The organism is Eubacterium sp. AF16-48 (genome assembly GCF_003479405.1).
GTDB classification, from domain to species: Bacteria; Bacillota; Clostridia; order Lachnospirales; family Lachnospiraceae; genus Eubacterium_G; species Eubacterium_G segne.
Genome location: NZ_QUHB01000001.1, coordinates 230,687 through 288,357, shown reverse-complemented (window position 1 = coordinate 288,357; position 57,671 = coordinate 230,687). Strand labels below are relative to the sequence as shown.

The following is a 57,671-nucleotide window of genomic DNA, read 5'->3' as shown; positions in this document are numbered from 1 at the left end:
AATGTTTTTTACAATAAAAGCGAAATATTAACCCGGGAGATTTTAATAAAATGTACAAATACGAAACACACTTACATACAAAACACGGAAGCGCATGTGCTACTATTTCAGGAAAGGGACAGGCTTTAGAATACAAGCATGCAGGCTATACCGGAATTATTATTACCGAACATTTTTTTAGGGGAAATACCTGTATACCAAAGGATTTGCCATGGGAAGAAAGAATTAATCTGTTTTGCAGAGGATATGAGGAGGCAAAATACTATGGAGATAAAATAGGTCTTCAGGTATTCTTCGGATGGGAAGAAACATATGATGGACAGGATTTCTTAGTTTATGGACTTGATAAGGAATGGCTGCTTAATCACCCTGAAGTTGAACATTGGACAATAAAGGAGCAGTTTTTGGAGGTTTCAAAATATGGTGGAATGGTTATACATGCTCATCCTTTCAGAGACAGACCATATATACCAAAAATCAGACTTTTTCCTAAGCAGGTACACGGGGTGGAGGTGTACAATGCAGGAAATTATAACGAAGAAAATGAAAGAGCATATATGTATGCAAAACAATATAATCTTCCAATTACTGCCGGGGGTGACAGCCACCATCATGATATTACCTGCTCCGGCATTGGCGTGGAGGAAAGGTTTGAAAGTATTGTGGACTACATTAAATGTATTAAAGAAAATAAGCCAAAACAGTTGCTTTACATTAATTAAAAAATGGGGCTATCGCACAGCCCCATTTTTTTATTAATGTAAAGCAACATTATAATTATTTTTTAACAAAACATCTGTTTTATTTTTTTATGGAAATAACTTTAATATCAGACCATTTCCCATATATTATTTTTTTATTAGCAAAGGTATAAGCTCTTGCTTTTACATAATAAACTATTTTTAACACTTACAGGTATTAATTATAGTTGACACTCCCCACAGCTAAAGCAGGGGGATTCTTGCTTCAACCACTACTGCACTTGCTGATGCCTTTCGGTATCACAATGTCTTACACAGTGTCCACAAGCTAGATTATACTGTTCCCGTATGCCCTACGGTGCAGTTTATGTATATTTATGCTGACTGCATTTGCAGTCCTTTATTCAAAATATTTATACTTGCATTAGTATCCCTGTTATGTACAGCATGACAATACGGGCACTCCCATTCACGGACTGCAAGATTTTTTATTAATGGGTTTTTATACCCACAGCAAGAACAGGTCTGGCTGCTCGGGTAAAGTGTTGGCACTTTGATTACATCATTCCCATACCAGACAGACTTGTATGCAAGCATATCAAAAAACTTACTCCATGATGCTGAACCGATGTGCTGTGCCAGTTTATGATTACGCATCATATTTTTTACTTTCAAATCTTCGATGCAGATTGTTTGGTTTTCACGAATCAGCATGGTAGACTGTTTCTGCAGGAAGTCATTTCTCTGGTTTGTAATCCTTTCGTGGACTAAGGCAACCTTAATACGCTGTCTGTTGCGGTTATTGGAGTTTTTCTGTTTTCTTGACAGCTTACGCTGTTCACGGATCAGTTTACGCATTGATTTTTCAAGATATTTCGGATTTGACACACTACTTCCGTTACTGTCTGAGTAAAACTCTTTAATACCTACATCAATGCCTATGCAACCACCATTGTTCGGTCTTGGCTGTGGTTCAAATTCCACGTTAAGAACCGCAAAATACCTGCCTGCAGGAGTATGCTCAATCGTTACATTTTTGATTTTTCCAACTTCCATGGACTGACGTATTCTGACATAGCCAAGTTTAGGGAGTTTGATGTATTTACCTGCAATACGGATTTTACCACCCTGGTTTACGGTCCTGTATGACTGGTGGTGATTGTGTTTACTTTTGAATGTTGGGTGTGCTGCACGTTTCTGAAAAAAGTTTACAAACCCTCTGTCGAGGTCACGCAAAGACTGTTGTAACGCAATAGAATCCACCACTTTCAGGAAAGCAAAATCTTCACACTTTTTAAGTTCCGTCAGCATTGCGGAAGTCTGGGAATAGCCTATTTTACTTCCGTTCCTAAAGGCTTCATTACGCATGGCAAGTCCCTTGTTGTAGATTAGTCTGCAACAGCCAAGAGTCTGATTGATTAAATTCTGCTGTTCCCTGTTAGGGTAGATTCTAAATTTGATACCTTTTTGCATTATCCCATTTTACCTTTTTGTCTTTGCGATGTTTTCTGATTTTCAATATACTGCCTGATTATTTCCAGTGGAGCACCACCCACTGTAGATACAAAATAGCTGTTTGTCCAAAGAGTTGGCATTTTTGTTCTGAGATACGGAAATTCTTCTCTTAAAATTCTGGAAGTATATCCTTTTAAGGACTTTACTGCTTTGTGGATACCAAATTGCGGGTCTACTTCCATCAGTATGTGTACATGATCTGGCATTATTTCCATTTCCAGAATGTCTACAGAAAGATTTATGGCATGCTCAAGGAGTAATTCCTTTAATCTGACATCCACACCATTAATTAATACTTTTCGCCTATACTTTGGACACCATACCACATGGTATTTGCAGGAATAGACGACATTGTTATTGGATTTATATGTTGTATTCATGCCTGTATTATACTACCATTTTAAAGTTAATACAATCATATATTTGTCCATCTTCATTTACTTGCGTAAATTCGATGGACATGTCTTATATCCCCATAGCTAAAGCAAGGGGTTTTACGACACATTTGGATAAATTTTTATCGTCTGGAAAGTTCCTTTGTAATTTCTTTCCAGGTTACGCCTTTTTCTGCCATTAATACCATTACATGGTACAAAAAGTCAGAAATTTCATATTTAACTTCCTGTGGATCAGGATTTTTGGCGGCTATTACTATTTCAGTGGCCTCTTCTCCTACTTTTTTAAGAATTTTATCTATTCCTTTATCAAAAAGATAGTTGGTATAGGAGCCTTCCTTTGGATTTTTCTTTCTGTCAAGAATTACTTTATACACATCCTCAAAAACTTTTATGGGATTTGTGTTGTCATATTCTTTTTTTACAAGATTGTTAAAGAAGCAGGTATCTGCCCCTGTGTGGCACGGAACACCTATTTGTCTTACTTTAGCAAGCATTGTATCTAAATCACAATCCATGGATAATTCTTTTACAAACTGATAATGTCCGGAGGTTTCACCTTTAACCCACAGTTCATTACGGCTTCTGCTAAAATATGTCATACGACCGGTTTTTATGGTTAAATTAAAGGCTTCTTCGTTCATGTATGCTAACATAAGAACCTGACTGGTTTTGTAATCCTGAACAATAACAGGAATCATTCCGTCACTGTTGGTTTTAAAATCAGAAAACTTCATGTCAGTTTCAAAAGTGTTTACAGCTAATCCACTCTCCTTTAGCTTGTGCTTTAATTCCATAAAGTCAAAGTTTTCATTAAAGATATCTGAAGAAACACCATAGAGTGAATTATCAGGTGTAAGATTATATACATCATTACAATTAGTAAGTAATACTTTGTCATCTGTAGCTATTACTTTGTCTGAAATCACTAAAGAATAAAGTCCTTTGTTGCATGATAATTTTTCAATATCAGTATCTAGCAAAATTGATATATTTTCACTGCCAAAGCGCTCAGAGGCCTCTTTAATAAGCTCCTGATTATTTTTTAATGATAATATTGCTTTTTTAGCTCCTGTATATATATATTTCTTTACATCTTCTAATCTTTTTACATTTCCGCCTACAAGCATTGGAATGTCAACATTGTCTGCAATGTTAATTATGGTACTGATATTGGCTTCATGTTCCCTGTCGGTAGAGGAAATATCATAAATAAGAATTTCGTCAGCTCCGTTACTGTCAAAGCATAAGGCAATTCTTACGGCATCTCCGTCGCCTAACAGCGTTGCACCGCCTTCATCTACGGCTTTTCCTTTATATAAATATATTGTTGGTATTAATTTTATTTGGTTCATTATAGTGTTCCTTTCGTGGATAAAACATCATTTATTCTGCTATCGGTTAATGTTGCCTGATCAAGGGCTTTAGCGAAAGCCTTAAAAATACCTTCAATCATATGGTGGTTATTACCACTTTCAAGCATTTTTATATGAAGATTCATTCCTACGGCATAGGTAATTGCGTGGAAAAATTCCTTAACCATTTCAGTGTCAAAATATCCTACCCTGTCAGTTGTAAAATCTACATTAAAAACAAGATAAGGTCTTCCTGACAAATCAAGGGCACACAATACAAGGGACTCATCCATTGGAAGAATGGTATGTCCGTATCTTCTTATGGATTTTTTGTCTCCTAATGCCTTTCTAATGGCTATACCAAGGGCAATGCCGGTATCTTCTATTGTATGGTGACAATCCACATATAAATCTCCTGTAACTTTAACAGTTAAATCAAATAATCCGTGTTTTGCAAAGCTAATAAGCATATGGTCAAAGAAACCAATGCCTGTGTTGACTTCAGATTTTCCAGTACCATCAAGATTTATGGATACTTCTATCTGGGTTTCGCTGGTATTTCTTACACAATCGCCTGTTCTTGTCATAATATCCTCCCTTTTACTGACAGTTGTTGTCATCTTCCTCAAATCTTACTCTTATGGAGTTAGCATGAGCTGTAAGTCCTTCAGCCTTGGCAAATTTTTGAATATCATCACTAAGAGGCATAAGGGCTTCTCTTGAAAAACTGATTATGCTTGATTTTTTTATGAAATCATCAACACTAAGTGGTGAGAAGAATTTTGCCGTACCATTAGTTGGAAGTACGTGGTTTGGACCTGCAAAATAGTCTCCAAGAGGTTCGGAACTGTATTCTCCAAGGAAAATAGCTCCTGCATTTCTAACTCTTGTCATTGTGTCAAATGGATTTGTTGTTAAAATCTCTAAATGCTCAGATGCAATTTCATTAGCGATATCTATCACATCTTCCATATTATCTGCAACAAGTATATATCCGTAATTTTCTAATGATTTAGTTAAAATTTCATTTCTTTTTAATTTTGAAACAAAGAAGTCAACCCACTTTGAAACTTCATTAGCAAGTTCAGTGCTGGTAGTTACTAAAATAGCTGAAGCAAGTTCGTCATGTTCTGCCTGAGATAAAAGATCAGCAGCCACATATCGTGGATTGGCACTTTCATCAGCTATAACCATTATTTCACTTGGACCTGCAACAGAATCAATGCTTACATAACCAAAAACAGCTTTTTTGGCAAGGGCTACGTAAATATTTCCCGGTCCTACAATCTTGTCTACTTTCTTGATGGATTCGGTTCCGTAAGCAAGAGCTGCAATTGCCTGAGCACCGCCTACTTTATATATTACATCTACTCCTGCTTCGTTAGCTGCAACTAATGTATTAGGATTAACTTTTCCATCCTTTCCCGGAGGTGTAACCATAACTATTTCATCTACCCCTGCAACCTTTGCCGGAATAACGTTCATAAGTACAGATGACGGATAAGCAGCCTTACCTCCCGGTACATAAACACCAACACGGGCTAAGGCAGTAACCTTCTGACCTAAAATTGAACCATCTGTTTTGGAATCAAACCAGCTGTACTGCTTTTGTTTTTCATGATAGTCTTTAATATTTTTTAGGGATTTTTTAATAATATCCACTAATTCAGGGTTTTCTAAAGAATTATAAGCTTCTTCAATTTCTTCCTTAGTAACTTTAATGTTTTCTGCTGAAATGTCAGCTTTGTCAAATTTTAATGTGTAATCAAATAATGCCTTGTTACCGTTTTCCTTAACATTTTGAAGGATTTCATTTACACTGTCGGCATATTTATCATAATTATTTGGGCTCCTTTTTAAAAGGTCGTTTAAAATATTCTTTTTTGATGTGTCATCTAATTTAACTATTCTCATGGTTGCCTCCTAAAGATTTATATTTTGCTTTAAATCTGAAATAATTTTTCTGATTCGTTCGTCTTCCATTTTCATGCTTACCTGATTTACTACCATTCTGGCTGATAATGGACAAACTTCTTCTAATACTTCAAGACCGTTTTCTTTTAAGGTAGTTCCTGTTTCCACAATATCAACAATAACCTCTGATAAACCTACAATAGGAGCTAACTCAACAGAACCGTTTAATTTAATTATTTCAACAGTCTGATATTTTTTGTTATAGAAATAATCCTTTGCAATTTTGGGATACTTTGAAGCCACACGTATCATTTCGTGGTCTTTTAAAAGCTCCCTGGCAGATTTAGGACCACATACACACATGCGGCACTTTCCAAATCCTAAATCAAGTACTTCATATAATTTTCTGTCTTCTTCTAAAATTGTGTCTTTTCCTACAATTCCAATATCGGCAGCACCGTATTCCACATAAGTTGGAACATCACTTGCCTTGGCAAGGAAAAAGCGAAGCTTTAAATCTTCATTTACAAAAATAAGCTTTCGTGTTTTTTCATCTTTCATCTCCTCACATTCAATCCCAATATCTTCAAACATTTTCATGGCTGTTTTTGCCAGACGTCCTTTAGCTAATGCAAATGTTAAATATCTCATGTTGTCACCTACAATTCCACGGCACCATCATTAGAAACATATGTAATCTTTGATGCACCGTCCTCTTTCTTGAAATTAACGTATTCCTCAATGGCAATATCCGGCTTTTTTGGAATAAGCTCTGTTTTTATGCCGTTATTTCTTAAAACCTCTGCTAAAGATAGTGCAGATTTTCTAAATGCCGGTTCATATATAATAACCTGATATTCATAATCGGTTTTTCCGGTATATGATTTGGCATTTAATGCTACCATTATCTGGTCCATATAAATGGCAAAACCAATGGAAGCTGCATTTTTTCCAAACTGTGACAGTAATTTGTCATATCGGCCTCCCGCAACGATTTTGTCGCCGGTTCCATAGGTATATCCTTTAAAAATAATTCCGGTATAGTATCCGTAATTGCTGGATGTACCTAAATCAAAGCTTATATATTTTGATACCCCATAATCTTCTAAAATAGAATAAAGGGATTTAAGACGCTTAATGGCATCTAAAGCAGTTTTATTTGAAGTGAGCTGCTGTGCCTTATCTAATACTTCCACAGAACCAAACAGCTCCGGTAATTTAAGCATTGCTTCCTTTGCTTCACCTGTTACACCCTCACGGTTTAAAATTTCTTCAACACCAAAATCATTTTTGTTTTGAATGTAGTTATTAATTTCATTTTCCGTTTCTGCATCCAAACCACAGTCCTGAAGTATTCCGTTATAGAAATCCACATGACCGATTTCAACTAAAAACTCCTCTAATCCAGCGGCTTTTAAGGATTCCACAACTAAGGCAATCATTTCTGCATCCGCCTCTACGGAATCATCATTTATCAGCTCACAGCCAAGCTGTGTAATTTCTTTTAACTTTCCCTGAAGTTCGGAATTGTTAATGTATGTGTTGGCATTGTAGCACAATTTAATTGGAACATTAACATCCATATAATACTTTGCTGCAAGTCTTGCAATGGAAGGAGTAACGTCAGGTCTTAATACAAGAGTGTTTCCTTCCCTGTCAAAAAACTTGTACATATTTTTAGAGGCAACAGATCCTCTCTCCTTACTAAATATATCAAAAAATTCAAAGGTTGGTGTTTGAATATTATGAAATCCATATAAATTAAATAAATTGTTTATTTTGTTTTCAACTGTCATTTTTATGGCACATTCCTTACTGTAAATGTCCCTGACTCCCACCGGTGTATGTAATAATACCTTTTCCATAGTACCTCCTAAAATATTTAGTCAATCGCTTTAACGAATTAAAGTAGTAATTCACTACCTTATTATCAGAATGAAATCATATTACACTAATTTACATTTCTTGTCAATATTTGGATTATCTGTTTTGTAAATCTCTTTTTATTCCTTCAAGATAATGAACAACAGCTCCTGATGTGGAATTAATTTTGTAATTTTTATCTATTTCATCATATGTAAAACTTTTCCTGCCACCGTTTAAGCTTCTTTCATAGAAAAATTTGATATCTTTAAAGGGTATATAGTAAGTTTCATTTAAACTACTAAAAAATAACAGAATAAAGGAAATTCCACCCTGTTTTTCAAAATCTTCCATGAATTTAACCTGATGTTCATGAATGTTCATTATAGGAAAGGTTTTAACGGCACATTCCTTTGCATCAAAACAAACAGGTATTCCCTGTACGGCTCCTATGTAATCAACGGTACTTTGCTTCTCAAAATATGCCAATGTAATATGCCTTGTGCTTTGGTCAATTTCAACAGGAGTAATGGGTGTGGGAATTTTCTGAATTAATGCAAGCTTCTGCTGTCTGTAGTGTTCATTTGTCATATTTATCATATCTTCAAGGGTTGAGCCACGAAGCCCTCTTGACGACCATGTTCCCATTTAAACCTCCGTTGGTGTTTGAATATTTTCATCAATTATTTTTTTGAAAATTTCAGGAACAGCTGCCTTTATCGTTTGCTGGGATAAATCACATAAAGCTCCTTTGATTTCGGGAAAACTCATTATCCATGAATGTAGAAGCTGATCCTTTAATCCGTATTTTTCTTTGTATATATCATTAATTTTTTTATTTCCATATTTGTAATCACCAATGATTCCGTGACCAATTGAAGATAAATGGGCACGTATCTGGTGGGCGCGTCCTGTTACAAGTTTTACTTTTAATAATGTAAGGTTTTCTCCAAAACCAATAGGCTCATACTTTGTTTCAATATACTTTCCATCAGGTGTTTCTTTGTTTGAAATAGTAACCTTGTTAGTTTTTTTGTCTTTTTTTAAATAACCCTTTATAGTTGTGGTTTTATCAAGGTAACCTGAAACCAGTGTTAAATAAAACTTGTCCATGGAACGTTTTTTTATAATTTCAGACATTGTCTGTAGCCCGATTAAAGATTTTCCGGATATAATTAATCCGCTGGTATTGCGGTCAAGACGGTTACAGACTCCCGGTTTAAAGGTCTTTAGTTGGGTAGCCGACAGACTTTTAGTTTCAACAAGGTACGAAATAATATATTCATTAATTGAAATGTCGTCTTTTTGGGCTTTTTGGCTTAAAATTCCTGATGGCTTATTTACAATGATAATATTTTCATCTTCATATACAACATCTAATGAAAAATGGGGAAGAGTTAAAACACTGCTGTTTCCTTTCCCTGTAAACTTATCAATGGTGTCATCTGTCATATAGATTTTCACACTGTCGTTAATATTTAATTTCTCTTTACCATTAGCTTTTTTGTTATTTAAAACTATATTTTTTTTACGAAGCATTTTATAAATGAAACTTCCCGGTGCTTCTTTGAAAAATTTAAAAAGAAACTTATCAAATCGCTGTCCGACTTCATTTTTGCCAATAATAATTTCCTGCATACATTCTTACCTATTGTTTTAGTTTGATTTTAAGTTGCTAATTTCTTCTTCAGTTAGTTTCCTGTATCCTCCGGACTTTAAGTTTTTATCCAATATAAGAGAACCCATGGAAATTCTTTTTAGGAATGTAACTGTAAGACCAATTGCCTGAAACATTCGCTTAACCTGATGATATTTTCCTTCAGTTATGGTTATATATGCCCTGTTTCTACCAGAAAGAATCTCTAACTTAGCAGGTTTAGTAATATTTTTTTCACCAATATCCAGTCCTTTAGCAAACAAATCTATATCGCTGTCTATTAATTCACCGTTTAATTCCACGTAATATGTTTTATTTACATGTTTTTTGGGAGATAACAGATTGTGGGATAATTCACCGTCATTAGTAATTAGTAACAACCCTTCGGTATCCTTATCTAAACGACCAACCGGGAAAAGTCCTTCTTTAGGAGTTACATCCATAATATCCATAACGGTTTTGTAATTATTATCCTTTACTGCCGTAAGGACTCCCGGAGGTTTGTTTAACATATAATAGTAAAATTTGTTATATTCTAAGTTTACTCCGTCAAGGGAAACTATATCATTATTTTCGTCAATATGTCTTTCAGGTTTATTTTCCAAAACATTATTCACAAATACTTTTTTTGATTTTATCAATGCCTTAACCTGACTTCTTGAACCGATTCCCTGATTTGTAAGGTATTTGTCTAATCTCATTAAAAACCTCGCAAAATTAATTTAAATCCCTGTAAAGAGTTTCAATAACTTTTTTCTGTTCTTTGGTAAGTTTGACCTTTGGTGAATTATCATCGCAGGTATTCCTATTTTCAACAATAAGAACAGTACAGTTTTTTTCAGGGGTGTGGGTGTGAAATGTACCTTTTTTTACATTGTAAAGCTTTAAGGGCTCAAGTTTTATGGCTTCTATTTTACCGATTTCAGAACCTTGTCCACCTAAAAACAAAGTAAAATCTCCATTTAGTAAGATAAACACTTCGTCAGATTCATTATGCTTTTGCATATCCTTTAGTTTATCCACTTCTAATTCTTCACAATATCTAAGCTCAGCAACACGCCAGCTTTCAAAATCAATAAGGGGAAGGTAGCCTTCTCCGTTAAAAGACGATATTTCTAAGTTATTGTTAAACATATAATCCTTTGTCATATTGTACTCCTAATTTTTAAATTTCTGCAATTACTTCTACTTCACACAATACATTCTTTGGAAGGGTTTTAACTGCCACACAGCTTCTTGCAGGTTTTCCTGTAAAATATTTTCCGTAGATTTCATTAAATGTAGCAAAGTCATTCATATCAGCTAAAAAACAAACTGTTTTTACGGCATTTTCGTATGTAACACCTGCTTCTTCAAGAATTGCTCCTAAATTCTTCATTACCTGTTCTGTCTGCTCGGTAATGGTTGCACCTACGATTTCACCTGTTGCAGGGTCAAGGGCAATCTGTCCTGATGTAAATAAAAGATTTCCTGTTTTAACTGCCTGTGAGTATGGTCCGATAGCTGCCGGAGCTTTGTTTGTACTTATTTTATTCATAATTTTGTACCTTCTTTCTAGTCAATATTCTTATATATTTTACACTTTTAAAGTTGTTATTACAAGAGTTAATAATCGGCAGCAAGGGTTTTAGTCTCAAGGTATTTTAAAACCGTATAGGGATTAACACTAAGCTCTGAATAATTTTTTGTGGCAATATATATTCCAAAATGAAGATGAACGGCAAAATTCCCGGAAGTTCCTTCTACTTTTCCGTAACCGGTATCTCCCATATATCCCAGCAATGTTCCGGCTTTAATTTTATCTCCCTTTTTTATCCCTGCGTAGCTGCTTAAATGGGCATAATAAAAATAACCGGAGGAATTACTTCTTATGCCAACCCGGTATCCTCCCTTTTCAAGCCAACCCATGTTTTCCACAACTCCATCAGTAACGCTGATTACCGGGTAGTATCCGCTAACATTATTTTCAGCCATAATATCAATACCTTCATGTTTGTATTTGCCATTATAATTTCTGTCCGCACCATAGGAATTATCATATGAAACCCAGTAGTCAGAAGAATTGCTTTTTAAAACAGGAAAAAACTTAATGTCATTATATATTGCAGCTAAGGCTTTACTGCATTCCTTATATTCGTAAGGATGTGAAAAGACAAATTGCTTTTTCATATTTTTAATATCTTTGTAGGTTTCGCTAAAATTACTTATGGAGCAGTTATTAAAAACGTAAAGGGGTGTAAGAATATCTGACAAGGTGCATTTCTCATTAGATGCGATTTCAGCAGCATTTGTAATAGCTTTTTCTGAAATGTTATTATTTCTGAATTTTTCAGATTCTACAATATTTACGGTAATATCATAGTAAGCGGAAAAAATCTCTGAAAATATATAATTATTTAAAACAGATAAAACTAAAATTAAAAAGATACAATAAGTTTTCTTCATAAAATAAGCGGCATATATTTTTTACTAATATATGCCGCAAAGTATTAAAATAAAACTTTTAACTTTGACTGCTTCCTGTTTGGAGACGATAATAGGTTCCCTTTTGCGCCATTAATTCATCATGGTTTCCTCTCTCAATAATTCTTCCGTTTTCAAGAACCATAATACAGTCGCTGTTTTTGATGGTTGATAATCTATGGGCAATAACAAAGGTAGTTCTTCCTTTCATTAATGCATCCATTCCTTCCTGAACTATACGTTCTGTTCTTGTATCTATGGAGGACGTAGCCTCGTCAAGAATTAATGCCGGTGGATTAGCAACTGCTGCTCTGGCTATGGCTAACAACTGACGCTGTCCCTGAGATAAATTACCACCATCTCCTATAAGCATTGTGTTATATCCATCAGGAAGTCTTCTAATGAAGCTGTCAGCATTGGCAAGCTTTGCTGCCGCAATTATTTCTTCATCTGTAGCATCTAGATTACCATAACGGATATTTTCCATAACTGTGGCAGAGAATAAATGAGTATCCTGAAGTACAATTCCAAGAGAGCGTCTTAAATCTGCCTTTTTAATTTTGTTTATGTTAATTCCGTCATATCTGATTTTACCATCCTGAATATCATAAAATCTGTTAATTAAATTAGTTATGGTTGTTTTGCCGGCACCGGTAGAACCAACAAAGGCAAGCTTCTGTCCCGGATTAGCATAAAGCTTTACATCATGAAGAACAATTTTGTCATCATTGTAGCCAAAATCAACACCGTCAAAAACAATTTCACCTTTCATAGGAACATAAGTTGTGGTGCCGTCTTCTTTATGATAATGCTTCCATGCCCAGGTTCCTGTTCTTTCGCTACATTCTACAATTTCACCTTTTTCATATTTTGAACGTACCAATGTAACATAACCTTCGTCAGTTTCAGGCTTTTCGGCTAACAGTTTAAAGATTCTGTCAGCTCCTGCTAATGCCATAACAATACTGTTCATCTGCATTGTTATCTGATTAATTGGCTGGGCAAACTGCTTATTATATGTTAAAAAGGTAATGAGCTTTCCGGGAGTCATGGTAAATCCTGCTATTCCGTTAATGGCAAGAACTGCACCTATACAGGCACATAATACATAACTTACATTGGAAAGCTGTGCATTACAAGGCCCCATAACATTGGCAAATTTATTGGCATTATTTGCTGAATGATATAACTTTTCGTTTAATTCGTTAAATTCATCAATGGCCTGATTCTCATGGCAGAAAACCTTAACAACTTTCTGTCCTTCCATCATTTCCTCTATATAGCCGTTTACTGCACCAATATCCTTTTGCTGGGAAAGAAAATAACGTCCTGAAAGACCGGTTAATTTCTTTGATACAAAAGATATTAAAGCAATCATAATTAATGTAATAATTGTAAGAGGAATACTTAATGCAAACATACATGCAAGAACACTTACAATAGTAATGGCACTGTTTAACATTTGAGGGAAAGACTGACTTATAAACTGTCTTAATGTATCAATGTCATTAGTATACATGGACATAATATCTCCATGGGAGTGAGTGTCAAAATATTTAATTGGAAGTCCCTGCATGTGGTCAAACATGGCATCCCTTAAGTGTTTAAGGGTACCCTGGGTTACAAAAACCATAAGTTCCGCCTGTATAAGTGATGTAAGAATACCTATAACATAAAAGCCGGCAACTTTGGTCATAGCTCCCACTAAAGGTGCGAAATCCGTACTTCCGGTTTTAACCATAGGGAGAATGTAGTCATCAACTAAAGCCTTCATAAACCATGTTCCCTGAACATTGGCGAAAACACTTCCTATAATACAAAGTAAAACTATAACAAGGTGTACTCCATAATACTTTCCAACAAATTTAATTATCTGTCCCAATATTTTGAAAGGATGATCAATTTTTTGTCTTGGTCCCATATTTCTTCTTCCGGGCCCTTTTACAACTTTTGCCTGAGCCATTATGCTTCCCCTCCTTTCTTGTCAAAATCACCATTGTCGTTAGACTGCTGCATATAAACTTCTCTGTAAATCTCATTATTTTCAAGAAGTTCATTATGGGTTCCGATACCATTTATCTTTCCGTCATCTAAAACAATAATTCTGTCTGCATCCATAATACTTGATATTCTCTGGGCAATAATAATTTTAGTTGTATCAGGTATTTCTTCTTTAAATGCCTTTCTTATCCTGCTGTCTGTTAAAGTATCAACTGCACTGGTGCTGTCATCTAAAATAAGAATTTTAGGCTTTTTAAGTAATGCGCGGGCAATACAAAGTCGTTGTTTCTGGCCACCTGATACATTAGCTCCACCCTGTTCAATGTGGGTGTTATATTTGTCAGGCATTTTTTCAATAAATTCATCTGCACATGCTAATTTGCAGGCTCTTATACATTCCTCTTCAGTGGCATTAGGATCACCCCATCTTAAATTATCCAAAATACTTCCTGAAAAGAGAACGTTCTTTTGTAATACAACACTAACTTCCTGTCTCAAGGTATCAAGGTCATAGCTTTTTACATCTTTTCCACCTACTAAAAGATAACTTTCGGTGTTTTCATCTGCAGGTGGCTCTATATCATACAATCTGCTAATAAGATTAACAAAGCTTGATTTGGCACTACCTGTTCCTCCCATAATTCCTATTGTTTCACCGGAATTAATATGAATATTAATATTTTCAAGAATAGGCTTTTCACTGGTTTGATTGTATCTGAAATTAACATTTTTAAATGTAATGCTTCCGTCAGGTACATCGTAATCAGGATTTGTCGGATTAACAATATCTGCCTTTTCATTTAAAACCTCTGCAATACGTTTACCACTGGATAAACTCATGGTAATCATAACAAATACCATTGAAAGCATCATAAGACTCATAAGTATATTCATGCAGTATGCAAGAAGAGATGTTAAGTTTCCTGTGGTAAGATTTGGAGGAAGATTTCCACCTGCCACAATTGCCTGGGCACTAAGCCAGCTGATTATCAATATACATGAATAAACTGTAGTCATCATAATAGGGGCATTAAGGGAAACAATTCCCTCAGCCTTTATAAACATTTTATATACGTTATAGCTTGCCTTGCTGAATTTCTTTCTCTCGTAATCTTCTCTTACATATGCCTTTACGACACGCATGGCAGTTACGTTTTCCTGTACACTTTCATTTAATTCATCGTATTTTTTAAATACCTGACTGAAATACTTAAATGCACCACCGGTAATAAATGCAAGGATAATACCTAAAATAATAACTGCTATAAGATAAACACTTGCCATTTTAGGTGATACGGAAAATGCCATAATCATGGCAACAATAAGGCTAAAAGGTGCTCTTACTGCCATTCTAAGTATCATCTGATAAGCATTTTGAATATTGGTTACATCCGTTGTAAGTCTTGTAACAAGACCTGCGGTGCTGAATTTATCAATGTTTGAAAAACTAAATGTCTGAATATTTGCAAACATTGCTTTTCTTAAGTTTTTGGCAAAGCCTGTTGAAGCCTTAGCACCGAATACTCCGCCACCAAAACCGGTAATGAGACCTGCAAGGGCAAGTAAAAGCATTATGGCTGATGTAATGTAAATTTTCTTTAAATCTCCGGTTCCTATGGAATCAATAATAACAGACATTAGCAATGGAATGAAATTTTCCACTACAACTTCCGCTAACATACACAGAGGTGTCAATATTGATGCCGTAATATAACCTTTAATATGTTTTCCCAGTGTTCTAATCATGGTTTCTCCTCTCAAATTCTTTTTTCAGACAGCAAATATCCTGTTCAGATATATCTGTGCCACTTACTAAATTACTATATAATCTTTCAAGATATGCACGAAGTCTTGTAGTTTCATCTGATGAAAAGCCTTTTAACAAAATGGATTCTGTTTCATCCCTTTGTGATGTCATTAATTCAATTTTTTCCATTGCTTTGTTTGTGAGAGTGATATTTTTAAATTTTTTGTTTTCTTCATCCACTGTTATTTCAATAAGGCTTTTTTCACTAAGACGACTAAGGATTCCTGCCATTGTTGAATGTTTGACTTCAAAATGATTTGCTAAATCCTTCTGGGTTATTTTATTGCCACTGTTACAATGCAGATGCAATAAAACGTGCATTTGTGTTGCAGTTATATCTAGCTGCTGTAAATTCTGATTCATTCTGATTTTAAATAACTGATCAATCCTTTTTATGATTGGTCCAAAATGTTCATCCATATTTCCTCCTTAAATAATATGAATATGGTAGTGCCTCTACCGTGGGTGTTGGCAATTGGTAGGACGCATCCTAAAAATGAATTTTAGTCATTTATATTCCTACTCAAAAAAGATATGTAGCACGCTACATATCTTAACTCTTATAAGAAAATTAGTCAACAAAAAAATTAACAAATTTCCCTATTCATAATTAAATCAATTTGCTCCATTGTGGATGAAGGAGTTGAGGAATTATCAATATATTCATCGGCATAGAAATTGTACTCATCATCATCCGGCTGACTGTTTATTATATCAATTGCCTTTTGTCTTGAATATCCTCTTGAACTAATAAGTCTTCTTATCCGTTCTTCCCTTTCACAGTAAACAAACCAAAGCTCATGACATCGTTTTTCAATGCCTGAGCCTATAAGGATGGCTGACTCAACTACCGTAACATCAGATTTTGATATATCAATTAAACGGTTAATTTCATCAATTGTTCCCGGATGGGTTATGCTGTTTAACAGGTCTAATTTATCCTTGTCATTAAATACTATTTCAGCCAATTTTGTCCTGTCAATATTACCATTATCATTTACTTCAGGAAAGGTACTTAAAACTTTATGGTATACCTTATGACCCGGTGTCATAATATCTTTTGCCACTAAATCTGACTTGATAATGTTGGCATTATATTTTTCTTCAAGGTAGTCAAGAACAGTGGATTTACCACTTCCTACACCTCCAATTATTCCAATAATCATATGTTTCTTCTTTCTGTAGTTAATGTGCCTCGTCCCAATTGTTGCCCTCTTTAACATCAACATCCAAAGGAACATGTAAATTTGCTGCGCCTTCCATGTTTTTAACCAAAATATCCTGTACCGTGGAAATTTCATCTTTGTATGTTTCTACTAGAAGTTCATCGTGAACCTGTAAAACAATTCTTGATTTAAGGTTGTTCTTCCTTAATTCTCTTTCCACGTTAATCATGGCAATTTTCATAATATCCGCAGCAGTTCCCTGAATAGGTGAATTCATTGCCACACGTTCGCCAAATTGTCTCTGCATAAAATTTCCGGCTTTTAATTCAGGAATAGGTCTTCTTCTTCCGAACATGGTAGTTGAATATCCCTTTTCCTTTGCTTCCTTAACTGAATTATCCAGATAGTTCTTAATTCCCGGATAACTTTTAAAGTAGTCATCAATATATTTTTCAGCCTCTTTTTTGCTGATTGACAAATCCTGACTTAAGCCAAAGGAACTGATTCCGTATACAATACCAAAATTAACTGCTTTGGCATTGCTACGCTGGGTCTTTGTAACTTCATCTAAAGGCACATGAAATACCAAAGATGCCGTTGCCGCGTGTATGTCTTTTGATTCTCTGTAGGCTTCAATTAAATTTTCATCATCAGACATATGGGCAAGGATTCTAAGTTCAATCTGAGAATAATCTGCATCTAAAAATACACAATCATCCTTTGGAACAAAGACTTTTCTTATTTCCCGTCCTAAAGCCATTCTTACAGGAATGTTTTGAAGATTAGGCTCAGTGGAACTGATTCTTCCTGTGGCTGTTATGGTTTGATTAAATTTACCGTGAATACGGCTGTCGTCTCCAATATACACTGCCAAACCATCAGCATATGTGGATTTAAGCTTTGTAAGCTGTCTGTATTCAAGAATCTTTCTTACAAAAGGATACTCCGGCTCTAATTTCTCAAGAACTGATGCTGAGGTAGAATATCCTGTTTTGGTTTTCTTACCACCGGGAAGACCCATTTCTCCAAAAAGAATTTCTCCTAACTGTTTAGGGGAATTAATATTAAAATCATGACCTGCTTCGTCATATATTTCCTTTTCAAGAATTTTAATGTCTCCGTTTAATCTGTTGCCATATTCCTTTAGTTCTTCCGGTTTAATCATAATTCCGCACTTTTCCATAGAATATAAGGCATAAGTTAATGGAATTTCAATATTGCTATATACATCCCACATATCTGTTTCAATTAGCTTTGACTTTAAAACATCATAAGCCTTATAATTTACAAGGGCATTGTAGCAGCAATAATTAATAACGTTTTCTTCTATTTCATAAGGTGATACCTCACCTTTTTTTACTTTAGGAAAAATTTCTTCCATAGACGGTAATGTAATTCCTAAATAATCCCTTGCAATATCGTCGTAAAGATATGTGTTAGATAAAGGATTAATAAGGTATGCCGCTATTTCCACATCAAAAAGATTAGAATTTTCGTCATTTTCTAAAATAGTTTTATTAAATATATCGTTATTTTCTTTTATATTGGCAACAGAAATTATGCAATTGGAATTTACAATATCCCTGATATGGAATATAAGATATTCTTTAGTAATAAGTCCAAAAACAGGTAAAAAGTAAACTGCATCATCTTCTTTACATATGGAAATACCTGTAATGTCATTGTTTCCATAAATATAAAGTCCTATTTTATCTGCAGATTTAAGGTTATTAAATAATTCTTCAGCTTTATCAGGCTGGGAAATTTTAACAAAGGAATCCTCATATTTGTTTTCTAAGGTAACTCCTGAAAATCTCGGAATCATGCTTTTAAATTCCAGGTGTTTTATCATATCTAATGCATCGGCAGTGTATATATCTTCAAATACACAATCCTCAATCTTAGTTTCAACAGGTGATTTCCTGTTAATTGTGGCAAGAACCTTACTCATTTGTGCCATGTCGTAATGCTCTAATAACGCAGTTTTATTACGCTTGTTACTGATTTCTTCTGCGTGCTCATAGGCATTTTCAATAGAACCAAACTGTTCAATAATGTTTGTGGCACCCTTTTCGCCAATTCCCGGAACCCCCGGTATATTATCGGAAGAATCTCCCATCAATGCCTTAACATCAATAAATTCAACAGGAGTAACCTTATAAAGCTCTTTTACTTCTTCTGTTTTATATTTTTCAACGGTAGTCTGTCCCTTTTTTGTTTTAGGGATGCATATCATAACTTTGTCAGAGGCTAGCTGAAGCAAATCCCTGTCTCCTGAAAATACACATACATCCATTCCTGCATCTTCCCCTATTTTGGACATGGTTCCAATAACATCATCAGCTTCAAATCCCGGCAACTCTATGGTTGTTATATTCATTTTGTGCAGTAATTCCTTAATAACCGGTACCTGTTCTCTAAGTTCAGGAAGCATAGGCTTTCTTGTGCCTTTGTAATCCTTAAACATTTCATGTCTGAATGTAGGCTGGTGTACATCAAAAGCTATAGCCAGATAATCAGGCTTTTCATCATCAATTAATTTAAATAATATATTTAAGAAACCAAATACTGCATTGGTGTGTAATCCTTCTGAATTGGTAAAAAGAGGTACTCCGTAGAATGCCCTGTTTAATATGCTGTGTCCGTCAACTAATACTAATTTACTCATTATGCCTCCAAATTTAAATATAGCCATTTTCGTTTAAATAAACAAAAAGAATTGTACAACAAATCATAAAAAGAAAAATGATTATGGATATTTTTCCGGCTTTTTTCATTGTTTTCTGACGTTGAAAGTATTCATCATAAAAGCTTTTGATATTGTCTAATTCCTCTTCGGTATCAGCGCCTTCTTCACTGCCTTCCGGCGCAGGTATATCACCTAAACCTCTGTGGATGGTATAGTAAAGAGAAAGCTCTTCGTTACAACTTTTACATGTTTTTGCATGTTCTAAAAATTCTTTTAAATCGTCAGAATAATCAATTTTATCGAAAATAAAATCATTTATCAATTCCTGAAATCTTGTACAATCCATATAAATTCACCTGTTTTTTCACGTCATTATACTGCTATTATTTTACCAAATACACAATAAATGTAAACAGGCATTTTATTTAGAAGCATTTTTTATTTAATGGACTTTACTTTATAGTCCTTATCCTCTACTGCTTTTGTCAAAATATCATCACTTACTTCTTTATTAAGCGTTACAACGGCACGGTTCTTTTCATGGCTTACTTCTGCAACCTCCACGCCATCTACTGCTTCTAAAGCATTTTTAACTGTTGCTTCACAGTGACCACACATCATTCCTTCAATTTCCATTTCTTTTTTTAATGAATTATCCATTTTAATTTCCTCCGTTAAATTAATTTTTGATTTATTTGTTTTTTTGATTTTATAAATATCTTTAAGATTAAGCCTTAAAGCGTTGGTAACTACACAAAAGCTTGATAAACTCATGGCAGCTGCACCAAACATAGGATTTAGGGTTATGCCAAACATCGGATACCATACACCTGCCGCAAGGGGAATACCAATTATGTTGTATATAAATGCCCAGAAAAGGTTTTCATGAATGTTTTGCAAAACCTTTTTACTTAAATTAATTGCAGCAGGTACATCCTTTAAATTACTTTTCATAAGAACGATATCTGCGGCGTCAATGGCAATGTCCGTACCGGCTCCAATAGCTACGCCTATGTCTGCCTTAGTGAGGGCAGGGGCATCGTTTATTCCGTCTCCTACCATGAGAGTATTTCCTTTTTGGGATAAATCACTAATTACACGTTCTTTTCCCTGAGGTAAAACACCGGCAATAACATTATCTACACCAGCTATTTTGCCAATTGCCCTTGCAGTGTTTTCGTTATCTCCGGTAATCATTACAACATTAATACCCATATCTTCTAATTCTTTTATTGCATATGCACTTTCATCTTTAATAACGTCGGCAATTGCAATAATCCCAAGAAGCATATTTTCATCAGAAACAAAAACAGGTGTTTTTCCCTGAGCTGCCAGCTCCTTTGATAGGGACAAAGATTTTTCGTCAACGTTGATTTTTTCGGAAATATACCTGGCATTTCCGGCGTAATATATTTTGTCCTGTATTTTTCCTAAAAGTCCGTTACCAATAACTGCACTAAATTCCGTCACGTCAGATTTCTCACAATTGTTCTCTTCACAGTATGCTATTACGGCTTTAGCCAGTGGATGTTCACTTTTACTTTCAAGGGAAAATGCAATATTTAAAAGATTTTCCTTTGATGTATCGCTGGTTGTGAAAACATCTGTAATCTGAGGCTTTCCTGATGTAATGGTTCCTGTTTTGTCTAAAGCAACTATTTTGGTTTTGCCTGCATTTTCAAGGGCTGTAGCGTTTTTAAATAAAATACCACTTTTAGCACCAATTCCATTACCAACCATTATTGCCACAGGTGTTGCAAGTCCTAAAGCACAGGGACAACTGATTACAAGAACTGAAATACCCCTTGCTAAGGCAAATCCGATGTTTTTTCCTGCAATAAGCCATACAATAATAGTTACTAGGGCAATGGCAATAACAACAGGAACAAAAATTCCTGATACTTTATCTGCAATTTTGGCAATTGGTGCCTTAGATGAAGCTGCTTCACTAACCATATTGATTATTTGGGAAAGAGTCGTATCTTCACCTACTCTTTTGGCACGGCATTTTAAAAAGCCTGAACGGTTAATTGTTGCAGAAGTAACTTCCGAACCTGATGTTTTATCAACAGGTATACTTTCACCGGTAATTGCCGATTCGTCTACTGCACTTTCACCTTCAATTACAATTCCGTCAACAGGAATACTCTCACCCGGTCTTACTACAAATATACATCCTTTTTCTACCTGATCAATGGATACGGTTTCCACATATTCATTTCCATTTTCATCTGTTTTTATAATTGTAGCTGTTTTAGGAGCTAAGTCCATAAGACCTTTAAGCGCGTTGGTGGTTTTTCCCTTAGAATAGGATTCCAGCATTTTTCCAACGGTAATAAGGGTAACAATCATTGCAGCAGATTCAAAGTAGAAATCATGCATATAAGTCATAACCAAATCATTGTTATTTTTCATTACTGCATCAGTCATTAAAAATAGTATGCATGTACTGTAAATAAAGGATGCACCGGCACCAAGGGCAACTAAAGTATCCATGTTAGGGGATTTATTTATTACACCTTTTATTCCGTTAATAAAGAATTTCTGGTTAATTACCAGAATAAATAAAGTAATAAGCAACTGTATAAGTCCCATTGCCACGTGATTATCTGAAATAACTGCCGGGAGTGGCCAGCCAAACATCATATGTCCCATTGATATATACATAAGTGGAATAAGTAATACCAAAGAGGCAATCAGTCTTTTTTTGATTAATGGTGTCTGGGTATCTTCAATAGATGTTGAGTCAGATTTTGAACGTTTTCCACCGGCAGATGATATTCCGTAACCTGCTTTTTTTACTGCATCAAAAATATCCTTTTCATTGGCATTTCCTTCAACCTGCATGGAATTAGTTAAAAGACTGACAGAGACACTATCAACACCTGCTACCTTTGATACTGCTTTTTCAACACGATTTTGGCATGCGGCACAACTCATGCCGGTTATGTTATACTTGTTCATTGTCTACCTCCATACGCATTTATTTCATTAGTTTTTGAATTGTGGTAACTAATTCATCAACCACTTCCATATTTCCTGCCTTAATATTATCTGCCACACAGGTGGAAATATGGTTTGATAATAGAATTTTATTAAAACTGTTTAAGGCTGCTGTAATGGCACTAACCTGAATTAACACATCAGTACAATAGGCATCATTTTCAATCATTTTCTTAACGCCCCTCACCTGACCTTCAATTCGGTTTAAACGGTTTATTAAATCCTTATATTCTTTATCTTCTCTTATTTTAGTTTTTGCACAACAGCATTCTTTATCCATAATTATTCTCCCATTAATTTTCTATGAATTAGATTATATACCCCTATAGGGTATCTGTCAAGAAAAGTTTTTGAATATTTCTATTGACAATAACAGGTTATAATGATAAACTTTTTATTGCTATGCGGATGTGGCGGAATGGCAGACGCAGCAGACTCAAAATCTGCCGCCCATAAAGCGTGCGGGTTCAAGTCCCGCCATCCGCACTTTTTATTTAATAATAATTATTATAGTCATCGGATAATCCGGTGATTTTTTTATTTAACGGAAATTAATGGCAAAAAAATAAAACCGGAAGATGTAATGTAGTATTACATTTCCCGGTTTTGCTTTTATTCTTCTGTTGTTGTATTTTCGCCGTTATCAGATGACAGTGAATAGGAATCACCACTACCTACTGCCTTACTGCTTGTCCCGTTTTCACAGGAAACAGCATATGTTTCTGAGGACTTTCGTCCACCTTTAGATGTTTCAATATCACATGTAATAATGTAATAATCCTGCTTATTAATTTCTATTGTTTTTTCATAGTTAAAATATGCCACATCACCGTTTTTAAAGGTTCCATCAGAATTTTCCAGTTTGCCGGAAGATACTAAACTGTTGGCAAGAGAATTAACTGCCTCATCATAAGAAATCTTAGTAGGCTGATAATTGTATGCTCTTGTAACTACGTTACTGATTACTCCCTCATCATCTATTGCTACAAAATAATAAACGTTATTTCCCTTAGGAATTTTTATTTCTTTTTTGTAAACCTTAGAGTCTTTAGTAGGCATTGTACCGTCTGTTGTGTAATATACCTTGCATCCCTCCGGTACGGTAACAGATATTTTTTGCTCAGATGTATAATTTCCACTTTGTGGCTCAACCTGTGGTGCATCTACCTTTTTGAAATCCAAAATATATTTAGCAGTCATTTCCTTACTGGATTTACCGTTTTTGTCAATGGAATATGCACGTAAGGTAAATGTGCCTTCCTCTTCTAATTTTACCGGTGTAATATATTCCTTCTTAGTTGAACTTTCCTTAGGGTTACTTCCGTCAATGGTATAGTATATTTTAACGCCTTCTTCTGCTTCTAAGCTTATTTCAAGAGGCTTATCATAAGTTCCTTCATCAACGCCGGCAACAGGTATTGTACCATCAAAGTTTTTTAACTTTTCCTGAAGGTTAGATGGTGCAGAATTAATAAGGGGCTGAATTTTGTTCTCCATGTCGTTATTTTGATAAAGAACAATTAAATCCTCGTAATAATTAATGTTTGTATCATCTGTGTCAATTAAAAGCTCTAAATATTTAATTTCTTCCTGATCATAGCCACCAATTATCTCGTCTATTGTATATACCATTTCATATGCTTTAATTTTCTGCTCCTTGGTAAAGGCATTGTTTGATGCATTTATAAACTGAGTTTTGGCATCCTTGTAATTCTTTTCCGTATAGTATTTATTACCAATGGAATAGTATCTGTTGTATTTCTTAGTCATAGTAGATTCTTTAATGGCAAGAGTAACAAATACTGACGCCGTAACTAATACAATGGCAACAACTGCAATTATTGCTATTTTTTCCTTGGAACTTTTCTTTGATTTTTTTGTTTTCATGTTGTTACTAACATTGCCTGTACTTTGGTAAACAGCCTTGGAATTGACTTTTTTTACCTCGCGGCTTTCTTTATGCTGCTTTATTTTCTCCTGTGCCGGAGCAGACTTAGACTCTGATTTTGTGCTTTCATGCTCTCTTGCATAGTCTTTTTTATTTAAGTTAGTGCTTTCCGGCTCTTTTGAAGAAATTCCACCTAAAATATTTTCAAAGGTATTATCAGGGGGAGTTGTAACTATATCATTTTCAAAAGAATTGATTTTTGTACCACATTTTGTACAAAACATCTGATTCTCATCACATTCACTTCCGCAATTTGGACAAATCATATTATTCTTCCTTTCTTAGGGATTCACGTTTGGAAAATACGCATCCGCAATAATTCTGTCTATATAAGTTATATTCCTTTGACAGTTCTATAGAACGTTTATATCCTTCTTTCTTTTTAAAATCAGAAAACAAATAAGGTATATTGTATTTATCTGATAATTCTTTTCCGATTTCGTTTAATTTAGCTGAATTTTTTAAGGGGCTGATGGATAATGTAGTTGTAAAGTAATCATAGTTTTTATTAGAAGCTATAGTAGCTGTTTTTTCTAATCTAAGTCTATAACACTTAAAACAACGGGCTCCACCTTCTAAACAATCCTCTAATCCTGTTACATTATTAAAAAATTCTTCCGGGCAGTAGTCACAAACTTTTACATCCACTTTGTTTATAAATTTTTTTTCACTTATAAACCTTCTTAGTTCCCGGGCTCTATGGTTATATTCTGACACACCGTCAATGTTAGGGTTATAGAATAATGCAGTAATATCAAAATATTGAGTTAAATATTCTAATACATAGCTGCTACATGGAGCACAGCACACATGAAGTAAAAGACGTGGTACTTTGTCAGCCTTTGTAATTATATTTAGTTCTTTTTCTAATTCCTTCTGATAATTTATTTTATTCATAATACACAATACATTCATGCTTCAAAAAAGACAGGAATAAGCCTGTCCTTTTTAAGTCATAAACACTATTTAATTAATGACTTACTCATTAAATATGCTTTTTCTAATATATTTTTCTCATTGGGAAATTTTAGCAAGTGATATGCTTCAATATATTTATAATATCCCGAATCATAGAAAAACTCTTCACGTTGTGGTTTGCTATAATAACTGTCTGCTGTCATTAAATACCAGTATACTTCTTTATTGACTATACCTGAAGGTGTATTGAAAGAATATTCGCTTTTATCGATATAGTCTATAATCTTTCCGGTCACACCTGTCTCTTCCCGTACTTCCCTAATGGCAGTTTCCCGGTGATTTTCACCTTTTTCAACGGTACCTTTTGGTAAAACCCATCCTTCGTATCTGTTTCGATAGTTTTTATATAACAGTAAAATCTTCTTACGATATATAACCACACCGCCACAACTAACCGCTTTTTCCATTGCGATTCCTCCTGTCTGTTAGTGTGCGCTTAGTGTAAGTATACAGTATGAACCAATGCATTTCAAGACAACCATGAATTATTTTTTATCAAAATAAGAGTCAAAAATTTCCTTTGCACAATTAACGGCGGAATTGCTGCCCTCCGGCATATTTTCAATAACAACTGCAATGGCAATTTTTCTCTTTCCTTTTTTGGCATACCCAACAAACCATGAGTTTACATTATCTTTTTTGTCAACTTCTGCAGTTCCGGTTTTTCCGTAGGCACTGTAATCTGAATTTGCCATAATACGCCCTGTTCCGTATTCACAAACAGCAGCCATATATTCCTGAAGCTGTTTTGCCTCGGCTTTAGTCATTAGTGTTTTGTATTTTTCCTGTTTTGTGTAACTTACAACATTTCCACTACTGCTTTCAATATGGTCAACAATGTAAGGTTTCATTAAAACTCCGTCATTGGCAATGGCTGATGCAATCATAGCCATATGTGCCGGTGATACGGTAGTTTTTCCCTGACCAATACTGGTTTGGGTAATATCAAATTCAGTTGAATCCTTATCCAGTGGAAAAACACTTTTGTTGTAATCCATGTCCAAAGGAAGCTTCTGATTAAACATTAAATCTTCTGCTGTTTTCTTAAATTTACTTACCTTTAAACTGTTACCAATAGTTGAAAAGGCACTGTTGCAGGAATAAGCAAAGGCATCTTTTAATGTTTCACTTCCATGGGAATTACCGTTAAAACATTTAATGGAAAATCCACCAAAATTTGCCTGACCATTACAATTATAACTAAAATCATTATAATTTTTATTTTCCCTCATATATTCAAGAGTTGTTAAAATCTTAAATATTGAGCCCGGAATATACTTTCCCTGGGTGGCACGGTTTACAAGTCTTGAATCATTTGGGTCATTGGCAATCTGATCCCATATATCGTTTATTGTTGAAGGATCATATGAAGGAAGAGATACCATTGAGTAAATCTCTCCTGTTGTAGGATTCATTACAAAAGCCGCACCTTTATATCCCTTTAAACTGTTATAAGCTGTCTTTTGAATATTAACACTTAAGGTTGTATGCACGTCACAACCTTTCTCAGTGTTATCGGTAAAATCATCTACAATTTTTGAAATTACATTGGTCTGGGATGAAAGCAAATCATAGTTGCACATTTTTTCAAGACCATATTTACCATGGGTGGTTATACCTATGGCATGGGAGAAAACATTTCCATAAGGGTATTCTCTTGTGTCATCGGTTAAATCACTTTCAGTATTTTTAGTATCAGTATAGGCAAGCTTCTTGCCGTTTTTGCTGTAAATAGTTCCCCTTATAACCGTTGATGACTGACTGTCAATTCTGTGATTATATGGATTATTTAATATATCGTGGCTGTCTACTACAACAAAGTAAAGGTAATAACCTATCATAAATAAAAATATAAAGGAGATTACAAAGGTTGTAATTTTAGCCTGTTTATTCATTTTTTTTCGCTCAATGCCTGTTGATTCTGATTTCCTGCGTGTTGTGCGGCGATTTCCTGATTTTTGCCGTGTTTCTTGTTGCAACATTTCCTGTTCCCTCCATTGGCACTTTTCTTCTAACCGGTTTCTTTGCCGTAGTTGTACCTACTATGGCAAGTCCCTGAATTATGGCAAAGACAATTAATGTACTAAGTATTGAACTGCCACCATAACTTATAAGTGGTAGAGTTACTCCTGTTGAAGGAATCATTTTTATGGCACCTCCAACGGTTACAATTATCTGAACTGCGTACTGTATTCCAAGTCCAACACATACTAATTTGTTAAACAGACTTACCTGCTGCATTCCCGTATTTAAAAATGCAATAAAGCAACTTAAACATACTAAAATAATAAGTACTGCAAAAATTGCTCCAAACTCTTCACCTATGGCTGAAAAAACAAAATCCTGATCCACAACGGGAACATCCGTAGGTCGTCCCTGATATAAACCTGTTCCTGTTAAGCCACCGTTACCTATTGCAAATAAGGATTGGGTTATCTGATAGCCGGTGTCAGCCGGATCAGACCACGGGTTCTGCCATGCAAAAACACGTTCCTGCACATGGTAAAAAATCTTATATGCCGCCACTGATGCAACGGAAAGACCGGTAAAGCCCACAAAAATATAACCGATATTTCTTGTTCCCACATATACCATGAATACATATATCATAAAGAATATTAAAGCACTTCCTAAATCCTTTGATACAACTAATATAATTACGTGGATTCCTGCCATTATGGCTGAAATTACTATCTGGCCGAATTTCGTTGATTTGGCAAGCATTCCAGCTATAAAAAATACAAATATTATTTTGACAAATTCTGACGGTTGGAAAGAAAAACTATTTCCAAATTTAATTGCAAGATTAGCACCGTTATCTTTTTTACCCAATACAAGAACTGATAACAACAATGCAACGCCTACAAAACAATATATCCACGTAAGGGATTTCCACATTTCATATTTGCTCATAAGATATGGCACAATAAGTGATGCTAATGATACTATGGCAACAATTATGAATTGTTTTATACTGTTTTGAAAACGAAGTCTTGCTAAAATTATAAATCCAACAGTTAAAAGCATACACATGTTACTTAAAATTGCTTTATTTATGTTTGGATAAATAATTGGGAAAATTCCCAACACTACTATAAGATAACACAGCTGCGCCCCACCTAAAACAATAATAACAATATCGGTATTATCACTAGGGTCTGAAGCCTTTAAGCCGGCATAGTGGGAATAAATTGTAAATATTCCCAGCAGATACGTGAGAAAAATAACCGCATTCTGACGTTGAAATATTCCTGCCAGTTTGTAGGGATTCTTGCATCTTAAGGCGCTGAAACATTCCCATGTGTAAAATAGCATTAACAAAATAAATAAATATTTAGTTACTACAACAATAAAAGTACCCATTTTTCTTTTCTACATTACTCCTCTGTTAAAATGTCCTCTTGTGGTAGTGTCATCTGCCACAACAGGTATCTTTCTGATAAAGGCATCTTCTGCCATTGACAATATATTATCTGTTTCCTTCCGTTTCTCAATTGTGAGATTTATTCGTACACTTTTTAAATTAAGACCTTCTATGTCTTTTTCATATTTAAAAAGTGATAAAGGCTTACAATTATACATAACATTATAACAATATTTACATACACATCTGGTTACAAATTCATTTTTTTTTGAATCTTTTAGTGTGTATACAGTGTTATTATGTGCGCATTTATCTGTTGTTTTTATGCAACATCCTGCTGAAATCATTACAGGCATATATCCATAAACAATAAATTCCTCATTATTGCATTTTCGTGCTTTCAACTGTCTTAAATTAAGCTCAGCCGGTACTGTAGTTACAACATTGTAATTATTTACATAGAAATTTTTGGCATAACCGTTATAGGAATAAACGTTATAGTCAAAAATGTATTCAGCTTCCGGATAATTTTCATGTAAGAAATAATATTGTTCTAAATTTCTTATAAGGAAACCGTCTATACATGTTTCGTTGTCTAATGTATCCTTATATTCCTGCAAAAATATATCCATATCCTTTAAACGACTTACATAAGGCATGGCAATGTATACCTGCCTATGGTTTTCATTTATAAAATCAAATGCTCTTTTTATTCCTTTTTCATCGAAAAACTGAAATTCAATATAAATTTTATCTATAAATTCTTTTGAAACAGCAACCTGTAATTGCTCATAAGTGCTTACCGATACATTAATACACATATCACCATGGTAATTATCTTTTCTAACAGATACCCATTCATTATCTTTATCTGAATTGCCATAGATATTTCTTTTATAGGAAGATAAAATCCCCTGATATATTAACTCTAAAAGCTGTCGTCTGACATTTTTTATTTCACCCACAGTTAAAAATAAACCATCATCTAAATCTAAAAACACAGGATTAAAACTAAAATCGGTATCACCTGTTTTTAAAACCTGCTTTAATATTGTATCCTTGTCTATCGGGCGTTTCTGTGCCTTGTCAGGAATTAAACCATAGGCTGTTATCTCCTTTCCATATACATTTGCACACATGGTAAAAGGCTTATTATTCTTACAGATTATTTTTACATCAAAGGTTTCCTTTAGCTTTTTGCCAATATATTTATTTTTAATATTGGATGTTAAGGCTTCATTTCCACTTCTAAAAGTAGGCTTTTTTAATGAAATCATTTCCTTTCCGTTATGAACCTTATAATAACTTTCATTGAAACCGTTTCTGTTAAACAAATTATATAATATATCTATATCCCGGGAATCTACTTTATAACCGGATTTATTTTTTTGGTATAAATCTATATATTTTCTATATATACTTACAACTCCGGCAATATATTCAGTTTTCTTCATTCTTCCTTCTATCTTAAGGGAATGAACACCTGACTCAATAATATCAGGTAAAATATTCAAAGTACATATATCTTTTGGACTTAAAACATACTTTGAATCCCCCGGATTTAATACTTTTTTGTTCTGTATTACATCATATTCCATTCGGCACGGCTGGGCACATCTTCCACGGTTTCCACTTCTGCCACCTATGTAGCTGCTTAAAAAACACTGTCCTGAATAACAATAACATAGGGCACCGTGAACAAAACACTCTATTTCAATATTTACATTTTCATGAATATCCTTTATTTCTTTAAGGGACAATTCCCTTGGAAGAACAACCCTTGTGGCAACAAGTTTTTTTAATTCCTGTGCCGTGCGTTTGCCAAAGATGGTCATCTGGGTGCTGGCGTGAATGTGTAAATCAGGAAAATGTGTTCTGATATAATTAAAAACTCCCATATCCTGCACAATTACTGCGTCTAAACCATTTTCATATAATGGAAGAATATAATTATAGAGTTTTTCGTTAATTTCGTCATCACGCAAAAGTGTATTTACAGTTAAATAAAGCTTTCTATTATGTATGTGTGCATAATTAATGGCATCAATTAGCTGCTCTGTTGTCAAATTATCAGCATTTGCTCTTGCACCAAACATTTCGCCACCGGTATATACGGCATCCGCCCCTGCATTAAATGCAGCTATAACACTTTCATAGGAGCCACCCGGTGCTAAAAGTTCAATATCCATGTCACTCTCCAAAACCATCTTTCAAGAAACGACCAGGCTAAACCTGATCGCTATATTCCTTTAATTAATTTTTTAATTCTGTCTGTAATCTTACAATCTCTTTTTCAAGCTCCTTGATTTTATCTAAAGCTTCTTTTAATTCTTTTTCAGTAGCTTCTGCCTTTGAATCTGAGACAATTAATTCGTGCTTTAAATCATAAACTTCTTTTTCTTTGATTTCCAAATCATTTTCTAACAAATCAGCCTGTTTTTTAGCCTTGAAGTAATCATTGGCAATGTTGATTTCAAGTAAGATACGCTGCATATCCATTTTCTGCATACGGTAGTTTTCGTTTTGCTTAAATTCCATAATCATATTGTTTATGTATGAAGCTACCTTTTGTAAATATGCTTCACTTTCAAAACCACCGATATTGTATATTTTTCCATCTATAATTACATCTATATAATTCTTTGATGCCATAATTTTCTCCTAACTGTATAAAATACCTATATATATATTGTACCTTAAAACTTCAATTATAATATCATAAATTACTGTTATGGTCAAAAGGTATTTGGTGTTATGTTTTTTTGAAAAAGTAATAAATCCTATTGCTCATAAGGAATACCTAAATGTTCATAGGCTGTAGGGGTTGCAATACGACCTCTTGGTGTACGCTGTATTAATCCATTTTGAATAAGGTAAGGCTCGTAAACATCCTCTAGAGTACCTGAATCCTCCCCTAAGGCAGCCGCTAATGTGTCTAAACCCACAGGGCCTCCGGCAAATTTGGAAATAATGGTATCTAAAATACTTCTGTCCCCTCTGTCTAAACCTAATTTGTCCACTTCTAAAAGATTAAGGGCGGTGTTTGCCACATCTTCCGTGATAACGCCGTCATATTTTACCTGGGCAAAATCCCTGACACGTTTTAAAAGGCGGTTGGCAAGTCTCGGAGTTCCTCTGGAACGCCTTGCCATTTCCTCGGCACCTTTATCATCTATTTCCACTCCTAAAATATCGGCGGATCTTATTATAATTTTTTTTAGTTCTGATATATTATAAAATTCTAATTTATTAATAACTCCAAATCTGTCTCTTAAAGGTGCAGTAAGAAGTCCTGCCCTTGTTGTGGCACCGATTAATGTAAATTTTGGTAAATCAAGCCTTATGGAGCGGGCAGCCTGTCCTTTCCCAATCATTATATCAATGGAATAATCTTCCATTGCCGGGTAAAGAACTTCTTCCACCTGTCTGTTTAATCTGTGGATTTCATCAATAAATAAAATATCATTTTCAGATAAGTTATTAAGGATTGCAGCCATTTCTCCCGGCTTTTCAATGGCAGGGCCGGAGGTTACCTTAATATTTACTCCCATTTCGTTGGCAATAATAGTGGAAAGGGTGGTTTTACCCAGTCCCGGAGGACCATAAAGTAACACATGGTCTAAAGGTTCATTTCTGGTTTTGGCTGCTTCTATGAAAATTTTTAAGTTATTTTTTGCTTTTTCCTGACCAATATACTGGTCTAATTTCTGAGGCCTCAGACCTTTTTCTATAACTGCGTCTTCCGAAACCATTTCTGTTTGAATAATTCTTTTATCCATATTTAATCCTCATTAAAAAATATATTTAAGTGCATTTTTCAGTAAATCTTCCGCATCCATATTCTTAGCATTTGGCACCTTTTTAATGGCACTGTATGCATCTGATTTGGAGTATCCTAAAGAAACAAGAGCTTCTAGTGCATCATCAAAATCACCCTTTGCTGCCGGAATTTCTTCATAGTCTGTTCCACCGATTACACTATCCATATCAATTTTATCCTTAAGCTCAATAATAATCTTTTGAGCAGTTTTGTTTCCTATCCCCTGAGCTTTTGCAATAGCCTTGGCATCTCCTGATATAATGGACATGGCTAGGGCATCACCGGGACATGCAGTTATAATGGCAAGTCCACCCTTAGGTCCTACTCCACTTACTCCAAGAAGCATTTTAAAAAAATTAAGTTCGTCTTTTGAAAGAAAACCATACAGCTGCATGGCATCTTCCTTTACACTTAAATAAGTATATATTTTTAATTTCTCTCCAATACCTATAGTGTCAAGTACATGCCCGGGCATAAAGATTCCGTAACCAATTCCGTTATTATCTATAATTACTTTGTCATTTTCAATATTCTCTACTATACCTTTTATATAAGAAATCATTTTAAATATCCTCATTAACAATAAATCTAATTGTTTCGTAAAATCAGTTATTTGTACGACCACATTATAATAGCATATATCAATTTTTTATACAAATCTATCTTATTTATTATCGAAATTTTAAGATAAATATGCTATATTAAATGAATGAATGAATAATGAATCGGAGATAAATTTATGAAAAAGGACAAACTTAAGAAATATTTAAAATCGTTTGTAATATTTACACTTGTTGCTTCGTTATCAGTATCAATATCAGGATGCAGTAAAAAAGAAGAGTTTCCCCTTTCTCTTACTAACTTTTGTTTTGATACTACTATTACAATTACCATTTATGAATACGCCGGGGAATCGGAAGCCCAGGATATTATAAATGAATGTTTCGGGTTGTGTAATCATTATGATAAAATGTTTAGCACAACAAAAAAAGACAGTGATATTTCAAAAATTAACCAAAGCAAAACAAAGGGCTGCAAAGTTAATCATGTTGTATCGGATGTAATAAAGGACAGTATTAAGTACAGTAAAAAATCAAAAGGAGCATTTGATGTTACAATTGGAGAACTTTCAGATATGTGGAATGTAACAGGGGATAATCCTACAGTTCCTGATGATAAAAAAATTAAAGAAGCCATTAAACATGTAGGCTATAAAAACATAAAGTGTGAAGATGAAAAAGTAACTTTAAAAGATGGTGAAACCCGCCTTGATTTAGGAAGTATTGTTAAGGGATTTGTTGCTGACAAACTTAAAAGCTATATGATTTCAGAAGGGGTAAAATCAGGGATAATCGATTTAGGTGGTAACATACTTACCATAGGTGGAAAATCTGATGATGAACCATTTGTAATAGGGATTAAGAATCCTTTTTATAATAATGACATAACACCAACAGTAAATGGTAATGAAGATTACATAAAAAATAACGATGAATATTGTCTTAAACTTGATGTATCAGATAAATCTGTAGTAACGTCAGGAATTTATGAGAGATATTTTAAAAAAGATGACAAAATATATCATCACATACTAGATACTTCTACCGGGTATCCTGTGGATAATGATTTAGCTTCGGTAACTATAATTTCAAATTCATCTGAGGCCGGGGATGCATTAAGTACAACAGCTTTTATTATGGGGCTTAAAGATGGAATGAATCTGATTAATAAAACCCAAAAAACTGAAGCAGTTTTTGTAACTAAAGACGGAAAAATACATATGTCAAAAGGACTTGAACAAACAGAAGATGGTGATGTTATAATAGAAACAACTACTTCATCAGAAAAAGAATGAGACTGGGATGGTCTCATTCTTTCTTTTTTATTGACACCCTGAAAAAACGCAACATAAATTTCTTAAAGTCAAAGGGAAATAAAGGGTATATATAGCTTGTCTGGGCTATGGTTCTGTTCAAAGCAATAGTTAGTAATGTGAAAACACATCCTATTATCATTCCCCACAAATTAAATAACTGGGTAAGAATTAATATTATTATCCTTAAAAATTTAATGGAATATGCCAGCTCATAATTTTCATGGGTGAAATTGGCAATGGCAACCACTGCCATGTACAGCATGGTTTGCTGGTTAAACCATCCTGTATTTACTGCAAACTCACCGATTATTATGGCAGCAATTAAACTTAAAGGGGTATTTAATGTGCTGGGAGTATTTATTGCCGCTAATTTTAAACCATCAATAGCAAGCTCTAACAATAAAAGCTGCCAGAAAATGGGGACAAATTGTACATCTGTAATTTTGGTAAATTCAAGCCAGTCCGGTAACAGCCCCGGATTGTTTGCATATAGCAAATAAAGAGGGGTTAAAATTAATGACATAACTGTAATGAAGGCACGGGCAAGTCTTAAATAAGTCCCTGTAATTGGCGGAAAATAATAATCATCTGCTTCTTCTATTACATCAAAAATAGTTGTTGGTAAAATCATTGCGGCAGGGGAATTATCCACTAAAATACATATTTGTCCTTCTAATATTTCAGCAGCCACAGTATCCGGTCTTTCAGTATATCTGAATTTAGGAAACGGATTAAACCAATGACCTTTATGAATACATTCCGAAAGGCTTTCCTGATTCATAGGCAACGCGTCTGTTTTAATATTTTCAATTTGTGATTTTATTCTTTTTAGAAGTTTTTTATCAACCCTGTCTTTCATATAACAAAGGGCTATATCCGTTCTGGAACTTTTTCCAGCTCTAAGTATTTCACACATATATTCAGGATTTCTGATTCTCCTTCTTATAAGCGCTGTGTTTAATACTAATGTTTCCACAAAGCCATCCCGTGAGCCTCTAAGAACCTTGTATTTTTCAGGCTCCTGAACATTTCTTGCAGGATATTTCCTTACGTCAATTAGCATTGCCTTATCATATCCGTCAATTAACAGGCATACCACTCCTGAAAGAAGCAATGTAAGAACATTATATTTATCGTCATATAAGTCTATTTGTATAAAAGGAATTTTATTATCAGCGAAATCTTCCACCGGTACATTTAAATCGGAAGGCTCAATACCTGTAAAAAACTCCTGGACTTTCTGTATTAAATCATTGTCGCAAAATCCGTTTATATAATACATTACGGCTTTCTTTCCGCCAACAATAAAATTACGCTTTAAAATATCAAAGCTTTCATCAATATATAATATTTCATCAAAAGTATTAATGTTTTCAACAATATTTTTATTAATAAATTTTTCCATAAAAAACCTCACACCATTACTAGTGTGAGATTTTTTAGAAAATTTATTCAATTTTTAATTATAGTTTTTCAATAACTTTCTTTGGACACTTTTCGGCACATATACCACATTTTTTACATTTATCCTGCATAATTGTTGCCAAATTATATCCAAAATCAATAGCCTGCACAGGGCAGTTCTTTGCGCATAGTCCACAGCCAATGCAACCTGCACTACAAGCCTGCATTACATCCCTTCCTTTATCGTGGGAACTACATTTAACCATGTATTTAGTATCAGCAGGTATAATTGAAATTAAATTCTTAGGACATGCTGCAACACATTTGCCACAGGCCTTACATTTTTCGCTATCAACTATTGCCTTGCCGTTTACTACGTGTATGGCATCAAATTCACAGGCTTTTACACAGCTTCCAAGCCCTAAACAGCCATAACTACAGGCTTTTGCACCTCCACCGGGAATGTTTGCAGCATCCTGACATGACATATTTCCATAATAGTTATATTTATCTTTGGCTTTTTCACAGTCACCGGAACAGGCAACATAAGCCACTTTTTTAACTACGTTAGCTTCAACTCCCATTATGTCTGCTATTATCTTTGCAGTGCTTTCGCCACCTACAGGACAGGCTGACGGATCACATTCTCCTTTGGCAATGGCTGATGCTAAGGCATCACATCCGGCATATCCACAACCACCGCAATTGTTACCGGGTAATGCTTCTCTTATGGCAACTTCTTTTTCATCTACTTCTACTGATAAAAATTTGCCGGCGATACCCAGTGCTATACCAATAATTAATCCTACGCCACCAACAATGGCAACGGCATATAAAATTCCTGTCATTGTTGTACTTAATGCTAAAATTTCCATATATGCCTCCTTATACAACACCGGTAAATCCGGTAAATGCTATAGCCATAAGTCCTGCTGAAATAAGTACAATAGGTGTACCTCTAAAAGGTTTTGGAATATTATTGTATTCTGATTTTTCTCTTATTCCTGCAAGAATTACAATTGAGATTAAAAATCCAAAGGATGTACCAAAAGAACATGCCATACTTTCACCAAAATTATAACCGTTATCTATGTTTGAAATTGCTACACCAAGTACGGCACAGTTGGTTGTAATTAATGGTAAATATACCCCAAGTGCCTGATATAATGGTTTAACAAATTTCTTTAATATCATTTCAACTAACTGAACTAAAGCTGCAATTACAAGAATAAATACAATAGTTTGTAAGTATTCAAGATTAAGGGGTGTAAGTATAGCATAATAAACACCGTAAGTAACTGCTGATGCAATCATAATTACAAAGATTACAGCAGCTCCCATTCCGGCAGCAGTATCAGTTTTTTTAGAAACCCCAAGGAATGGGCACAAACCTAAAAACTGACTTAATACAACGTTATTTACCAGTGCAGCTCCCACTGCAATTAACATACAATTAACCATTTATGCCTCCTCCTTTTCATCTTTAGTGCAATTGGTAAAATCACTGCCACAGCCTGTGCATCCTGCACACCCCTGTTCACATTGGAGTTTTCGTGGCTTCTTTCCATGGCTGATTCTTATCTGGTTCTGAATGGCAATAAGGGCAGCTAAAATAAAGAATGCTCCCGGTGCCATAACGAAAATACCTATACCGTCCCATCTAGGAATATTAATTCCAAGAATAGTTCCTGCACCAATTATTTCTCTAAAACCTCCAAGGAGTGACAAGGCTATTGTAAATCCAAGTCCCATTCCCAAGCCGTCAAATAATGCCGGTATAGGAGGATTTTTTGAAGCATAGCTTTCTGCTCTTCCTAAAATAATACAGTTAACAACAATCAGTGGTATGTAAATACCAAGAGACTGGTTAAGAGATGGAAGATATGCTTCAAGAAGAAACTGTAATATAGTTACAAAACTAGCTACAATAACAATAAATGCCGGTACTCTCACTCCGTTAGGAATGACTTTTCTAAGAAGTGAAATTACGAAGTTTGACAAAACAAGAACTGCCATTGTACTAAGTCCCATTCCTGCTCCGTTTATCATGGAAGATGTAACAGCCAGTGTCGGACACATTCCAAGAATAAGAACAAAAGTAGGATTTTCCTTAATAATACCGTTATATAAACGCTCAACACATCTGTTCATTAATTAGCACCTCCTGTAATATTTTTCACACAGGCAATTGCAGCATTTACACCATGTGTTACCGCATTTGTGGTTATTGTTGCACTGCTTATGGCATTAATTTCATTATCAGCAGAAGTTCCTGCCTTATTATATTTGAAATAATCAACTTTTTTGTTTTTAAACTGGGACATAAATGAATCTTCTTTCGCTTTCATTCCAAGTCCCGGTGTTTCACTTAATGAAAGAAACGAAATTCCCGTAACGGTTCCGTCTGTTTTTATGCCTACCGTAATTTGAAGGGAACTGCCATAAGCTTCATTATCCGTAACCGTAACAATATATCCTAAATCATTACCGCTATCATCTGTTGCTTTAACAACATTATCAATGGTGGCATTATAAGCCTTAATTGTGGAAATCCCATTTTCCTTTTCAGTGTTTTTGATTTCCTTAGAAATGGTGTCATTTAATTTTGAATCAAAATCTACTGTATCATATTTAGAAAGTCCCGGCATTACGGCTTCATAGGCCTCAACCATTGTTTTTTCTTCCTGCTTTGCCCTTGCATCTGATGTAACATTGTAAACAAAGCCAAGTCCCAAACCAGAAATTAAAGTTATAACAAATAATATTAATGTATCTTTAATTATTTTGTTCATATTATCTGCCTCCCTTCTGTTTTACAATGCCAAAAGCTCTAGGTATTGTATATTTTTCAATAAGAGGAACAAGAAGGTTACAGAATATAATGGCAAAAGATACACCTTCTGCATTTGCTCCAAAAGTTCTGAATATAGCAGTTAAAAGTCCAAGACATATGCCATAAATATACCTGCCGCCCTTTGTAATAGGTGATGTAACATAATCAGTTGCCATAAAGAAGGCACCAAATATTAAACCGCCACCGCAAAGCTGCTTGGCTAAAAATACAGGGTCAGATGACTGATTAAATAACATAATACATACAGCAAATACAGCAATATATGTAAGAGGTATTCTTACGTCAATTATTTTTCTGATAACTAAGTAAGCTGCACCAATTAAAAGTGCAACAATACTTGTTTCACCAATGGTTCCTGCATGATTACCGATAAACATGTCAATAAGTGATGCAGAGCTTTCACCTGCATTTTTTAATGCTGTAAGTGGTGTTGCACTGGTGGCAGCATCAATTCCCTTAACATCCTTAGGATAAAATGCTGTCATGTCACCGGCAAAGGATAAAACAAGGAAACATCTGGCACCTAATGCCGGGTTCATAAAGTTTTGACCTAAACCACCAAAAAGCTGTTTTACAATAATTATTGCAAAAGCTCCACCTAATGCCGCTTTCCAATATGGAAACGTGCATGGTAAATTAAGCGCCAGTATCATACCTGTTACTACGGCACTTAAATCAAAAATCGTTATTTTCTGATCTGTTATTGTTGTGTAAATATATTCCGCCGCAACACAGGAAATAACTGTAATTAATATAAGTAATGCTGAATGAATGCCATATTTGATTCCAAAAAGATTGGTATAGTTATATATGCCAAAAGCTGATGTAGGAATCATGGCAATAATAACATCCCTCATTATACTTCCGGTTGTCATTTTAGCCTTTACGTGAGGGCTTGATGATACGTTATACATTATTCGTCACACTTACCCTTTCCTACGTGCTGCCTGCACTTTTCTTTTCATTGTTCTAACTGACTGCGTAATATTTCTATTGGCAGGACAGTTGTAGTTACATGTTCCACATTCTATACATTCCATGCCATGCATTTTTACAAATGCTTCCATATCGTTTGCATCTGCCGCATGGGCAAGCTTGGCACAAATAAGACCTTCCGGACAAACCATGGCGCATTTACCACAGTTTAAACAGTTAGTCATTGTTGCTCTTGAAATTTCATCCTGTTTGAATGCTAACAGAGCTGAAGAACCTTTTATAACAGGAACTTCTAAAGAAAACATCGCCTGTCCCATCATAGGACCGCCGGAAATGATTTTTTCAACGTTTTCATCCATTCCTCCGGCTTCCTTAACTAACTGTGCGTGACTGGTTCCAAATGGTACCTCCAGGTTGCATGGGCTGTTAATTCCGTCTCCTGAAACGGTAACAATACGTTCCGTAAGAGGTTTGTTGAATTTAACTGCACGATAAATATTATATATTGTATCAACATTATCTACTATACAGCCTGCATCAGCAGGGAGCATTGAGGAATTAATTTTCCTTTTAGTAACAGCATATATAATATGTCTCTCAGAACCCTGAGGGTATTTTGTTTTTAATTCTGCTACACTGATTTTGTCTTCCTTTTCAGTAAGCTTCTTTAAATTTTCTATAACATCAGGTTTATTGTTTTCCACAGCAATAACACCTTTTGCATTTTCAAAAAGCTTGAGTACGATTTTTAAGCCCTCAATTACTTCTGACGGCTGTTCTACAAGTCTTCTATAGTCGGAAGTTATGTATGGCTCGCACTCAGCTGCATTTACAATTACATAATCAATGGATTTGTCATCCTTAGGAGTAAGCTTTACATGAGTAGGAAAGCACGCACCTCCAAGTCCGACTACGCCACAGTCTTTTACAGCTTTTCTAATAGTATCTTTTGACCAGGGTTCATTATTTGGTCCATAATTATATTCTTCATATAAATTGTCATTTTCGATAATGATAGAAAGAACCTTGCTTCCGTTAGGAACTAATCGTTTTTCGATTTTCTTAACAGTACCTGAAACAGATGAATGAATGTTAGCTGATACAAATCCATCTGCACCGGCAATAAGCTGTCCCTTAAGAACTCTCTCTCCCACTTCTACAACAGGTTTCGCCGGTGCACCAATGTGTTGTGATACCGGAAAAACAAGTTCACCTTCAGGGAGAATTTTTCTTACGGCAACATCTTTAGACAATTCTTTTCCATCATATGGATGAACTCCACCCTTAAATGTTAGAATAGACATTTTTTTACCTCTCTTTGCCATGCTTAAAATAATGATTTAAATATCTAAAATGGTTCCAAAATAATAAAAACCAATAATAAATATAATAATACTTTTTCACGTTATATTCAATGAAAAAGGACTTTAAAATATTACTTTTAAAATATAGCAAAGGTTATTCTCCAACCAGCATACAGAAATTAATGTAAATAAATCTTTGTAATATATGTAATAACAATGCGTATAAGAATGAAACAACTATTACTATAACAATATTTGTTAATTTATTATACGAATGGACTACTTTCTTTTTTATGTATATAGTGGATAAGTATGTTCCATATCCAATAAATATCAGGCTTGTTACTAACATACCGATAAGACCGATTTTTGAAAGCATGGGGCTTGCAGAATTGTAATATAAATAACTATATTCCGGTTCACCATGTATGTATACCTTATGTAATTTACTTCCTTCCTTTGCCAGTTGATATTCCAATCCGTCTGAGCGATATATATATGTAAATATCATATATATAATAAAATCTAAAGACCAAAGTATTTTATTTATTTTATTTTTCAAAGCTTAAATCCTCCTGCTTTTTCCTATAACGGATAATTGATGAAATATAAATATTATTTTAATCATAACATATTTTGGGTTAAGTAAAAATACAAAGGGACATATCACATTAGCGATAGTCCCTCTAAAAGTATTTTAACTATTTAATTTTCACAATTCGCTTTGACCATTTTCCATATATCTTTTTACCATTTACAACATTGTATGTACGAATGATAATTATATATTTTTTGCCTTTCTTAACTCCTTTTATTGTTGACTTAACAATAGTGTTCTTTTTAAGGAGTTTTACCTTGGCATGTTTTGAATTTTTGCTTGTCCAGTATTTAATCTGATAACCGGTTGCCTTCTTATTTTTCTGCCATGATAATTTAATACTCTTTTTAGCTTTCTTTGCCTTAAACTTTTTAACAACTAATTTCTTATATTTGCCATCAATTGCTTTAGATGTTGGTGTAACCTTTGATGTTGTAGTTGTTTCAGAAGGCTTTTCGGTAGTAGGTTCTGCTGTAGTTGGCTCTTCACCCTTTTCTCCTATAACATTTAATTCTACTAAAACTTTCTGATTAGCAAGTTGTGCGAAGATTTTTCCGTATACAGGATCATCGGCATATCTTTTAGCATAATTTTCATATATTTCATGAGAAATTACTGCACCTACTGTAACCTTAGTATTATAAACCGGCATTGTTACTCTTAAAGTCTCATCATCAATAATGTTTTTGTCTGATGATATCCAGTATCTCTGATGGTCAGGAATTTCTTCTTCAGGATTTACAATTCTTGCAATAATTCCGTTATTATCCGGCTTTGAAACATAGTTTGATGAATAAACATTTCCATTTTCATCCTGATATATGCCGTAAAATACCTTCAAATCTCCTGTAATATTATTTGCATCGCTGTTTTCATTTTTTATAAACTCAAAGAAGTTTTCTTTTGCACTATTCATAAAATTAACAGCATTGGTTATTTCTTCTTCTGTTAAAGGTAAAACTGTTACGTCAAACTTAGTTGAAGCAGAAATATCAGGATTTTCCTTGTTGGTAATTGTTACTGTTAATGTAATTGTTTTTTTATCTTCTCCCGGAAGTGGTCTGTATGTGTATGTACGATAGCCATAAATTTCCATTACAGATGTATCGCTGCTTTCAACCTTGAAATCGTAATACTTACCATCAAGACCTAACTTTTTAGGGATAACTAACTGTATGTCATCTTTCACATTACTTAAATCAATATCTCCACCTGTAGTGAAATTTGAAAGATTATCTTTATATGTGTCAACCTTTTCCTGTAATGCCTTTGTCTGCTCTAATACTTCGTTATATGCTAAAACTTTAACAGGTATTTCACGTTTAATGGTTTCAGTAACCTGATCTTCACCTGAATTATATCTGCCAAATGTAAATTCAGCTGTTATAACAACATTTTGATCCTCTGATTTTCTATTTACCTTTGCTGTATAGTACATGTTAGTAAAGTCACTGTCCCATTCAGCAGAGTTACTAATTGAAATTACACTGCTATCTGAGGATGTATACTTTACTTTTACCCATTTAACATTTTTATCTGAGCCATTGTGACTGACATTTGGATTAGCAGGAAGCATTAAGTTTTCTGTTACACTTTGTAAATCTTCGTTTTTGTCTAAAATCTGATTATCAATGTATTCATCCCTTACTGCTTCAAGGTCTTTTTTTACCTTGTCTAAATCCCAATAGAAATTAACACATCTTGGTGCATATTCCACTGTAACATTATTTAATGTTAAATTAAATGTAACATCTGCCTGTCCCATATATCTGTATGCATATCCGGCATCAAATAAATTAATGTAAAAATAATGTATTGTTCCATCTTCATCAATGTATGTTGCACCATCAGAAAATCTGTTTTCAACATTCTTTATTGATACTTTTATGCCTTTATTGGCGTAAGCTTCTTTGGATTCAATGAGATTTGATAAATATGTATTAATATTTTTGTCTGTATTAAATTTCGGAGAAATAACTCCTGATGGAAGTTCATTTACAAGTGCATCAAGGGTTGCCTTATCTTCCACATCAGTGTTTGCAACCTTAATCTGCCATTTTAAAACAGGATAACCATTATTTATGCTGCTGTCTGTTGCAAATGCTTCTCCTAAATCAGATGCAATACCTTTTAATTCATCTGATGATAATTTTGTAACATCAGGTTCATCTGCATCAGAAATTTTAAAGCCATAAACATTTGAATTTATCCCTTCAAGATAATAGCATTTTTCAAAAGAAACATAGGCATTAATATATCCTATAGCTGCACCATTTTGAGTTTTTTCCGTAACCACACCGGTTGTATAACTGTTTTTTACTGTTGATACATTGTTTGTAGTACCATATCCATAACCGACTAATCCACCTGAATATATTGTTCTGGTTGCTGTTGTAGTAACACTTCCTGTGTTATAGCAGTTTTCAATTGATGTGTATGTTTTAATTTCACCTGTTATACCTGCAACTCTCGCTCCACCGGTAATGTCACCTGCATTATAACTGTTTGTAATGGTTGTATTTTCAGAATATCCTGTGATTCCGGCAATGTTTTTCGCATTTTTGTTTGTAACATTTATAGTTGCTTCGTTACCACAATTTGTAATGGTTGTATTAACTGCTTTAGCCACAATACCTGCATCAAATCCAAGAGTTGATGTAACATTTCCCTTAACTACAAGGTTTTTAATTGTGGCACCATTAGTCTGACCGATTAATCCCTGATAAGTTTTCTGGGCGTTAATATCTAATGTTACGCTATGTCCGTCACCGTCAATTGTTCCCGTAAAAGCATCAGGTAAAGTATTATCACCCTGACCTATTGTTTCAGTAACATTTTCAATGTCGCTAGTAAGAATGTAATTTCCATCTAATGGATATTCAGCATCCTTGCCGATTTTGGCCCACTGAGTGGCGTCTGATATTTCAATTACATTTGATGTATCATCAGCTTTGGTGTAAGTTATACTTACATTTGAAAATGCCAATGCCATGGTAAGAGCAATTGAAATAACCTTTTTGGTTGTGTTGTTTCGTCTCATTTTCGTTCTCCTTCAATTAGTAAAATAGTAAGAGTAACACGAAAAAAGCCCTAAAGCGTATGCTCTAGGGGTGCGATAAATCTTATATATGCAAAATAAAGGCATCAAAATAAAGCCTTTTTGCAATAGAAGCCCTTTATCAATTCCCCGTGATATAACTCCAAACTCTATGCAGGTCTCCTGGCTTACACATCATCACTTCTATTTACCTTCCCGGTTGCCCAGTGGCGATTAAAAATCATACATGAATAACATGCCGCATAAATATGCGAATAAAAACTCCGTGCTTACAGTGGCGGGACCGTGCAGGATTTCCACCTGCTTCCCTCTTAGCTGATTTTTACATCAGAACATAAAGTCCATATGATATTTTTAAACATCACGGGTAATTTTAGCATTGTGCAATTAGATTGTCAACTAACGTAAAAATATGCTAAAATATGCTTATGTTAGTAATAAGAGATAAAGCAAATATAAAAATTGACTACCCGGTTTCAACGATTGCAAATCCTGATAAAACAGTATTTTTTGATATTGAAACAACGGGATTTTCAAGAAAATACTGTAATGTTTATTTGATAGGCTGTATGTATTTTTCTAATAATGAATTAATGTATACCCAGTGGTTGGCTGAGAATTTTAATGATGAGGCAAATGTTCTTATGGCATTCCACAAATTTTTAAAGGGATTTAACACCATTATTCATTTCAATGGAAATGCTTTTGATATTCCTTTTGTTAAAGAAAGAGGTGAGAAATACAACTTAGACTTTGATTTTGACAGATTTAACAGCATAGATATTTATAAACCTCTGTCGAAATTAAATCATATATTAAATCTGGAAAATCAAAAGCAGAAAACCTTTGAAAAAGCATTAAACATAAAACGTACTGATCCTTTTTCAGGTGGGGATTTAGTAGAGGTCTTTAAGCATTATGTAGAATCAAAAGACGAGAGGCTTATTTTCCCCCTTCTGCTACATAATCGTGAAGATGTTATTAATATGGGAAAATTAATATCCCTTTTATCTGTAAAAGATGTGTTTGATGGGAAATTTCATATTCAGGAATATTCCATTAACGAATATACAAATGTTGAAGGGGATATAGAAAAAGAATTAAGAATTAATATTTTATTTGAAAACAGGATTCCACTAAAAATGATATATAACAAAGATTATCTTCATTTTTCTGCCATAGATGATAGAGGATATATAACCGTTAAAATCATAAATGGAACCTTTAAGTATTTTTTTCCCAATTCTAAGGATTACTATTATCTGCCTTTAGAGGATAAGGCAATTCATAAAAGTATTGCTTCTTTTGTGGATAAAAACTACAGAAAACAGGCGACAGCTTCTACATGTTACGAGAAATTTTCAGGGGAGTTTTTACCGGTGTATTCTTTAGATAATGATTGTTTTCCACAGGTTTTAAGAGAGGATTACAAATCTAAAACAGGAGTCATCAAACCTTCAGTTTTAAAGGATGAAAACATTTATTCATATGTTTTAGATATTATTAAATTCATGAAAAATAAATAGTTATAACTAAGTAAGGAGGTTCACATTTAGTGAACCTCCCTACTGTTTTTAAACGATAGAAAATGATTATTTACCACTCATCTGTTTTTCCTGAGCTTCAATCATCTTCTTAACCATCTGTCCACCAACAGAACCTGCCTGTGCAGATGTTAAGTTTCCGTTGTAACCGTCTGTAAGCTGTACACCTACTTCTGATGCACATTCCATTTTAAATCTGTTCATTGCACTCTTTGCTTCTGGAACATTTACATTGTTTGAATTACTCATTTCAATTACCTCCATTTTCACAATCAGATATTTAAAAATTGTAACCAACCTTCAATTGAATTTTTGTTACACTAGTATTATGTGAAGAAAAGAGATTAATAAACTGGTAAGTTGTTGTTAATCTGACATTTTTTTCAAAATATAATAATTTAAAAAGTCTCTTTAATAAGATAAACTATTGTAGTAAATTTCATTCCGTTTGAAGCTTTAATTAAAACTGTATCTCCGGGTTTGATATACTCACTGATATTTGACTCAAAGTCCTGTTTATTATTAAAATGATAAACCATGTTGCATCCGCTTTTTGCAGCATCAGCTATGTTTTGTGCCAAATCACCAATACATATAACTTCATCTATTTTTAATCGGGCAGCTTCTTCTCCTACCTGTCTATGAAGTTCTGCTTCATTGTCTCCTAACTCATACATATTACCTAAGATAGCTACCTTTCTGCCATCTGCTTCTGATAAAACATTAAGAGATGCTTTCATTGACATGGGATTGGCATTGTAACAGTCATCTATTACTGTTATATTGTTTACGTTAAAGATGTTATTTCGGCCTTTTATTGCCTTAAGCTTTCTAATGCCGGAATCTATTTCTGAAAAACTCATTCCAAAATGAACACCTATGCAGGTAGCTGCTAAGGCGTTATAAATCATGTGAAATCCCGGAATTGGAATCAGTGTTGTAAAGGTTTTATCAAAGTATCTGATTTCTACTTCTGTTCCCATAACGCCTTTTGATGTGTGAGAAACAATTCCCACATTCTGCTTTGTATTTATGCCGAAAAACATTGGTTCATGTCCGTTTACTTCTTTTACATTAATTAATTTGTCATCATCACCATTTAAAACTACAAAACAATCTTTTTGTGCGTGTTCAAACATTTCTGTTTTAGCTCTGAATACACCATCTCTGTCTCCTAAATTTTCCAAATGGCATGTACCAATATTAGTAATTACGCATACATCCGGCTTTGAAATATTAGCAAGACGGTGCATTTCACCAAAATCACTGATTCCCATTTCTATAACGGCTATCTGATGATTATCACGTATTTTTAACATGGTAAGTGGCATTCCGATTTCATTGTTATAGTTGCCCTCAGTTTTTAAAACCTGATATTTTTCACTTAAAACGGAAGCAATGATTTCTTTAGTGCTGGTTTTTCCTACACTACCGGTAATTCCTATGATTTTACATGAAAGCTGTTCTCTGTAAAATTCAGCAATTGCTTTTAGGGCATCAGCAACAGATTTAACCAGTATGTATGGCTTGTTGATATCCAATTTTTTTTCAGATAAAGTGCATAATGCACCTTTTTCAAATACCTGTGGAATAAAGTCATGTCCGTCAACCTTTGCCCCCACAAAAGGAAGATACAAATATCCTTCTTCTATTAAACGGCTGTCTTTTTCAACACCTGTAATTTCAGTTTGTTTAAGACTTTCATCTCCTATGTATATTCCATTGCAGGCTTTAGCAATGTTTTCCAGTGTCATATTTTTTAAACTCATTTATTTGCTCCAATCAACATTATTTATATTTGTTTAACGACAATTCTACTATTTTATTACAAAGAGACGGATAATCCACACCTATTGCCCTTGCCTCATCAGGAATAAGACTTGTGGAAGTCATACCCGGTAATGTATTTACTTCTAAGCAAAACATATTTCCAGCTTTATCCATCATAACGTCTGCTCTTGAACATAGCGAACAACCAATTGCATCACAGGCATCAACAGCTACCTGCTGCATTTTCTCTGTAAGTTCATCACTTAAATTAGCAGGACAAACATGAGTTGTAGCACCATCTTTATATTTGTTTTCATAGTCATACCATCCTTCTCTTGGTATAATTTCCACAATAGGTAATGCCTTTCCATTTAAAACTCCAATGGAAAATTCCCGTCCTTCTATAAAATCTTCAATTAATATTTCGTTATCATATTTGAAACATTCTTCCACGGCATTTTGGTAATCCTTTTCGTCTTTTACTAAAACCACACCAACACTTGAGCCACCGTTGCAGGCTTTAACTACAAGAGGAAGTGACATATTTAAGCGGTTGAGGTCTGTATCTTCACCTTTTTTCACCCAGACACTTTTAGCTGTTGGAACACCTTTTGACATAAAAATCTGTTTTGTAACTGCCTTATCCATTCCCATGGCACTGGCTAAATGTCCTGAACCGGTGTATTTAATTCCATATAAATCAAAGGCTGCCTGACATTTTCCGTCTTCACCGTTTTTTCCATGTAAGGCAAGAAATACAATGTCAGCTTTTTTACATATTTCAATTACATTATTTCCAAAGAAGCTTTTTCTTTTTTCTTCAGTTTCTTTAACTTTTGTAGAAAGGCTTTTTATGTAGTCTTTTTCTTTTGTAACATCATATGTGCTTTTTGAGGTTTCAAAAATATCACAATTATCCATTCCAAAGAAAACATCCATCAAAATAGCATTGTGATTTTTTTCACGAAGTGCCTGACAAACATTATATCCTGAGCTTATTGAAACTTCTCTTTCTGTACTGTTTCCTCCACATAAAACTACTATATCCATAACTAATGTACTATACTCCTCTCAAATTTATATATTAATTGATGAAATTTTTGATGTATTCATCATTTCCATTTCCTCATCTGATACACACAATTCGCCGGATTCAATTAAATTAATTGCATCAGCAGCTTTTTTTAAAGTATCAGCATCATTCATAATATCGCCGATTTTAAATTCAAAATCACCACTTTGTCTGACACCGAAAAAATCACCCGGCCCCCTTAACTTCAAATCTTCATTTGCAATAAAAAATCCGTCGTTAGATTTATTTAATATTTCAAGGCGGTCTTTTGCTTCCTTCTTTTCGCTGCCATTTATAAAAATACAGTAGGATTGAAACTTTCCTCTTCCTACACGGCCCCTAAGCTGATGCAGCTGGGCTAATCCAAAACGTTCTGCATTTTCAACCATCATAACCGTGGCATTGGGAACATTAACACCAACCTCCACAACAGTGGTTGAAACTAAAACCTGTATTTCATTTTTTGAGAACTTCTCCATTATATCATTTTTTTCAGCAGGTTTCATTCTTCCATGCAAAAAAGATACATTAATTGCCGGTGGAAATATCTGCTTAAGCTTATCGGCATATTCAATAACATTTTCACCTTCTACAGCTTCGCTGTATTCTACCGTAGGACATATAATGTAAACCTGACGTCCCTGTGCCACCTGCTTTTCAATAAAATTATAGGCGTTATATCTGTAATCTTTGCCGACAACACAGTTGGCTATAGGTCGCCTTCCAGCAGGCAATTCATCAATTATTGAAATATCAAGGTCGCCATACATTATAATGGCAAGGGTTCTTGGAATAGGTGTTGCACTCATAACTATTGTATGAGGTCTGCTTCCTTTCCCGGAAATTGCTTCACGTTGTCTTACTCCAAATCTATGCTGCTCATCAGTAACTACAAGGGCTAGGTTTTTATATTTAACTTTATCTTGGATAAGAGCGTGGGTTCCTATTATAACGTCTGCCGTGCCACTTTCAATATCCTGATAAACCATCCTTTTTTCTTTAGCCTTCATGGAGCCTACAAGTATAACAGGACACAAATCAATATTATTTTTTTCTAATGTTTCTTTTAGCTGTTCAAAATGCTGTCTTGCAAGAACTTCCGTAGGTGCCATAAGTGCCCCCTGATATCCGTTTAATGCAGCAGTTATTAATGCTAAAAAAGCAACTATCGTTTTACCGGATCCAACATCTCCCTGAATTAACCTGTTCATAACTTTAGGAGATGAGATATCTTTTTTTATTTCCTCCCATGTGCGAAGTTGTGCAGATGTGAGATTATAGGGAAGATTTTTTATTAAATTTTCAACCTCATCAGGTTCTTCTAAAATATATTCATTTTTTTCATTTTTATTGTTATCTTTTAAATTCCTAAGAGTATTAATAAATTCAAAAAATTCGTCAAATACCAGTCTTTTTCTTGCTGTAGAAAGCTCTTTCATGTTTTTCGGAAAATGAATATTTTTAATAGCCACCCTTCTATCTTCTAAAGAATATTTCTCTTTAACCGACACAGGAAGATTTTCATTTATGTCAATAATATTAAGTGCCTGTGTAACAGATTTTTGAACTAAAGTATTTGTCAGACCGTGAGTAAGAGGATAAACCGGCTGCATTTCTCCCATTTTTGAGGTGTATTCTTTTATTGTAAAGATTTTTGGCTGCTCTATTTCAAAACTACCTTTAGATTCTCTTACAAATCCCCTAAAAATATAAACGTCACCATTTTTTAATTTACTTCTTAAATATGGTGAATTAAACCAGATAGCTTTAATTCCGTAGCCTTCACTATCTCTAAGATAAGCTGTAACAATTTGCAAATTACGGACTTTTTTCACTGCAACATCCCTTACAACTGTTGCTTTAACCGCCTGAGTCCTGTCACAATCTAATTTACGGACAATTACAGGTTCTTCATAAACATCGTAATATCTGGGATAATACTCCAGTAAGTCTTCAACACTGGATACACCTACTTTTTCAAACAAATTTTCAGTTTTCTGACCTATTCCTTTTAATTCATTAAGCAACATATTAATATCCTCAAAACATTTCAGCCTATTTTACCACATATGAAAAAAGAATGCCAGAAAATCGAAAAAGAAGCACACAATAATCAATATCATGTGCCTCTTTCATAATCTTATTTAATTTTTACTGTTTTACAGTAACTTCCATAATATGTTTTTCTACCAACTTTTTTCAAAGCTCTTACTTTAACATAATAGGTGCTGTTATTCTTTCTCTTAAATGTAAGTTTTGTTTTCTTAATGTTTTTTACAGTTTTGCCTTTAAACTTTTTACTTGTAGAATATACAACCTGATATCCTTTAGCTCCTTTTACCTTTGCAAACTGAATATTTACTTTCTTCTTTGTTGCTTTTTTCTTTGTAATTTTTGTTTTTCCAGGAACTATTTTAAATGTAACGTAGTCGCTTTCCCTAAAGTTTCCGATACCATTTATAATTATTTTTGATGTTCCAATATCTTTATTGTTTTTATATGTAACAGTATAATCTGTTCCTTTACGTAATGTGATTCCTCTATACTTAACCGTTACCTTACGTTTTATGGCTTTTCCGGTGTATGTCAGAGAATTTGTGGCTACATTAATTGATGTTGACCATATACTCTTTTTAGCTTTTGTACCTGTCTTATCACATACGGCCTTGCCGTTAGAATATGACATAATCTTACACATTTCGCTTGAAGTATATACTCCATATCCGCTTTTATTTATGGCATAATCTATACCACCATTTCCACTTAAACTATATGTACATACATTAGTAAATTTAACACCCGGTGTATTAGGACATTCCACGGCAGACTTCAAGAAACATGTAGCCGCCTGATAACATGAATAAATGCCAATTCCATAGGCTTCATGAGTTTTTACATTTGAAGAAACCTTATAATCAGTATATCCATATGAGCCCTTTGCATTCCATACATTCTGGGATGTTATGTCATAAGGCAATTCACTTTGATACATATAACACTTACCACCGTTACCATTCCATATTGTCTGATATTTTTGGAAGTGTTCTACCATAAGTCCGTAAGTTGTAACATTGTCACCATTTATTATTACACCGGTATCAGCTGTATTTTTATTCCAGCCTACACCTGCTCCATGATCTGCTCTCCAAACCCAGAAATTGTCGCCTATTACGTCGCTGCTGTTAATTATAACACATGTTGTAACCTTTCCCGGATTTGAATCTGCTCCACCTACTCTGTAAAAGGTATCACTTAACAAAATAGGGTTATCCTTATGAGATGTTTTATCTCCAGATGTTCCAACTGTTAAAAGTGCAGATGATTTCTTTGCTCCTGCATCAAATAATACGCCGGCTATTTTTACTCCTCCTACATTTGAAACAGTCATACACTGATTTCCATTTACAGGTTCCAATGTTGCATATCCCAATCCTAGAACAATAGTGTTTTCATTAGTTATATTAATTGCCTGGGAAAGATTATATATTCCGGGAGTAAGTATAAGGTTTTTGCCTGTTTTTAATTCGTCGTTAATTTTTGTTGCACTATCTGATGGCTTAGCAACATAAAAACGGTCAAGGTCTATGAATTCGCCTTCGTTTTCATTTGCCCATGAAACACCTGTAGAGTTTTTTCTAACTGCCGGTACATATACGCCATATTTTCCATCATCATTTTTCATTAAAAACGGCTTTTCCTGACACTCAGGAGTTTCTGAAACCTTGGTGAAAGATAAATACGGCCACTCACCGTTTGGTCCATTGCTGATGTTTGTTTTATCGTATAATGATGCAACGCTACATCCTACAAAAACGTAATTCCAAACGCTTCCATCCCATCTGTTCATTTCGGTATTTCTTGAAATCCACTGTTGCTGTGAACCTGCTGATATTCCTGCTTCCGTATCAATCTGCTTACCTGTTTTCTGGTCTTTATATGTGTATTTTCTTCCTGCAACTTTTGTGTCTGCAAGAAAACCACCACTGGCATAACCACCCTGATGATGCAAATCAAGATTACCTTTAATATTCATTCTTCTCATAGAAGTAGCCTGAGAAACAGCCCACATGGTGCTGTTCGCTGTTGTAGTAAGATTTTCTACTGAACGCCAGAAATTGCAAAGGGCATTATAATTTACTGAACCGTCATATTTTTTACCTTTCATCCATTCAGCCTTACAGTTTATATTACCAATTACAGTATTTTCCGGTGAAATGCCAAGTCCTGCAACCTGCGTGTAAAATCCAACTTCCACATTAATATCTTTACTGTAATTTCCCGGTGCAAACATTAATGCATTTCTGTCTGAAATAAATTGTCCTGCTTCTGTTTTCTTATAAATATTATTAATGCATGACTGTATTTCTGATGTACTGTCTGTAGGTTCAAAAATATTAGTGTTTAAACCAAAAGTCTGTATTTCATATGAAATAGGGGTTGAAAGTTCATATTCCTTATCTGAAACATATGATACTTTATAATATTCGCCATTGTAATCAGTGTCTGTATATGCAGAATCTGAAACAGTGGCAACTTTACTGTACTTTGCATATCGGCTTTTTGCCTTATAAATATTATAAGAACCTCCACTTAGTTTGTCCCATGTTATTGTACATGAACCATTGCTGTTTTCCACAAATTTTAAATTTGTAATCGGATTAGCATTAAGCTCTAAAGCCTTTACAGGCATAACCGACACACCTGATACTACTAACGCAAGTACCAGCATTAATGATAAAATACTTCTTTTAATACCTTTCATTATATTTTCGCTCCTTTAATTTAATATAAATAAATTGTATCATATATGCTTTGTCATTCCAATAATAAAATTGTTTTTATGCCCTATTTTAGGCACTTTTTAAAAAATTAATACCTAAGTAAAAAATGGTGTATTTTTATCATTTTTACATCAAAAAAAACGCCTACGGGAAACATATCATGTTATCCCATAGGCTTTTTTATCTGCTACATAAGCAGCAATTATTAATTACATCATTCCCATTCCAGGGTTTCCGGCAGGCATAGCCGGTGTATCTTCTTTAATATTTGCAACAACTGATTCTGTTGTAAGTAATGTACTTGCCACACTTGTTGCATTCTGAAGAGCACTTCTTGTAACCTTAGCCGGATCAAGAATTCCTCTGTCTACCATCTGAACATACTCGCCATTTAATGCATCAAATCCTGTTCCAGGTTCTGATTCTCTTACCTTATTAACAATAACTGAGCCTTCAAGTCCTGCATTCTGGGCAATAGTGAAAAGCGGAGCCTCTAATGCCTTAAGAATAATAGAAGCACCTGTCTTCTCATCACCTTCTAATGTATTAACTAACTCAGCAACCTTCTTTGATGCGTGAATGTATGCTGAACCACCACCTGCTATAATACCTTCTTCTACGGCAGCTCTTGTAGCATTTAATGCATCTTCCATTCTAAGTTTGTTTTCCTGCATTTCAGGTTCTGTAGCAGCACCAACTCTGATAACTGCAACACCACCTGCTAACTTAGCAAGTCTTTCCTGCAGTTTCTCTTTATCAAATTCTGATGTGGTTTCTTCTATCTGGGTTTTAATCTGGGCAACTCTTGCTGCAATTTCATCTGAATTACCAAGACCATCAACGATTATGGTATTTTCTTTTGCAACCTTAACAGATTTTGCTCTACCTAAATCTTCAATCTTTGTATCTGCAAGAGATAAACCTAATTCTTCTGAAATAACCTGACCACCGGTAAGAATTGCTATATCCTTAAGCATTTCTTTTCTTCTGTCACCATATCCAGGTGCCTTAACTGCAACTACGTTAAATGTTCCACGAAGCTTATTTACAATAAGTGTTGTAAGGGCTTCACCTTCAACATCTTCTGCAATAATAAGAAGTTTAGCTCCTGACTGAACAATCTGCTCTAAGACAGGAAGGATTTCCTGAATGTTAGAGATTTTCTTATCTGTAATAAGGATATATGGATCATCCAGTGTAGCTTCCATCTTATCCATATCTGTAGCCATATATGCTGAAATATATCCTCTGTCAAACTGCATACCTTCAACAAGGTCTAATTCAGTTTTCATTGTTTTTGACTCTTCTATTGTAATAACGCCATCGTTAGAAACCTTTTCCATGGCATCTGCTACCATGTTACCAACTTCCTCATCACCGGCAGAAATAGCTGCAACCTTTGCAATCTGTTCCTTTCCTGTTACAACACTGCTCATATCAGCAATAGCATCAACTGCTACATCTGTTGCTTTCTTCATTCCTTTTCTTAAAATAATAGGATTAGCACCGGCAGCTAAGTTCTTCATTCCGGCATTAATCATTGCCTGAGCTAAAACTGTAGCTGTTGTTGTACCGTCACCTGCTACATCGTTTGTTTTAGTAGCAACTTCCTTTACAAGCTGTGCTCCCATGTTTTCAAATGAATCTTCAAGTTCTATTTCCTTTGCAATTGTTACGCCATCATTTGTAATAAGTGGTGCGCCAAAAGATTTATCAAGAACAACGTTTCTTCCTTTTGGTCCTAATGTAACCTTTACTGTATTTGCTAACTGGTTTACACCTGCTTCAAGAGCAGTTCTGGCTTCAGCGCCATATTTAATTTCCTTTGCCATATTAATTACCTCCAAAATTATTCAACGATTGCAAGAATATCTGACTGTTTTACAATTATATATTCTTCATCATCTAATTTAACTTCATTGCCTGCATACTTTGAAAAGATAACCATATCTCCAGGCTTAACATTCATAACAACTTCTTTACCGTCTACAACTCCACCGGGACCTACAGCAATAACTTCTGCCTGCTGTGGCTTCTCCTGAGATGTACTTGTTAATATAATTCCTGATTTTGTTTTTTCTTCCGGAGTAGACTGCTTTAAAACTACTCTATCTGCTAATGGTATTAATTTCATTTTTTAACCTCCATAATAACATTTCTTGTTAGCACTCCACATATATGAGTGCTAATCAACTAACAATAATAGTAACACTTTTTTTGATTAATGCAATACCTAATGTTATATTTTTACAATTTATTAACAAAATAAATATTCTATTCATTTTTGTTTTTTCCAACTTTATTATCTCTTCCAAAACAAAACAGATATTGTTGTGCGTAGCCACCATATTCTCCATATAATTCCTTAGCACATTTTCCTATTATCTCCTTTGAGGTATCTTTTCCGTTAAAATATAAAGTCTCCATAATTCTTTTTATCCACACATCAATAGGAAATGCCTGCCTGTATCCCAACGAAAAAAGCATTACGCAGTTAGCAACTTTTTCACCAACTCCCTTTATTTCCATTAGTTTCTTTCTGGCATCTTCCTCCTTTAACATTCTAATTTCCTTTTCGTTTATGATGCCTGTAGAAAGTTTCTCAACTGCGTCTGACAAATAAGGTGCCCTAAAACCTGTTTTCATTTCCCTGAAATCTGCCTCGGTAATATTGCTTAACTGTTTCATATTAGGAAAGGAATAGTATTTTTCTCCATTTACCTCCCCTAAATAGTCACCAAAATTCTCACTGATTGTTTTCACAATATGTTTTATATGGGGAATCTGCTTATTTTGGGAAATTATAAAGGATATTAATGTTTCCACAAACTCCTGATTAAGAATCCTTACGCCGTTTTTTTCTTTTATCGCAGGCTCTAAGGTTTCATCACTTTTCAGAAGAAACTCCTTAATTTTTCCATAATCTCTGTTTAAATCAAAGTATGGTATCCATATATTTTCAACTTCCTTAATTGTTTTATTAAGAAAAACAAGGTTGTTATCCTTTTCCATTATATGTAAAAGCCTGCCATAGGCTACTACAACATAATCCTGTTCGTCCTGTTTATAAAATCTGAAGCATTGTCCACATTCTAAGGTCTGCTGTAAATCAAAATCACTAATTTCCTTTATTATTATATTATTTTTATCCTTCAGTATTCTCATATTACATCCTTTATATTAATTCAAATTTTTTTAGTGCCTCATATATTCCACTCTTATCAAAGTCAGAAGTATGATACTTTGTAGCTTCCTTTATGGCATCATCACTATTTCCCATGGCACAGCCATACTTAACATATTTTAGCATGTCAATGTCATTTAAACTGTCACCGAAAGCATATGTATTTTCCCATGGAATGTTTAATGCTTTAATTAATTTTTCTATTCCCACAGCTTTATTATATCCCTTTGGAACTAACTCCAATAAACTATGCTGATGAGATATAATGGTGTAATCATTTTCAAATTCCTTTATCATTCCCTCAGGATTACTGTGATTAGTAAATAATGCACTTACCTTAGATACATTTATTTCACTTTCATCTGTACTTAATATAAAATCCCCCATACTTTCTCTGTAAACATTATATACATGCTTTGTGGTTTCAGTTAAATCACTGATATCCCTTCCAATATAAATGTTGTCTCTTCCTTCAGCCACCGGAACAAAGCCATTTCTTACAAAGCCATCTATTACTCTTCTTGCCTCATTATTATTAATGGTATTGCAATATAGCTCCTTACCATCAATTTCCACATATGTTCCGGCACCGGCTACAATATCCCGAAATCCCGGAGCCATATGTTCTTTATAAATCATACACCTTGTTCG

Annotated in this window: 51 protein-coding genes, 1 tRNA gene and 1 riboswitch (1 of these 53 cut by a window edge); of the genes, 4 read left to right on the top strand and 48 right to left on the bottom strand. The window is 34.3% G+C overall.

The window, feature by feature from the left end:
• Positions 1–50: 50 nt before the first annotated feature.
• The gene (locus DWW68_RS01285; RefSeq protein WP_021953030.1) at positions 51–722 is read left to right on the top strand and encodes a PHP domain-containing protein; all 672 of its coding nucleotides are present in this window, start codon (positions 51–53) and stop codon (positions 720–722) included.
• Positions 723–1,076: 354 nt separating this feature from the next.
• On the opposite strand, the gene tnpB is transcribed toward DWW68_RS01285, so the two are convergent.
• The 21 genes from tnpB to DWW68_RS01180 form a co-directional block, all read right to left on the bottom strand.
• Positions 1,077–2,174 (bottom strand): IS200/IS605 family element RNA-guided endonuclease TnpB, encoded by a 1,098-nt coding sequence (gene tnpB / locus DWW68_RS01280; RefSeq protein WP_021953029.1) that lies wholly within the window; start codon positions 2,172–2,174, stop codon positions 1,077–1,079.
• The gene (gene tnpA / locus DWW68_RS01275) at positions 2,174–2,596 is read right to left on the bottom strand and encodes an IS200/IS605 family transposase (protein WP_021953028.1); all 423 of its coding nucleotides are present in this window, start codon (positions 2,594–2,596) and stop codon (positions 2,174–2,176) included. Before tnpA ends, tnpB begins: the two co-directional genes overlap by 1 nt.
• Before the next feature lie 137 nt (positions 2,597–2,733).
• Positions 2,734–3,966 carry a bifunctional phosphoribosyl-AMP cyclohydrolase/phosphoribosyl-ATP diphosphatase HisIE gene (hisIE, locus tag DWW68_RS01270; RefSeq protein WP_118588599.1) on the bottom strand — a complete coding sequence of 411 codons (1,233 nt, stop codon included), beginning with the start codon at positions 3,964–3,966 and terminating at the stop codon, positions 2,734–2,736.
• Positions 3,966–4,553, bottom strand: a complete 588-nt coding sequence (gene hisB, locus DWW68_RS01265) for an imidazoleglycerol-phosphate dehydratase HisB (protein WP_021953026.1) — start codon at positions 4,551–4,553, stop codon at positions 3,966–3,968. The genes hisIE and hisB overlap by 1 nt, the downstream gene beginning before the upstream one ends.
• A gap of 13 nt (positions 4,554–4,566) precedes the next feature.
• Positions 4,567–5,880 (bottom strand): histidinol dehydrogenase, encoded by a 1,314-nt coding sequence (hisD, locus tag DWW68_RS01260; protein WP_021953025.1) that lies wholly within the window; start codon positions 5,878–5,880, stop codon positions 4,567–4,569.
• A gap of 9 nt (positions 5,881–5,889) precedes the next feature.
• Positions 5,890–6,531: an ATP phosphoribosyltransferase gene (gene hisG / locus DWW68_RS01255; RefSeq protein WP_021953024.1), complete on the bottom strand. Its 642-nt coding sequence runs from the start codon at positions 6,529–6,531 to the stop codon at positions 5,890–5,892.
• 8 nt (positions 6,532–6,539) lie between these two features.
• The gene (gene hisZ, locus DWW68_RS01250) at positions 6,540–7,745 is read right to left on the bottom strand and encodes an ATP phosphoribosyltransferase regulatory subunit (RefSeq protein ID WP_118588598.1); all 1,206 of its coding nucleotides are present in this window, start codon (positions 7,743–7,745) and stop codon (positions 6,540–6,542) included.
• 115 nt (positions 7,746–7,860) lie between these two features.
• A complete protein-coding gene (locus DWW68_RS01245; protein ID WP_021953022.1) occupies positions 7,861–8,391 on the bottom strand; it encodes a Holliday junction resolvase RecU in 531 nt (176 codons plus the stop codon).
• Positions 8,392–9,381, bottom strand: a complete 990-nt coding sequence (locus DWW68_RS01240) for an RluA family pseudouridine synthase (RefSeq protein ID WP_118588597.1) — start codon at positions 9,379–9,381, stop codon at positions 8,392–8,394.
• A gap of 18 nt (positions 9,382–9,399) precedes the next feature.
• Positions 9,400–10,101: a pseudouridine synthase gene (locus tag DWW68_RS01235; protein WP_118588596.1), complete on the bottom strand. Its 702-nt coding sequence runs from the start codon at positions 10,099–10,101 to the stop codon at positions 9,400–9,402.
• 16 nt (positions 10,102–10,117) lie between these two features.
• Positions 10,118–10,549: a hypothetical protein gene (locus tag DWW68_RS01230; RefSeq protein ID WP_021953019.1), complete on the bottom strand. Its 432-nt coding sequence runs from the start codon at positions 10,547–10,549 to the stop codon at positions 10,118–10,120.
• Positions 10,550–10,565: 16 nt separating this feature from the next.
• Positions 10,566–10,937 carry a RidA family protein gene (locus DWW68_RS01225; RefSeq protein WP_186840408.1) on the bottom strand — a complete coding sequence of 124 codons (372 nt, stop codon included), beginning with the start codon at positions 10,935–10,937 and terminating at the stop codon, positions 10,566–10,568.
• 68 nt (positions 10,938–11,005) lie between these two features.
• Complete coding sequence (locus DWW68_RS01220) at positions 11,006–11,845, bottom strand: M23 family metallopeptidase (protein WP_243052977.1); 840 nt, start codon at positions 11,843–11,845, stop codon at positions 11,006–11,008.
• Positions 11,846–11,903: 58 nt separating this feature from the next.
• Complete coding sequence (locus DWW68_RS01215) at positions 11,904–13,826, bottom strand: ABC transporter ATP-binding protein (protein ID WP_118588594.1); 1,923 nt, start codon at positions 13,824–13,826, stop codon at positions 11,904–11,906.
• Positions 13,826–15,610, bottom strand: a complete 1,785-nt coding sequence (locus DWW68_RS01210) for an ABC transporter ATP-binding protein (protein WP_118588593.1) — start codon at positions 15,608–15,610, stop codon at positions 13,826–13,828. Before DWW68_RS01210 ends, DWW68_RS01215 begins: the two co-directional genes overlap by 1 nt.
• On the bottom strand, positions 15,603–16,091 hold the full coding sequence (locus DWW68_RS01205; protein WP_118588592.1) for a MarR family transcriptional regulator: 489 nt from the start codon (positions 16,089–16,091) through the stop codon (positions 15,603–15,605). The genes DWW68_RS01210 and DWW68_RS01205 overlap by 8 nt, the downstream gene beginning before the upstream one ends.
• A gap of 167 nt (positions 16,092–16,258) precedes the next feature.
• Positions 16,259–16,837, bottom strand: coding sequence for a dephospho-CoA kinase (gene coaE, locus DWW68_RS01200; RefSeq protein ID WP_158576780.1), 579 nt, complete (start codon positions 16,835–16,837; stop codon positions 16,259–16,261).
• A 19-nt stretch (positions 16,838–16,856) separates the two neighbouring features.
• Entirely contained in the window at positions 16,857–19,505 is a 2,649-nt protein-coding gene (polA, locus tag DWW68_RS01195; RefSeq protein WP_118588590.1) for a DNA polymerase I, read from the bottom strand.
• Between the two features lie 13 nt (positions 19,506–19,518).
• Positions 19,519–19,872 carry a zf-HC2 domain-containing protein gene (locus DWW68_RS01190; protein ID WP_021953011.1) on the bottom strand — a complete coding sequence of 118 codons (354 nt, stop codon included), beginning with the start codon at positions 19,870–19,872 and terminating at the stop codon, positions 19,519–19,521.
• A gap of 92 nt (positions 19,873–19,964) precedes the next feature.
• Positions 19,965–22,490 carry a heavy metal translocating P-type ATPase gene (locus tag DWW68_RS01185; RefSeq protein WP_118588589.1) on the bottom strand — a complete coding sequence of 842 codons (2,526 nt, stop codon included), beginning with the start codon at positions 22,488–22,490 and terminating at the stop codon, positions 19,965–19,967.
• Positions 22,491–22,509: 19 nt separating this feature from the next.
• Positions 22,510–22,809, bottom strand: a complete 300-nt coding sequence (locus DWW68_RS01180) for a metal-sensing transcriptional repressor (RefSeq protein WP_021953009.1) — start codon at positions 22,807–22,809, stop codon at positions 22,510–22,512.
• A 124-nt stretch (positions 22,810–22,933) separates the two neighbouring features.
• On the opposite strand from DWW68_RS01180, the gene DWW68_RS01175 reads away from it, so the two are divergent.
• Positions 22,934–23,015, top strand: a tRNA-Leu gene (locus tag DWW68_RS01175).
• Positions 23,016–23,141: 126 nt separating this feature from the next.
• Here the strand turns inward: DWW68_RS01175 and DWW68_RS01170 are convergent.
• The 9 genes from DWW68_RS01170 to ruvA form a co-directional block, all read right to left on the bottom strand.
• The gene (locus DWW68_RS01170; RefSeq protein ID WP_118588587.1) at positions 23,142–24,743 is read right to left on the bottom strand and encodes a chitobiase/beta-hexosaminidase C-terminal domain-containing protein; all 1,602 of its coding nucleotides are present in this window, start codon (positions 24,741–24,743) and stop codon (positions 23,142–23,144) included.
• Between the two features lies 1 nt (position 24,744).
• The gene (locus DWW68_RS01165) at positions 24,745–25,374 is read right to left on the bottom strand and encodes an epoxyqueuosine reductase QueH (protein ID WP_118588707.1); all 630 of its coding nucleotides are present in this window, start codon (positions 25,372–25,374) and stop codon (positions 24,745–24,747) included.
• A 65-nt stretch (positions 25,375–25,439) separates the two neighbouring features.
• The gene (locus DWW68_RS01160) at positions 25,440–25,862 is read right to left on the bottom strand and encodes an NUDIX hydrolase (protein WP_118588586.1); all 423 of its coding nucleotides are present in this window, start codon (positions 25,860–25,862) and stop codon (positions 25,440–25,442) included.
• A 78-nt stretch (positions 25,863–25,940) separates the two neighbouring features.
• Complete coding sequence (locus DWW68_RS01155; RefSeq protein WP_118588585.1) at positions 25,941–27,437, bottom strand: penicillin-binding protein 2; 1,497 nt, start codon at positions 27,435–27,437, stop codon at positions 25,941–25,943.
• Positions 27,361–28,818 (bottom strand): FtsW/RodA/SpoVE family cell cycle protein, encoded by a 1,458-nt coding sequence (locus DWW68_RS01150; protein WP_118588584.1) that lies wholly within the window; start codon positions 28,816–28,818, stop codon positions 27,361–27,363. Before DWW68_RS01150 ends, DWW68_RS01155 begins: the two co-directional genes overlap by 77 nt.
• A gap of 9 nt (positions 28,819–28,827) precedes the next feature.
• Positions 28,828–31,008 carry a U32 family peptidase gene (locus DWW68_RS01145; RefSeq protein WP_158576779.1) on the bottom strand — a complete coding sequence of 727 codons (2,181 nt, stop codon included), beginning with the start codon at positions 31,006–31,008 and terminating at the stop codon, positions 28,828–28,830.
• A 64-nt stretch (positions 31,009–31,072) separates the two neighbouring features.
• Complete coding sequence (locus tag DWW68_RS01140; protein ID WP_207721417.1) at positions 31,073–31,471, bottom strand: cell division protein ZapA; 399 nt, start codon at positions 31,469–31,471, stop codon at positions 31,073–31,075.
• 128 nt (positions 31,472–31,599) lie between these two features.
• Complete coding sequence (gene ruvB / locus DWW68_RS01135) at positions 31,600–32,598, bottom strand: Holliday junction branch migration DNA helicase RuvB (RefSeq protein ID WP_118588581.1); 999 nt, start codon at positions 32,596–32,598, stop codon at positions 31,600–31,602.
• 12 nt (positions 32,599–32,610) lie between these two features.
• Positions 32,611–33,201 (bottom strand): Holliday junction branch migration protein RuvA, encoded by a 591-nt coding sequence (gene ruvA / locus DWW68_RS01130; protein WP_118588580.1) that lies wholly within the window; start codon positions 33,199–33,201, stop codon positions 32,611–32,613.
• Between the two features lie 177 nt (positions 33,202–33,378).
• Between ruvA and DWW68_RS01125 the strand changes: the two genes are divergently transcribed.
• Positions 33,379–34,494, top strand: a complete 1,116-nt coding sequence (locus DWW68_RS01125) for an FAD:protein FMN transferase (protein ID WP_118588579.1) — start codon at positions 33,379–33,381, stop codon at positions 34,492–34,494.
• Between the two features lie 13 nt (positions 34,495–34,507).
• Here the strand turns inward: DWW68_RS01125 and DWW68_RS01120 are convergent, their stop codons facing one another.
• The 9 genes from DWW68_RS01120 to DWW68_RS01080 all read right to left on the bottom strand — a co-directional run bounded on the left by DWW68_RS01120 (position 34,508) and on the right by DWW68_RS01080 (position 44,651).
• Complete coding sequence (locus DWW68_RS01120) at positions 34,508–35,920, bottom strand: spore germination protein (RefSeq protein WP_021952998.1); 1,413 nt, start codon at positions 35,918–35,920, stop codon at positions 34,508–34,510.
• A 58-nt stretch (positions 35,921–35,978) separates the two neighbouring features.
• Complete coding sequence (locus DWW68_RS01115; protein ID WP_199641166.1) at positions 35,979–36,794, bottom strand: RnfABCDGE type electron transport complex subunit B; 816 nt, start codon at positions 36,792–36,794, stop codon at positions 35,979–35,981.
• 10 nt (positions 36,795–36,804) lie between these two features.
• The gene (locus DWW68_RS01110) at positions 36,805–37,380 is read right to left on the bottom strand and encodes an electron transport complex protein RnfA (RefSeq protein WP_118588578.1); all 576 of its coding nucleotides are present in this window, start codon (positions 37,378–37,380) and stop codon (positions 36,805–36,807) included.
• On the bottom strand, positions 37,381–38,070 hold the full coding sequence (locus DWW68_RS01105; RefSeq protein WP_118588577.1) for an electron transport complex subunit E: 690 nt from the start codon (positions 38,068–38,070) through the stop codon (positions 37,381–37,383). It lies immediately after the preceding gene.
• Complete coding sequence (locus tag DWW68_RS01100; RefSeq protein ID WP_021952994.1) at positions 38,070–38,711, bottom strand: FMN-binding protein; 642 nt, start codon at positions 38,709–38,711, stop codon at positions 38,070–38,072. Before DWW68_RS01100 ends, DWW68_RS01105 begins: the two co-directional genes overlap by 1 nt.
• Before the next feature lies 1 nt (position 38,712).
• The gene (locus DWW68_RS01095) at positions 38,713–39,687 is read right to left on the bottom strand and encodes an RnfABCDGE type electron transport complex subunit D (RefSeq protein ID WP_118588576.1); all 975 of its coding nucleotides are present in this window, start codon (positions 39,685–39,687) and stop codon (positions 38,713–38,715) included.
• Positions 39,688–39,699: 12 nt separating this feature from the next.
• A complete protein-coding gene (gene rsxC / locus DWW68_RS01090; RefSeq protein ID WP_118588575.1) occupies positions 39,700–41,013 on the bottom strand; it encodes an electron transport complex subunit RsxC in 1,314 nt (437 codons plus the stop codon).
• Between the two features lie 154 nt (positions 41,014–41,167).
• Positions 41,168–41,575, bottom strand: coding sequence for a hypothetical protein (locus DWW68_RS01085; protein ID WP_118588574.1), 408 nt, complete (start codon positions 41,573–41,575; stop codon positions 41,168–41,170).
• A 139-nt stretch (positions 41,576–41,714) separates the two neighbouring features.
• A complete protein-coding gene (locus tag DWW68_RS01080; protein ID WP_118588573.1) occupies positions 41,715–44,651 on the bottom strand; it encodes a hypothetical protein in 2,937 nt (978 codons plus the stop codon).
• Between the two features lie 152 nt (positions 44,652–44,803).
• A riboswitch (cobalamin riboswitch) is annotated at positions 44,804–45,022 on the bottom strand.
• A 75-nt stretch (positions 45,023–45,097) separates the two neighbouring features.
• On the opposite strand from DWW68_RS01080, the gene DWW68_RS01075 reads away from it, so the two are divergent.
• On the top strand, positions 45,098–46,195 hold the full coding sequence (locus DWW68_RS01075) for a ribonuclease H-like domain-containing protein (protein ID WP_158576778.1): 1,098 nt from the start codon (positions 45,098–45,100) through the stop codon (positions 46,193–46,195).
• 66 nt (positions 46,196–46,261) lie between these two features.
• Here the strand turns inward: DWW68_RS01075 and DWW68_RS01070 are convergent, their stop codons facing one another.
• The 9 genes from DWW68_RS01070 to DWW68_RS01030 all read right to left on the bottom strand — a co-directional run.
• Positions 46,262–46,462 (bottom strand): alpha/beta-type small acid-soluble spore protein, encoded by a 201-nt coding sequence (locus DWW68_RS01070; protein WP_021952988.1) that lies wholly within the window; start codon positions 46,460–46,462, stop codon positions 46,262–46,264.
• A gap of 149 nt (positions 46,463–46,611) precedes the next feature.
• On the bottom strand, positions 46,612–47,982 hold the full coding sequence (murF, locus tag DWW68_RS01065; protein ID WP_118588570.1) for a UDP-N-acetylmuramoyl-tripeptide--D-alanyl-D-alanine ligase: 1,371 nt from the start codon (positions 47,980–47,982) through the stop codon (positions 46,612–46,614).
• A gap of 19 nt (positions 47,983–48,001) precedes the next feature.
• The gene (locus tag DWW68_RS01060) at positions 48,002–49,033 is read right to left on the bottom strand and encodes a D-alanine--D-alanine ligase (protein ID WP_118588569.1); all 1,032 of its coding nucleotides are present in this window, start codon (positions 49,031–49,033) and stop codon (positions 48,002–48,004) included.
• 27 nt (positions 49,034–49,060) lie between these two features.
• Entirely contained in the window at positions 49,061–51,085 is a 2,025-nt protein-coding gene (recG, locus tag DWW68_RS01055; RefSeq protein ID WP_118588568.1) for an ATP-dependent DNA helicase RecG, read from the bottom strand.
• Between the two features lie 110 nt (positions 51,086–51,195).
• Positions 51,196–53,817, bottom strand: coding sequence for a hypothetical protein (locus tag DWW68_RS01050; protein WP_118588567.1), 2,622 nt, complete (start codon positions 53,815–53,817; stop codon positions 51,196–51,198).
• A gap of 228 nt (positions 53,818–54,045) precedes the next feature.
• Positions 54,046–55,668, bottom strand: a complete 1,623-nt coding sequence (gene groL, locus DWW68_RS01045) for a chaperonin GroEL (protein WP_118588566.1) — start codon at positions 55,666–55,668, stop codon at positions 54,046–54,048.
• Between the two features lie 17 nt (positions 55,669–55,685).
• Positions 55,686–55,970, bottom strand: coding sequence for a co-chaperone GroES (locus DWW68_RS01040; RefSeq protein WP_021952981.1), 285 nt, complete (start codon positions 55,968–55,970; stop codon positions 55,686–55,688).
• 140 nt (positions 55,971–56,110) lie between these two features.
• The gene (locus DWW68_RS01035; protein WP_118588565.1) at positions 56,111–57,001 is read right to left on the bottom strand and encodes a DNA glycosylase; all 891 of its coding nucleotides are present in this window, start codon (positions 56,999–57,001) and stop codon (positions 56,111–56,113) included.
• 10 nt (positions 57,002–57,011) lie between these two features.
• A protein-coding gene (locus DWW68_RS01030) for an HAD family hydrolase (RefSeq protein WP_158576777.1) crosses the window boundary here: on the bottom strand, positions 57,012–57,671 show its 3' portion. The gene runs 135 nt beyond the window's last position; 660 of the gene's 795 nt are visible here — the last part of the coding sequence; its start codon lies off the right edge, out of view; its stop codon occupies positions 57,012–57,014.

Coding starts and splice junctions, on each gene's coding strand:
- DWW68_RS01150 (WP_118588584.1), bottom strand. CDS start 28,818: ATGGGTACTTTTATTGTTGTAGTAACTAAATATTTATTTATTTTGTTA.
- hisD (WP_021953025.1), bottom strand. CDS start 5,880: ATGAGAATAGTTAAATTAGATGACACATCAAAAAAGAATATTTTAAAC.
- DWW68_RS01160 (WP_118588586.1), bottom strand. CDS start 25,862: ATGGAAAAAGCGGTTAGTTGTGGCGGTGTGGTTATATATCGTAAGAAG.
- DWW68_RS01190 (WP_021953011.1), bottom strand. CDS start 19,872: ATGGATTGTACAAGATTTCAGGAATTGATAAATGATTTTATTTTCGAT.
- recG (WP_118588568.1), bottom strand. CDS start 51,085: ATGTTGCTTAATGAATTAAAAGGAATAGGTCAGAAAACTGAAAATTTG.
- groL (WP_118588566.1), bottom strand. CDS start 55,668: ATGGCAAAGGAAATTAAATATGGCGCTGAAGCCAGAACTGCTCTTGAA.
- DWW68_RS01165 (WP_118588707.1), bottom strand. CDS start 25,374: ATGAATAAAATAAATTATCAGAAGGAATTAGAAAAAGAACTAAATATA.
- DWW68_RS01120 (WP_021952998.1), bottom strand. CDS start 35,920: ATGGAAAAATTTATTAATAAAAATATTGTTGAAAACATTAATACTTTT.
- DWW68_RS01140 (WP_207721417.1), bottom strand. CDS start 31,471: ATGGCATCAAAGAATTATATAGATGTAATTATAGATGGAAAAATATAC.
- DWW68_RS01205 (WP_118588592.1), bottom strand. CDS start 16,091: ATGGATGAACATTTTGGACCAATCATAAAAAGGATTGATCAGTTATTT.
- DWW68_RS01230 (WP_021953019.1), bottom strand. CDS start 10,549: ATGACAAAGGATTATATGTTTAACAATAACTTAGAAATATCGTCTTTT.
- murF (WP_118588570.1), bottom strand. CDS start 47,982: ATGAGTTTAAAAAATATGACACTGGAAAACATTGCTAAAGCCTGCAAT.
- DWW68_RS01235 (WP_118588596.1), bottom strand. CDS start 10,101: ATGAGATTAGACAAATACCTTACAAATCAGGGAATCGGTTCAAGAAGT.
- ruvB (WP_118588581.1), bottom strand. CDS start 32,598: ATGGATAAAAGAATTATTCAAACAGAAATGGTTTCGGAAGACGCAGTT.
- DWW68_RS01145 (WP_158576779.1), bottom strand. CDS start 31,008: ATGGATATTGAACTTTTAGCACCGGGTGGCTCCTATGAAAGTGTTATA.
- tnpB (WP_021953029.1), bottom strand. CDS start 2,174: ATGCAAAAAGGTATCAAATTTAGAATCTACCCTAACAGGGAACAGCAG.
- DWW68_RS01075 (WP_158576778.1), top strand. CDS start 45,098: ATGTTAGTAATAAGAGATAAAGCAAATATAAAAATTGACTACCCGGTT.
- DWW68_RS01040 (WP_021952981.1), bottom strand. CDS start 55,970: ATGAAATTAATACCATTAGCAGATAGAGTAGTTTTAAAGCAGTCTACT.
- DWW68_RS01105 (WP_118588577.1), bottom strand. CDS start 38,070: ATGAACAGATGTGTTGAGCGTTTATATAACGGTATTATTAAGGAAAAT.
- DWW68_RS01225 (WP_186840408.1), bottom strand. CDS start 10,937: ATGAATAAAATAAGTACAAACAAAGCTCCGGCAGCTATCGGACCATAC.
- DWW68_RS01245 (WP_021953022.1), bottom strand. CDS start 8,391: ATGGGAACATGGTCGTCAAGAGGGCTTCGTGGCTCAACCCTTGAAGAT.
- hisG (WP_021953024.1), bottom strand. CDS start 6,531: ATGAGATATTTAACATTTGCATTAGCTAAAGGACGTCTGGCAAAAACA.
- hisIE (WP_118588599.1), bottom strand. CDS start 3,966: ATGAACCAAATAAAATTAATACCAACAATATATTTATATAAAGGAAAA.
- DWW68_RS01080 (WP_118588573.1), bottom strand. CDS start 44,651: ATGAGACGAAACAACACAACCAAAAAGGTTATTTCAATTGCTCTTACC.
- ruvA (WP_118588580.1), bottom strand. CDS start 33,201: ATGATTTCTTATATAAAAGGTATAGTAGAGAATATTGAAAATGACAAA.
- DWW68_RS01110 (WP_118588578.1), bottom strand. CDS start 37,380: ATGGTTAATTGTATGTTAATTGCAGTGGGAGCTGCACTGGTAAATAAC.
- DWW68_RS01215 (WP_118588594.1), bottom strand. CDS start 13,826: ATGGCTCAGGCAAAAGTTGTAAAAGGGCCCGGAAGAAGAAATATGGGA.
- DWW68_RS01220 (WP_243052977.1), bottom strand. CDS start 11,845: ATGAAGAAAACTTATTGTATCTTTTTAATTTTAGTTTTATCTGTTTTA.
- polA (WP_118588590.1), bottom strand. CDS start 19,505: ATGAGTAAATTAGTATTAGTTGACGGACACAGCATATTAAACAGGGCA.
- tnpA (WP_021953028.1), bottom strand. CDS start 2,596: ATGAATACAACATATAAATCCAATAACAATGTCGTCTATTCCTGCAAA.
- DWW68_RS01155 (WP_118588585.1), bottom strand. CDS start 27,437: ATGTTGCAACAAGAAACACGGCAAAAATCAGGAAATCGCCGCACAACA.
- DWW68_RS01050 (WP_118588567.1), bottom strand. CDS start 53,817: ATGAAAGGTATTAAAAGAAGTATTTTATCATTAATGCTGGTACTTGCG.
- DWW68_RS01115 (WP_199641166.1), bottom strand. CDS start 36,794: ATGGAAATTTTAGCATTAAGTACAACAATGACAGGAATTTTATATGCC.
- DWW68_RS01210 (WP_118588593.1), bottom strand. CDS start 15,610: ATGATTAGAACACTGGGAAAACATATTAAAGGTTATATTACGGCATCA.
- DWW68_RS01095 (WP_118588576.1), bottom strand. CDS start 39,687: ATGTATAACGTATCATCAAGCCCTCACGTAAAGGCTAAAATGACAACC.
- DWW68_RS01170 (WP_118588587.1), bottom strand. CDS start 24,743: ATGATTTGTCCAAATTGCGGAAGTGAATGTGATGAGAATCAGATGTTT.
- hisZ (WP_118588598.1), bottom strand. CDS start 7,745: ATGGAAAAGGTATTATTACATACACCGGTGGGAGTCAGGGACATTTAC.
- rsxC (WP_118588575.1), bottom strand. CDS start 41,013: ATGTCTATTCTAACATTTAAGGGTGGAGTTCATCCATATGATGGAAAA.
- DWW68_RS01240 (WP_118588597.1), bottom strand. CDS start 9,381: ATGCAGGAAATTATTATTGGCAAAAATGAAGTCGGACAGCGATTTGAT.
- DWW68_RS01070 (WP_021952988.1), bottom strand. CDS start 46,462: ATGAGTAATTCAAACAATGTAAATGTTCCAGAAGCAAAGAGTGCAATG.
- DWW68_RS01125 (WP_118588579.1), top strand. CDS start 33,379: ATGAAAAAGGACAAACTTAAGAAATATTTAAAATCGTTTGTAATATTT.
- coaE (WP_158576780.1), bottom strand. CDS start 16,837: ATGATTATTGGAATAATTGGAGGTGTAGGAAGTGGTAAATCCACTGTT.
- DWW68_RS01060 (WP_118588569.1), bottom strand. CDS start 49,033: ATGGATATAGTAGTTTTATGTGGAGGAAACAGTACAGAAAGAGAAGTT.
- DWW68_RS01185 (WP_118588589.1), bottom strand. CDS start 22,490: ATGAACAAGTATAACATAACCGGCATGAGTTGTGCCGCATGCCAAAAT.
- DWW68_RS01100 (WP_021952994.1), bottom strand. CDS start 38,711: ATGAACAAAATAATTAAAGATACATTAATATTATTTGTTATAACTTTA.
- hisB (WP_021953026.1), bottom strand. CDS start 4,553: ATGACAAGAACAGGCGATTGTGTAAGAAATACCAGCGAAACCCAGATA.
- DWW68_RS01285 (WP_021953030.1), top strand. CDS start 51: ATGTACAAATACGAAACACACTTACATACAAAACACGGAAGCGCATGT.
- DWW68_RS01180 (WP_021953009.1), bottom strand. CDS start 22,809: ATGGATAAAGAATGCTGTTGTGCAAAAACTAAAATAAGAGAAGATAAA.
- DWW68_RS01035 (WP_118588565.1), bottom strand. CDS start 57,001: ATGAGAATACTGAAGGATAAAAATAATATAATAATAAAGGAAATTAGT.